We start from the raw sequence: 57,671 nt of genomic DNA, 5'->3' as shown, positions 1-57,671 counted from the left end.
CCGGGGCGGGACAGGGACGGTGCCGGTGACCGCTGTCGTGGGCGGAATGGAGGCAGGCACCGCCGCAGCCGGCTGCGCGAACGCCGAAGGGAATGCCGGCGGCGTGAGGGACGGGCGAGGGTTCCCCGTGCCGGGATCGATCGTCATGCCGACAGCCTATGTCTGCCGACACATCGGCGCGGTCGTGCTCGCCGGACGGTAGTTTTGAAGGATGCGCTTCGCCCATGTGACCCGTGCGGGCAACGACGACCCGCGGCTCGCCCTCATCGAGGGTGACGAGGCGATCATCGTCGAGGAACTCTTCGACGGCGCTCCGCGCGTGCTTGAAGAGCTCATTCCGGGCGGTGATGACTTGCTGGCGAAGGTCCGCGAGACTTCCGCGGCCGGCGGGACGCGGCATCCGCTCTCGTCTTTCGGCTTCGCCTCCGCCGTCCTCACTCCCCCTGTGATCCTCGCGATCGGCCTCAATTACGCCGCGCACTCCAGCGAACTCGGACTCAAGACCGACTCGACGCCGACGGTGTTCGTGCTCTGGCCGAACTCGCTCACCCACCACGAAGCCACGACGGTGTGGCCGCGAACACTCAGCGAGTCTGTCGACTACGAGTCCGAGCTCGGCGTCATCATCGGCACGCCTGCGAAGGACGTCTCGGACGAAGAGGCTCTTAATCACGTGTGGGGCTACACCGTTGTCAACGACATCACCGCCCGCGATATCCAGTACTCCGAGGCCCAGTGGTCGCGCTGCAAGTCTTTCGACGGCTTCACTCCGACCGGCCCGTTCGTCGTGACGGCCGACGAGATCGCCGACCCGCAGAACCTCCACATCTGGACGGTGCTGGACGGACAAACTCTGCAGGATGCCTCGACCTCACAGATGGTGCGTCCGGTCTCTACCCTCATCGCGCACCTCTCGAAGTCGGCGACGCTGCTACCGGGCACGCTGATCTCCACAGGAAGCCCGGGTGGGGCAGGATACTCACGCGATCCGCAGATCTTCCTCCGCGATCGCTCGACAGTCACGGTCGGTATCGACGGCATCGGCGAGCTGACCACTCACTGCCGCATCACCGACGAGCATCCGCGACACGACAGAGGCGGACCCGCCGAAGCGGATCCGCCCCGATGAGGTGACAGCTAGCGGGTGTTGGTATCAATCTCAGAGCACGGAACCTGCTGGCCCCACACCTCGACGAAACCCGATCCTCCGGTACCGCAGTTCACCATGACCTGATTCGCAAGGCCGACGGCATAGGTGATCCAGACAATCGTGACGATGATGCCGATCACCATCAGCACAGAGCTGATGATGATCGCCGCGACTGCCCACCCGTTCTTGTGTCCAGCCTTCTTCGACTGCACCAGCGCCACGATTCCGAGAATCAGCGCGATGAGTCCGGTGAAGAACGACAGAACGAACGCGACGATGCCCAATGTCTTGCCGGGAATCGCGGCGGTCGCGGGGGAACCGTACGCTGACGGCGGTGCCGCGGGGTACCCCTGCTGGGTCGCCCCGTAGGTCGGTGCCGGCTGCGTGTAGGCAGGAGGCGCGGCCGCGGCCGGCGGCTCGTTGTATGCCGGCGGCTGCGTGTAGACGGGCGGCGCAGCCGGAGCAGCAGGCGCGGCAGGCGGTTCGACGGCCGGGCCGTCAGCGGGTCGCCAGGTCGGGTCGGACGGGTTCTGCGGATCGCTCATCGGTGTTCCTCTCGAGAAAACAGTCGCTCGAAACGTAGCGCGCCGCGGCGCAAACCGGCAACATCACCCGCGATCTGTGACCAGATCCTCGCGCGCGGGCGGAACCACCATGATCGCCTCTGTCACAGCTTCGAGGCCCGAAAGTCGTGCCGGAGAAAGCTGTTTGGCGACTTCTTCTTCTGACATGAGGCCTGCTTCGACGACGAGGTCGGCGACGTTGCGGCCGGTGAGGAGCGCGGTCTTGGCGAGGGCTGCGGCGGCGGCGTAGCCGATGAACGGGGTGAGGGCGGTGATCACGCCGACGGATGCTCCGACCATCGCGCCGAGGCGCTCGGTGTTGGCCGTGATGCCGTCCACGCAGTTCACGCGGAGCGTCCACATCGCCCGGCGCATCCAGGTGATGGACTGGAAGATCGAGTGGGCGATCACCGGCTCGAACGCGTTCAGCTGCAGCTGACCGGCCTCCACCGCCATCGTCACGGTCATGTCGGCGCCGACGACGGCGAACGCGACCTGGTTGACGACCTCGGGGATGACCGGGTTCACCTTCCCGGGCATGATGCTCGAGCCTGCCTGGCGTGCCGGCAGGTTGATCTCACCGAAACCAGCCTGGGGACCACTGGAGAGCAAGCGCAGGTCGTTGCAGATCTTCGACATCTTGATCGCATTGCGCTTGAGCGTCGACGAGAACGACATGAACGCACCGGTGTCGCTGGTCGACTCCACCAGGTCGGTCGCGGTATCCAGGTCGAGCCCGCTGATCTCGCGCAGGTGGTGCAGCACACGCCTGCCGTACTCGGCGTGCGTCGTGATTCCGGTGCCGATCGCCGTGGCGCCCATGTTGATCTCGCACAGCAGGTACGCGTTCTCTTTGAGTCGGCTGTGGTCTTCGCCGAGAGTCGTTGCGAACCCGTGGAACTCCTGCCCCAGCGTCATCGGCACAGCATCCTGCAACTGCGTCCGCCCGACCTTGAGAATGTCGTGGAACTCGACCGCCTTCGCCAGGAACGACCGGCGCAACAGATCCAGCTCCTCCAGCAGACTCCGCAGGTCAAGCCCCAACCCCACCTTGATCGCCGTCGGGTAGACGTCGTTCGTGGACTGGCTGCGGTTGGTGTGATCGATCGGCGACAGGAACGTGTAGTCACCCTTCTCACGACCGGCGAGTTCGAGCGCGACGTTGGTGATGACCTCGTTCGCGTTCATGTTCGTCGACGTCCCGGCACCACCCTGGATCACACCCACCACGAACTGGTCGTGATACTCACCATCGATGATCAGCTGCGCGGCCCGATCGATCAGATCAGCCTTCTCAGGATCGAGCACACCGATCTCACGATTCGCGCGAGCCGACGCCTGCTTCACCATCGCCAGCGCCACCACGAGATCCTTGTAAACCGAGATCGGACGCTTCGAGATCGGAAAGTTCTCCAGCGCACGCGCGGTATGGATGCCCCAATACGCGTCCGCGGGAATCTCAAGGGATCCCAACGAATCAGTCTCAGTACGAGTGGCGGGAGTGATGTCGACAGTCATGTGGAGTCCTTGTGGGTCACGACGATGTGAAGGGGATGTCCCCAGCGTACGCGTGCGGCCATTCCCCCGCTGGTGTACATCCGGGACGATTCGCACACTCGGGTGTACGAGTGGGCGCGTGCTTCAGGTTCGCTTGCGTGAGAATGCCTCGAGGCGCTCCTGCGGGCTGAGGACCGCCATCCGCTCGAGCCACTCCGCCGAGAAGTAGTCGCCGGTGGCTGCTTCGCCCACCGGAACGACGGCGTGCGTGATCGTCTCGTCGTACACGTGGACGAGGTGGAACGACTGCCCGGCATCCATCCCATTCACGTCGGCCGCAGGCCTGGTGAGGTTCATCGTGTAGCAGGTCGCCGAGGCGACGCTCACAGGGACACCCGCGAACGTCCCGCTGGTCGAGTAGTGCAGGTGACCTGCCAGGATGGCGCGCACGTCGCTCCCTGCAACGATCTCAGCGAGCCTGTGCTGGTCGCGAAGCTCGAGGATGTCGAACAGCGGCACATGCGAGGGAAGTGGTGGGTGGTGCAGGGCGAGGATCGTCCCGAGCGGGGCGGGAGTGCTCAGGATGCTGCGAAGCCACGCGAGTTGCGCGTCGTCGATGTCGCCGTGGTGCCAGCCGGGAACGGTCGAGTCGAGGGCGATCACCCGGAGTCCGTCGAGGTCCCACACTCCGACGATCGGCTCTTGCGAGGGTTGCTCGTCGAGAAGGACCTCGCGCATCGCCGGTCGCTCGTCGTGGTTTCCTGCCACCCAGATCACCGGCGCATCGAGCCGTGCAGCCAGTGGATCGATCGCGGCACGCAACGCGCGATAGGCCTCGGGTTCGCCGAGGTCGGTCATATCGCCGGTCACGATGATCGCGTCGGGCTTCACGCTCATGCGCTCGATCGCCTCGATCGTCGCGCCGAGATTCGCCGCGGTGTCTATGCGACCGCTGAGGAGTGCGTTGCCCGCGAGAAAGTGGGTATCGCTGAGGTGCAGAAGTGTCCGCCGTGCGGGGGGGTACTGGCCGAATTGAAGGGATGACGGGGCCATACGCGCGAGTCTAGCCGCGGGCTACGACGAATCACTCACGCACGCGGGGTCGTAGGGACGATCCGCGAAAACCTCTTGCCACTCCTCCCCAGTCAGGCCGCGACCGGCGACGGAACACGCACGGTCCAGCCAGATATCGGGGTCCGCGGCGACGGCGAAGACCGCGCCGTCCGGCAGGTCGACGAGGAGTGTGTATTCGTCGCGGGGCATGGCAATCTCGCTGCCTTCCCGCGCACGGACTCTGAAGTCAGCACTCCAGTCCCCCATCGCCCAGGTAATCAGGGCGCCGTCCTCCCCAGCCGACACGAGCTCGCCGTTCGCACGGAACGCGACAGACGTGACGTTGCCGGTGTGACCCGCCAAAGCCTCGTACAGTTGGCCGGCGCTACTCCACATCCACACTCGATCTCCGCCGGCGATGGCGATGGAGCGCCCGTCAGGGCTGAACGCGGCGTCCATGACGACGGCGGGAACTTCCAGCACATGAGACGCCGTCGGATCGGCCAGGTCGACGATCCGCGCCGCCGTGCGCCCTTCACGCACCAGCACGGATCCGCCATCCGGACTCACTGCAAGAACACCTTCGCCGTCGATCTCGCCGACGATCGCCCCCGTTGTCGTGTCGAAGATTGCGGTCCGTCCATATCCGCTGGCATAGAGACGTGAGCCGTCGGGGGAGAACCGAACTCTGCCGAACGCATTGGCAGCGTTCGACGCACCGGCGTGCGTCCCGGGGCTCGGAAGGTCGAGCATCATCGGCTTCGATGCATCCATACTCCAGATCCCGACATTTCCAGGATCGTCGACCCAGGGCAGCGGTGCGATGACGGCGACGCGAGACCCGTCCGGCGAGAACTCGATGTCGATCACTTCGTGGTGCTCTGAGAACTCGGGCACATCCGTCACTTCTTCGACGCCGTCGCCGTCGCCGAGGCTCATGATGCGGACGAAGGCCGATTCGCAGACGACATCGAGATCGCACCCGCTCAGCGCGCTGACCGTGGTTCGACCGTCGGGGCCTTCGGTGGCGTCCAGCACCAACGTTCCATCCCCCTGAAGGGCACCCACCAGCGCACGGCGATCGATATCAAGAACCTGCGCGGCACTGCCGGTGTCGACGACGACCGCGTTAGCGCTGTCGGGATGGAGTGACATCTGCTGCACGCCCTCATCACCGGCGATGCGGGTCACGCTCACGATCCGAGGACTACGACGCATGGTATCCAGAAGGGCTGTCCTGGTCTCCGACGCGTCCCACAACCGGATCGCTTCGACCGACAACAGTAGGGCGCGCTCATACTCCGGCTCCGCACCGGCGAGCGCAGCGACGCGACGCGCATCTTCCATGACGGCCCGCGCGTTCGCCTCGATAGCCTGAAAGCCCGCGAGAGTTCCGGCGACGAGCGCGACCACGGCGAGCGACGCGGCCATCCCCACCAGCCACCTCAAGCGCCGCACCGAGCGCTGTTCCTCCTTCAGTTGCCGTTGGATCTCGTCCGCTGATGCGGCCTCACGATCAACCGATGCATCGAGGAACGCCGACTCCAGCGGCGCAAGTACAGGCGCCGAGGACTCTCGCCAATGCGTTGCCGCACTCAGTCGGGGACCACGGTAGAGCTCGCCCTCCGGCCTCCCCATCACGTCCCACGCGTGCGCCGCAGAGCTCAGATGACGGACGATGCGCTGGCCCTCGACATCGTCAGCCAGCCATTCCCGCAGTCGAGGCCACTCCCGGGCAACGGCTTCGTGCGCGAGTTGGTACGACTCCTCATCGCTCGTGACGATACGCGCATCGACAAGGCGTTCCAGCGCCCGCGCGTGGCCGTCGTCGATCGCGACCGAACCGCGATCGACCCGCTGACAGATCACGCCCCCACCGCGCGACGGTTCGACGAGTCGGAGAAGGATGTCACGCACCCGTCCCCGATCCTCGTTGGGAAGAGTGGCGAACATCTCTTCCGCCGTCTGAGCCACGGCACCGTCGATCTCGCCCGAAGCGCGGTACGCGTCCACGCTCATGACCCGACCCTCACGGCGCTGCCAGACCTGCCGTAGCGCATGGGAGAGAAGCGGAAGGTTGCGCCCGTCCGCATCACGGATGAGTACCTCAACGAGCCCCGGCTCGAGGATCAACCCCGCCTGCCGCGCCGGCTTTTCGATGACAGCGCGCAGCCCGTCTTCCGCCAGCGGCCCCAACATGAGCAGGTTCGACTGGATGAGGTCGGCGAACCCATGATGGTCTGCGAGGTCGCCCAGCCGATCGGCGCGAATCGAAAGAACAAGGGCGCCGCGAAACGCCAGAAGTCGGAGCTCGGCGAAGAAGTCCCTGATCTCATCCGGGTCATCGGCGAGGAACGCCTGCTCGCACTGGTCGACGACGAGGAGTGATTCTCCGTCGTGGTCGGCGTCACGCAGAGTCTGCACCGGCCTTTCGCCGGGAGTGAGTACCGTCACTCGACGGCCTCGACCGCCGTAGTGCGCGCCGATCCCCGCGCGTACGAAAGATGACTTTCCGACTCCGGATGATCCAGAGACGACGAGCACGCCGTAGCGTTCGAGCGCGCGGAGGCCCTGGGCGAGTTCCTCTTCTCGCCCATAGAAGAGCTCGTCGTCCTCCAAACCGGCTGATCGAAGCCCGAAGTACGGGCATTCCGCGCTGGCCGCGCGGAATGCCACTGCGGACTGCAATTCGGGATCCTGACGGAGGATTGCCCGTTCCAGCGCGGCAAGCTCGACACACGGGTCGAGGCCGAACTCGGCGGCAAGCAGTTCTCTTCCCCGCCGCGCGGTGGCGAGCGCTTCGGCCTGCCGACCCTGACGATACTGCGCCAGGCCGAGGATCACCCACCGCCGCTCGCGCAGCGGCGATTCCGCGACACGTGCGCGCGCTTCGGCGGCGGCGTCGAGCAGGTCACCCGACTGCAGGCGAGCCTCCAGAAGTGACTCTTCCGCAGAGAGTCGCAGTTCCTCCAGACGACAGGACACAACCTGTGCCGGCTCCCAATCAGCGAGCTCCGAGAACGGCTGCCCACGCCACATATCCAGCGCGAGCGAAAGTGCGTGTGCAGCGCGATCCGGCTCGCCGAGCTCGAGAAGTTGCGCGCCGCGACCAACGAGCCGCTCGAACTTCGCGGCGTCCAGGTCGATACCGTCGGCGGCGAGCCGATAACCCACGGTCGTCGTCTCGATCCGAGCGGGTGCAATGGACCTGCGCAGGCGCATGATGCAGCCGGGGATGATCTTCGTCCACGACGCAGGCGGCGTCTCACCCCACAAAGCCGTTGCGAGAGACTCGACGGCGACCGATTTGTCCAGGCGCGCGGCCAAGGCGCCCAGAATCAGACGATCGCGGGGAGCCGGGTCGATCCGACCGCCGTCCAGCGTCAGTGTCCCCAGAACACGGAGGTCCATGAGCACATGGTGTGCCCGAACCTGGCATCCGTCAATAGGCCTGATATCGCGGTGATATCAGCCTTGATCCGGGCGTTATCCCGCTGATACAGACGCGCCTTTGCACCTTCCTCAGTGATTGAAGAGGATGAGGAGGAGTCCGCCAAGGACGACGAGCGCGGCGACGGCGAAGCAAGCGTACGCTCCCACCAGCGCGAGCTGCTTCGCACCGTCTGTCAACGGACTCTTCTTGGCGGCTTTCACTGCGGCCTTTGCCGCGCGACGTGCCTCTTTCTCAGAGATGACCGTGATCGCATCGGTGAACTCCGCAGGCGAAACGACGGGAGCGCGCCCGGAGCGCACGAGAAGTCGAAGTCCGAACGAGTAGAACAATACGACGGTGGATGCCGCGAACAACGCTGCGAGGAACACCTGAACGAAGGCCCACCAGTCGATGACGATCACCGCTGGACTCCCTTCGCGTCACTGCCTGCGGTATCCGCGGTCGTGTCTTCGTCGGCCGCTCGGGCGGCGTCCTTGCGCTGACGGCGCGTGAGCGGCGGCTTGTGCGGCATCTTGACCGCCGCGCCCGAATCGGCAACCTCACTCATAGCGTTGCTCGAGTTCACGGCATTGACACGCGATCGCAGGAAGAGACCCGCGACGATCACGACCGCGAGGATCGCGTCGATGAAGATTCCCCATCCGCCGAGCCACACCACCATGAGAGCAGCGAGCGCTCCGACTGCCCCCGAGGCAGGCAGCGTGAGGAGCCAGCCGATCATGATGCGGCCCACCGTGCGCCAGCGCACCTGCGATCCGCGTCGCCCGAGACCGGAGCCGATGACCGAGCCCGAGGCCACCTGAGTGGTCGAGAGAGCGAAGCCCAGGGCGCTCGAGGCGAGGATGGTCGAGGCGGTCGACGCTTCAGCGGCGAAGCCCTGCGCGGGCTTCACATCGGTGAGGCCCTTGCCGAGTGTGCGGATGATGCGCCAGCCACCCATGTAGGTGCCGAGTGCAATGGCGACTGCGCATGCAACGATGACCCAGAACTGCGGGTCTGGAGTCGTCTGCCATCCGACCGCTATGAGCGTCAGCGTGATGATGCCCATCGTCTTCTGCGCGTCGTTCGTACCGTGCGCGAGAGCGACGAGAGACGACGTGAAGATCTGACCCCAGCGGAAGCCATCGCGCCCGTCCGGCCTGCCGTCGTAGCGGCGGGTCATGGCGTAGGCGACCTTCGTCACGGTGAAGGCGATGAGCCCGGCGGTCAGCGGAGCAATCACTGCGGGGAGGATGACCTTCGACACCACCACGCTGAACTCGATGGCAGCCGCACCCGCGCCGACAAGGGTTGCACCGATGAGACCCCCGAAGAGAGCATGCGACGAGGATGACGGAAGCCCGAGCAACCACGTCAGCATGTTCCAGGTGATGGCCCCGATCAGGCCCGCGAAGATGATCGCGGGGAAGATTTCCAACCCCGAGATCTGGTCTTCGCGGATGATCCCACCCGAAATGGTCTTGGCCACCTCTGTGGAAAGGAACGCACCGACGAGGTTGAGGATGGCGGCCAGCAGTACTGCCGTCTTCGGTTTGAGGGCGCCAGTGGCGATGGGCGTGGCCATCGCATTGGCCGTGTCGTGGAAGCCGTTCGTGAAGTCGAAGAACAACGCGAGAGCGATAACCAGCACGATGATCAGGGCTACTGAGTCCACCGTTCGCTTTCCGTAAAGGGAGGAAGAATGTGTTGCCGACGGGATCGGCGTGACGAACGAACAGTTCACCGCGTGTTCAGCTGCCGTTAACCGGCCAGGAGAATCCTTACACCCCACCCTTCTCCGGTCAACTCGGATTCGCGCGCACAGCTCTGTCACCCGCTTCTTCCTGGATTTACGTATCGGAGGGTGTTGAATGAGCGCACACTCCCCGCACTCGCTGGGGACAAGATCGGGGTGGTCATGAAGAAGTGGTTCGTCGTGCTGATCCTGGGCGCCGCTCAGTTCGTCATGGTGCTCGACAGCACGGTGATGAACGTGTCGATCTCGACCGTGGTGTCGGACCTCGACAGCAGCGTGACTGCGATGCAGACAGCGATCACCTTCTACACGCTCACCATGGCCGCCACGATGCTGCTGGGCGCGAAGCTCGGCGACATCTGGGGGCGCCGCCGGGCACTGGTGATCGGGTCGATCGTCTACGCCGTCGGATCACTGATGACGGCGTTCAGCCCGAACATGGCGGTACTCTTCCTCGGCTGGTCGATCATCGAAGGATTGGGCGCGGTACTCGTGATCCCGGCGATCGCCGCGCTCCTGGCCGACAACTACGAGGGCCGCGATCGCGTCACCGCCTTCGCAGCGATCGGCGCCGTCTCCGGCGCGGGCGTGGCCGCCGGACCGCTGATCGGGGGGTTCATGACCACCTACTTCAGCTGGCGGTACGTATTCGTCGGTGAAGTGGTGATCCTTCTCTTCGTCGTGATCTTCGCGCGCAGAATCGCCGAGAAGTCACAGCGTCAGAGCATCCGCATCGACCTGCTGAGTGTCCTGCTGTCGGCGTTGGGCCTGGTGGGTGTGGTGTTCGGGATGCTCCAGAGCAAGGTGTGGGGCTGGATCGTGCCGCTGCACTCCCCCGAGATCAACGGCGTGGAGATCGCACCGCTGGGGATCTCGCTCACCGCATGGTTCATCGTGGTCGGCGTCGTCCTTCTGGTGCTGTTCTTCGCGCGGCAGCGCAGTCTGGTCGCCCGAGGACGCGATCCTCTGCTCCACGCCGACCTGCTGTCGATCCGGCAGCTGCGTAGCGGACTGAGCGTCCTGGGCGGTCAGTACGCGATCATCGCCGGCCTCTTCTTCATGGTCCCCGTCTACCTGCAGATGACTCTGGGATTCAATGCGATCGAGACGGGCTGGCGGATCTTCCCGCTGTCGGTCTCACTCATCCTCTTCTCGATCTTCGGAACCCGGCTGTCAACGCGGTGGTCTCCACGCCGCGTTGTGCGGGTCGGGCAGTGGGTTCTCGTCGCGAGCGCGATCCTGCTGCTGACCGCGATTGATCCCCGGTTGTCGAGCCCGGCGTTCGGAATCGGCATGTTCTGTGCCGGTGCCGGACTCGGACTGTTGGCGTCGCAGCTCGGCAACGTCAACATGTCTTCGGTCACCGCGAAGGACACCAGTGAAGTCGGCGGCCTGCAGGGGGTCTTCCAGAACCTCGGCTCATCGCTGGGCACGGCGCTGATCGGATCGATCCTGATTGGAGCCCTCGCGAGCTCATTCGCGAGCGGGGTCGCGCAGAGCGCGCTTCCCGCCGAGACACAGGCGATCATCAACGCGGAGACCGAGGGTGGCGTGGCGATCGTCCCGGCCTCCACCGTCGAGCAGATCGGGCAGGACGCCGGACTGACCGCCGATGAGGCAGAGACGCTTCAGGAGATCTACATCGAGTCGCAACTCTCTTCGTTGCGTACCGCGTTCTTCGGCTTGATCGTGCTCGCTCTGCTTTCGCTGATGCTCTCGCGCGGCATCCCGAACGAAGTCCCCCTCCCCCGAACTCCCGCACCGCGCGCGACGACCGCTCGCTAGGCGGCTATGCAGGAACGACGAAGCGGGCCGGGATGCAGCATCCCGGCCCGCTTCGTGCGCCCGTGACTTCTAGCGCTGGATCATCACGACCGAGTAGTCGCGCTCAGCCGCACTCTGGTGGAGCAAGAGCAGGCCGGTCTGGCTCGTGCCGCCCGTGGCGCCGGTGGAGCTCACCGCGAGCTGCGCGCTCCCGCGTGCCGGCACCTCGACGTAAGAGTCCGAGGCGTACGCCTGCTCACCAGCCGTGAACGACTGTCCTTCAATCGCGTCCGTGAGGTTGCCCGTGAAGTAGTTGTCGTACGCGTAGACGCTGAACCCGAAGGTCTGACCGTCGGCGATCCCCAACGCCGCCATCGGCGCCGTGAAGATCTGCGTAGACGAGTCGAACCCGCCACCGTTGTAGAAGTACGGCACAGCGACGTTCGTGGCCAGGTTGAGGACGTTGATCACCGACTGACCGGTGGCCCCGAATCCTCCGAGCTCTGCGTTGTAGAGCACGAAGTCATCCGTTCCATCGTTGTTCGAGTCGACGTAGACATCGAACTCCGCTGGGTAGGTCAGCACGGTGCGACGGTCGTACGTCGCGATGCCAAACTCGACGTAGCCGTCGGCCGTGCGCAACCCCGTGGCGGCGAGGTCGATCACGACCGCATTGGCACCGGGTGTTCCGGCGTCCGTGTCCTGCTGCTGGGCGCTCGTTCCTGTCAGGGCGAACACCTCCGAGCCGCCCGCCGTGACAGATGACCCATTTCGGAGTGCAACCGACGCCGATCCGCTGCGGTTCAGCTTGACCTTCGCCGGCGCGCTGACATCGGCCGCCTTGCGGGGCAGTACGGTCCAGCCGAGGTGCAGCTGTTCGTCGCCCGAAGTCGCGGTGATCCACCCGTCGAACTCCGGGCCGTTCAGCGCCGCACCGGCACCGATCGATCCGGCGTAGTCGAACGGCCACGCGTCGAGCTTGGCGCCGTCGATCGTGACATGCACCTTGAACGTCTGCGTCTTGCCCGCGGGCACGTTCACGGTCCCGGGTGTGATCTTCATCGCCACCGCACCCTTGGCCGCGTCTGCAGCGTCGCGGAACTCCGCAGCCAGGTTGTACCGCTTGTTCTGGCCGGACGAGTTGGTGATCGTCAGATCGACCTGCTCGCGATGCGTGTTCGTCACCGACGGGATGCCGAGGCCGATGTTGCCTCCGTTGTTCGGTACGGCCATCACACCGGCTGCGTCAGCGGATGCCGCGGCCCGCACCTCACCGGCACCGATACGCGAGATCGGCGTCGGGATGAAGCCGGTCGCGGTGGGTGTGGTGTTGGTGTAGTCCGCACCGTTGAGCAGGCGCGCCTTGATGATCGCGGGCGTTGCGTCCTCGAACTTGTCGAGGAGCAGTGCCGCGACACCCGAGACGACCGGAGCAGCCCCGGACGTTCCACCGAAGTTGGTGACCTCGGTGCCGGTGGCCGTCTCAGCCGACAGCCACGCACCCGGTGCGCCGATGTCGGGCTTTGCCCGGTTACCGGTGACTGTGACACCTCGGCTGGACGTACCCACCATGGTGTTGGTGAGCGGAATCGCCGCGGCGGGGTCGATGGTTACCGTGACCTGGCCTGTCGCGAGCGATGCGACCAGCGCCATACCGTCGGCCTGGCTGATCGAGAAAGTCGGAACCGTGACGGGAACCTCGCTGGCGAAGCTGAAGCTCGGCGGGTCGCCCGGTGCGTTGTTGTAGATGACTACCGCGACGGCTCCGGCGTTCTGTGCGAACACCGACTTGTCAGAGATGTTGCATACGCCGCGATTGATGAGCGCGATCGATCCCTTCGGGAACCCCGCAAAGCCTTCTGCGCTGCAACCGAGCGGGTCTACCGGCTGCACGATCGGTACATCAATCAGTCCCGGCGAGGTGACGACCGGTGACCACGCCATGTGCACGGCGTTGGAGATGGTCTTGCCTGTGCTGGCCTCGATAACCCACTGGAGGTCATCCGGCAGTGCCGTCTGAGCAACGCTGATCACGTTGGGCGCCGACGACGGCGACCCCACGATGAACGGACGATCGGCGGAGTTGCCTGCCGAGACCACGACCACGATGCCCGCGTGGACGAGGTTGTTCGCCGCGAAGGACGAGTCATCCTGATCCTGCCCGTAGGCCGATCCGAGGGACAGGTTCACGATGTGCACCGCGTCCGAGATGTCGCCGTCGCCGTTCGGGTCGAGCGACCAGTCCATGCCCTGCAGGATGGCAACACCGTTGCACGAGGTCGACACCGCCGAGCACACCTTGACGGCATACAAGTCCGCCCCGGGCGCGATGCCCTTGTGCGTCCTGTCTGCCGAGCGTCCCGCGATGATGTCGGCGACGTGCGTGCCGTGGCCGCCCGCGATCCCGCTGTCGATCGGGTTCGCGTCCGGAGTCACCGTTGGCACATTCGGCCAACTGTCGCCGACGAAGTCGTAGCCACCCTTGACCTTGGGGGCATCGGGACCGAACAGCGTCGCGCATACACCGGCGACGGGAGCGTTCGCACCCGCGAAGCACTCGCCTACGACGTCGGCGGTGCCGGGTCCGCCCAGGTTGAAGTGGGTGAAGTCGATACCCGAGTCGAGCACCGCGACGCGAACGCCTGTTCCGTCGATGCCGGCCTCGTGCAACGCGCGGGCTTCGACGTAGTCGATGGCCTGGGCGAGGCTGCCGGATACGACCTCTTCCGTGCTGTTGTGGGTCTCATACCGGTTCATCGGGCTGATCGAGATCACGTTCGGAAGGGTGGCGAGGGCCTCGAGCTGACCAGCATCCACCGACACGACAACGAGGTTGGCGGCAAGTTGGGTGCTTCCGAGAACCGTCGCTCCGACGGCGCGGGCGGAGTTCTCGAAACCCTTCTGCTGAGCGGCGACGGTGTTCTTCTTGTCGCGCTGCGCGCCCTTCGAGGGCACCTCACCGTTGGCGAGCGCGCCTTCAGCGACCACCTCGGCGATCGCAGGCTCGGCTAGTCGGACTGTCACCTCGACCGTGCCGGTCGATCGCTCCAGGCTCTTGGCGACTCCCCGAGCCGTCGGCACTTCGTAGTCCTGCGCGAGCTGGTCTTCGGGGAAGGGCTCGGGGCCGGCCGCTGGAGCGGACCATGCCGGGGCTGCCCCGAATACGAGAACGGGTATGGACGCTACCGCGACCACACCCGTGATGAACTTGCGACGCCATTGCCTCATGAGCACTCCTCAGTTGATGGGGGATGAGTTTCGCGGATCACGCGAAACTCGTCGCGCGTGGCGGGCGCGATTCCTTTACCATATGCACGTGTGCGCATCCAGTGAAGGGTCTATGCGAACTCCGAGATGAGGTTCCTCTCATCTTCGTCGCGCGAGGGCGTTCTGGTGTGACGCCCCGTCGTCCCGCGGCGGGTCGACTACCGTGGAATGGTGACCACTGACGCCGCCCCTGCCATCCCTCCCGTCGCCACCCGCACGCCGATCATGCGCAGCCATCACGGCGACGACGTTGAAGATGCGTACGAGTGGTTCCGCGCCAAAGATGATGCGGTCGTCATCGCGCACCTCGAAGCCGAGAACGCGTACACGCGGGCTCGGACGGCCCACCTCGAAGAACTGCGCGGGCGTGTGTTCGACGAGATCAAAGGTCGCACCCTCGAGACCGACCTCTCCGTACCGTCGCGCCGGGGCACCTGGTGGTACTACGGCCGCACGCTCGAGGGCCAGCAGTACGGCATCCAGTGCCGCGCTCCCCTGTCCTCCCCCGACGACTGGAATCCGCCGGTGCTTGCTCCCGACACCGAGGTCGCTGGCGAGCAGGTACTCCTCGACGGCAACATCGAGGCCGAGGGTCACGAGTTCTTCTCACTCGGCAGCTTCGAGGTGACCGCCGACGGCACACGCATGCTGTTCGGCGTCGATGTCGCCGGTGACGAGCGTTACGTCGTCCGCGTGCGCGACCTGGTCACCGGTGAGCAGTTGCCCGATGAGATCCCCGGCACCTTCGCCGGCGCGACCTTCTCGCCCGACGGTCGGTTCATCATCTACACCACCGTCGACGATGCCTGGCGGCCCGACACCGTGTGGCTGCACGAGATCGGCACCCCGGTCGAGTCCGACGAGAAGCTCTTCCACGAGCCTGACGAGCGGTACTGGGTGGGCGCCGGCTTCACCCGGAGCGACAAGTACCTCATGATCGGCGTGGGTTCCTCGATCACCTCTGAGGAATGGCTGGTGGATGCCTCGGACCTCCGAGCCGAGCCGCGCGTCGTGTGGCCGCGCGCCGAGGGCGTCGAGTACGACTCCGACCACGCCGTGGTCGACGGTGAGGATGTCCTCTTCATCCTCCATAACGATGAAGCCCTGGACTTCGAGTTGGTGCGGGTGGCAGCATCCGAACCCGCCGGAGAACGCACTGTCGTCGTGCCTCACCGTCCGGGCGAGCGTCTGCTGGGCATGTCGACCTTCCGCGATTGGGGCGTGCTGGGCTACCGTCGTGCCGGTCTTCCGCGGCTCGGCCTGCTCGACTACCGCTCAGGGAGGGTCGATGAGATCGACTTCGACGAGCCCCTTTATGCGGTGGGATCGGGTGGCAACCCCGAGTGGGCCCCGCCGCTCCTGCGGCTGGGCTACGGATCATTCGTGACGCCGGGCACGGTGTACGACTACGAGATCGCCACCGGAGAGCTGCATTTGCGCAAGCGGCAGCCAGTGCTCGGAGGGTACGAGCCGACCGACTATGGGCAGGCTCGCGTGTGGGTGACTGCCCAAGACGGCGCGCAGGTTCCACTCTCGCTCGTGTGGAAGCGTTCGTTCGGCGAGCCCGGCTCGGCACCTCGGCCGGTGCACCTGTATGGCTATGGGTCCTACGAGCACTCGATCGAGCCCGGATTCTCGATCCCGCGTCTGTCAGAGCTCGACCGTGGCGTGATCTTCGCCGTGGCGCACGTGCGCGGCGGAGGCGAAATGGGACGCCAGTGGTACGAAGACGGAAAGCTGCTGGCCAAGCGCAACACCTTCACCGACTTCGTCGACTGCGCGCGGCACCTTGTCGATTCGGGGTACACGACCCCTTCGACGTTGGTGGCGGAGGGAGGATCGGCCGGTGGTCTGCTGATGGGCGCCGTCGCCAACCTTGCACCGGAGTTGTTCGCCGGAGTCCTCGCCGATGTGCCGTTCGTCGATGCTTTGACAACGATCCTCGACCCGTCGCTTCCGCTCACGGTGATCGAATGGGACGAGTGGGGCGACCCGCTGCACAACGCGGACGTCTACGCGTACATGAAGTCGTACTCGCCGTACGAGAACGTACGTGAAGTGGAATACCCGAAGATTCTCGCCGTGACTTCGCTCAATGACACCCGGGTCCTCTACGTCGAACCTGCCAAGTGGGTCGCGCGACTGCGCGAGGTCGGCGCCGACGCGCTGCTCAAGTGCGAGATGGTCGCCGGGCACGGCGGCGTGAGCGGCCGCTACAACGCCTGGAAAGAGCGAGCGTTCGAGCTCGCCTGGCTGCTCGACACGCTCGGCGTCGCGGACGCCTGAGCATGTGATGACGGATGCGGTCTGCCCGAGGCATCCGTCACCACCAGGCTCAGCCGAACAGGGCGGCGGCCTCTTCGTAGCGGTAGAGCGGCACGGTGTTGAGCTCGCCCAGGGCGTCGGCGAAGGGAACCCGCACGATGTCGGTGCCCTTGAGTGAGACCATCTGGCCCCAGGCCTCGGCGACGACGGCGTCAGCGGCAGCGAGGCCGAGACGCGTCGCCAGCACCCGGTCAAAACCCGAGGGCGAACCGCCGCGCTGGATGTGCCCGAGGACGGTGGCCCGGGTCTCGATGCCGGTGATGCGCTCGATCTCGGGGGCGAGGACTTCGCTGATGCCACCGAGTCGGGGACGGTTGAAAGCGTCGAGGCCCTTGTCGCTGAACGCCTCGTCCATGTCCTTGAGCTTGAAGCCTTCTGACACGACCACGAGCGGGGCGCGGCCACGGTCGTGCGCTTTGGTGACCAGGTCGCACACCTCGTCGAGGGTGAGCGGAACCTCGGGGATAAGAATCGCGTGTGCGCCCGCAGCAATGCCGGCGTGCAGGGCGATCCACCCCACGTGACGGCCCATGACCTCGGCCACCATGCATCGCTGGTGTGAATCACCGGTGGTACGTAACCGGTCCATGGCCTCAGAGGCGATGTTCACGGCGGTGTCGAAGCCGAACGAGTAGTCGGTCGCGCGCAGGTCGTTGTCGATCGTTTTGGGGACGCCGACGACGTTGATGCCGTCCTTCGAGAGGCGGTCCGCGGCGGCGAGCGTGCCCTCGCCGCCGATGGCGATAATGCCGTCGAGGCGGTGGCCGTAGAGCGTCTTGGCGATGTTCTCCGCCCCACCGCGAGAGCCCTCGTAGGGGTTGGTGCGCGAGGTGCCGAGGATCGTGCCGCCAACCTTCGACAGGCCCTTGACCTCGTGGCGGGTCAGCGGAAAGAAGTCTCCATCGACGACGCCACGCCAGCCGTCGCGGATTCCGACGAACTCAAGGTCGTACGCCGTGGTCCCCTTGAGCACAACGCCGCGGATGACGGCGTTCAGGCCTGGGCAGTCGCCACCGCTCGTCAAGATTCCGATCTTCATGGTGTGGTCCTCGCTGTCGTTTGTCGGGTCGGCAACGTCGCCTCTCAGACACTATCGCCGGATGCCACGCCCCGGCCACACAGCAACGCCACAACCACGGCGCACCGACCGGAGAAACCGCCGCGAACGCCTACTCGCCGCCGAGGGCCTGACGCAGCAGGTGCATGAGCGCCGATAGCTGCACCGAGTCGCTGGACTGCGGGTCGACGGCTTCACCGTCGAGCGCGCGGGCCGCGAGCCCCTGCTTGGAGTCGATGAGTTCGGCGATCTTGGTGTCGATCGTGTGCGCGGCGATGATGCGCCACGCCGTGACCGGCTCGTCCTGCCCGATGCGGTGCACGCGGTCGATCGCCTGCGTCTGCTCGGCGGCCGTCCACGACAGTTCGGCCAGCACGACGTTCGACGATGCCTGCATGTTCAGCCCGACGCCCGCTGCGGTGAGCGAACACACCGCGATCCCGACGCTCGGGTCGTTGTTGAACGCATCGATCGCGATCTGGCGGGCGGGAGTGCTCTGATCGCCGCGGATCGAGATGGTCTTCAACCCGGCCGCCGCGAAGTGGTTCTCCGCCGCATCCATCACGTCGATGTGCTTGGCGAAGAACACGACCTTGCCTACCGAGCGCTGCAGTTGCACCGCGTAGTCCGCAGCGAGAAGAGCCTTTGCCTGACCGATCTTGCGGACCATGGTGAAGACGTTGTCGCCGCCGGTTCCTGCCGCCTTGGACTCTTCGAGCTCGCCCAGAGAAACCAGGCGCACGATGTCTTCGTCGATGGATCCGGGCTCGAGGCCGCGATCACCGCGCGCGTCGATAATGCGGCGGTACTTCGCGGCGAGACGCTCTCCGAGCTCGCGCTCAGCCTGACGAATCGACCGGCCGAACTCGTCGTCCAACTGCACGGGCAGGTCGGCGATGAGCTTGTCGGGCAGGTCGGCCGCGACATCCTTCTTCTTGCGACGCACGATGCCCATCGAAATCACGGCGTCGCGCGCTTCAGGATAGAAGGCCTTGTCGGCGGGGGTGAGCCCGGTCTGATCGAGTTTCTCCATCAACGCGGGACCCGGCTTCTCGCCGTTGGTCCAGCCGAGGTACCGCCAGATCGCGTCGAAATCCTCGACGTCGTTGATCAGCGGGGTACCGGTCAACGCCAGGAGGAGCGGGTTGCCGACCTGCTCGCGCAGGCGAGCGGCGAGCGCCAGCACGTTCTGCGAGCGCTGCGATCCGAGGTTCTTGATGAAGTGCGCCTCGTCGACGACCATGCCCTTGAGCCCGATGGAGCTGAGCCACGACAAGTGACGGTCGAGTACTTCGTAGTTGACGATGAACACGTCGGCGAAGGCGTCGATGTCTTCGCCGTCACCGTGGATCACGGTCGCACGGCGCTGCGGGGTCCACCGCTCGACTTCGCGTGCCCAGTTCATCTTGACGACGTTGGGAACGACCGCGAGAAGCGGGTAGGCACCTGCGACGGATGCTGCAAGCACCGACTCCGCCGTCTTTCCGAGGCCGGGCTCATCGGCGAGCAAAAAGCTGCGGTGGCCCTGCCGCACAGCCTCGACGAACCGCGACTGGTGGACCATGACCTCGAGCCCCTTGGGCGAGAGACGGTCGAACTCGGGAACGGGAGGAAGCTCCATCGAGGCAGCGCCGCCGCCGGCACCGGTCTCGAAGGCCTTGTAGAGGGGGCCCATGAGCTCCCAGCCGTCCAGGCGTCGGCGGGGCGTGGTCGCGGACGGCCTCCCCGTGAGATCGGGCGCGAGGAAGGGATTGGCCTCGCGGCGTGCCTCAACCTGGGGCGGAATGACCTGCCGCTCGGCGAGCGCAGCTGAGACGACCGGCTCAGACGTGCGCGCAACGTCGGTGATGATCAGTTCGTCGGGCGCGAGTTCGGCGCCGGATTCGAGCAGCCAGTCACGGCGCATCCGCTTGGCGACGGGCGACGTGGCCTGGTCGACCTCGAGAAGCTGAATGAGCGACGTGTCGCGGGCTGCGGTCTTGGCGAGGATCGTCGCTACGCCGTCAAGCCGCTTGAGCAGCTCCGCACGGGTACCGTCGGCCATCTCGCTATCGGCCTTGATGCGTGCGCGCTCTTCACGCATGAGGAACGCGATGACCTGGAACTTCACCCGGTTGGTCGGGCCGAGCTTTCCGCGCTGCGACTTCGCCTCGACCTCGCGCACCTTGCGCGCAAGGATCGGGATGATCGGGGCTTCCTCATCGCGTCGCGCCGTGGTGGGGCGACGGCGACGTTGAGACGACCGCTGTGCAGACGATGCCGTGGTCGGCATGCTCCTCCTGAAAGTAGGTGCCGGATGCTCCGGCGATACGCCGATCGGGACCGGCGAGGTTGCGTGCTCCCGCGGGCGGCTGGAGGGCCGTCACTGACACGGGGCGGGAAACCCTGTTCCCGGTCGCGGGCACTTGCTTCTGCGAGCTGCGACGTCGGGTGGGGGATCCCGAGTGTCAGTCTAGCGCCATCGACGCGATTGCGCGTCAGGACGCGACGATCACTCGTCGCCCGCGAGCGCTCGCTGCCAGGTGAGGAGGTCTGCGGGTTCGTCGGTGACGATGCCGTCAACCCCGAGATCGGTCATCGCCGTCCACTGCGTGTCGCTATTGAGCGTATAGACGACGATCCGAACCCCGGCAGCGTGGACGTCATCGACCATCGCGGGTCGTGCAAGCACGGCTTTGCGGTCCACGAGAATCCCCCGTACGCCGGCCTCATGCGCGGCACGCACGACATCGTCCGGGACGTGCTTGAGGATCAGAAGTCGCGGAATCACCTCGGAGGCCGCTTCGGCGAGAGCCAACGTCCGCGCATCGAAGCTTGCCAACGCGACACGTCGTTCGAGGTCGCGCGCGTTCACCTCGGCGGCGACTGCAGCGATGGCTGCAGCATCCCACTCCCCCTTCAATTCGATGAGTGAGCGCTGTGTGGACGCCGCGAGCACATCGAGGAACTCGGTGAAGGTGGGCACCGGCGTACCGGCGTAGGACGGGGCGAACCAGGATCCCGCGTCAAGCGCGCGCACCTCGTCGAGCGTGAGCGAGGCGATCGCACCGTGACCGTCGGTCGTGCGGTCAACGGTGGCATCGTGCATGAGGACGGGGTGTCGATCTGCGGTGAGCGCCACATCGACCTCGACGTAGTCGAATCCCGCAGCCAGCGCGGCGGTGATCGCCGGCAGGGTGTTTTCGGGAGCCGTCGCGCCGCCACCGCGGTGACTCGCGATGAACGCGGCATCCCCCGGCGTACGCGGATCACCGAGCAACTCGGTCGCGCCGACACGCCCAGGCGCAGTGCCGAGCAGGGCGACGAAGATGCTCGCGACAGCGAGCACGCACACAATCAACAGGGCCTGCGTCCGGTCGCGCGAGGTCGCGGAAGCGGGAGCGTCGGGCATCGGGCATGTCCTCCGGGGTACTTCACGTCGTCATCGACGTGACGTACACACTACATGCCCTCGTTACCTTTTCGTTACTCTCTGTTCACTTCGTCACGGGTGTTTGCGACGCAGTCCCACAGGACGTCGGCCACAACGCGTTTCGTGCCCGAACCTTCGCCCACAACGGTTCCCGTCCCGTCGACGATGAGCAACGTGTTCTGAGTGCTCTCGAAGCCCCGTTCCCAGCCGACTTCGTTCGCCGCGAGCAGGTCCACTCCCTTGCGCGACGCCTTGCTGCGCGCCCGGTCCAGCAGCGTCTCGCCCTCTGCGGGCGTCTCGGCGGCGAAGCCGACGATCGTCTGATCAGGGCGGCGATCACGCACGAGACCCGCGACGATGTCGTCGGTCTCGACGAGGTGTAGAACAAGCCCTTCTCCACCGGTGGACTCCTTGGTCAGCTTGCCCGGCGAGACGGCGTCGGCACGGAAGTCGGCGACCGCTGCCGCCATGACCACGACATCGGCCGCGGCCGCGGCGCGGGTCACCGCGGACTGAAGCTCTGCCGCTGTGCCCGCGTGCTCGAGAGTGATACGCGAGTGAGCGGATGCTTCTGCCAGCACCCCCTCGTCGACGTGCGCCGCCACTAAGACGACGGTTGCCCCGCGATCTGCCGCTGCGAGCGCGACAGCCACTCCCTGGCGACCGCTGGAGCGATTGCCGAGGAAGCGGACGGGATCCAGTGGTTCGCGTGTGCCACCCGCGCTGACCACGACACGAAGTCCCGCAAGGTCAACCGCCCTTTCGCCCACGACCGAGACGAGCGCTGCCTCGTAGATCGCCTCGGGTTCGCTCATCCGCCCGGGGCCACTGTCACCTCCGGTGAGCGCACCGTCGTCGGGTCCGACGATGATCACGCCGCGCTCCCGCAGGGTGGCGACGTTGTGGACAGTCGCCGGATGCCGCCACATTTCGGCGTGCATTGCGGGCGCGACGACGACCGGTGCCGTGGTGGCAAGTAGGGTCGTTCCCAGGAGATCGTCCGCGAGCCCTGCGGCCATCTTCGCCAGGCTGTTCGCCGTTGCGGGCGCCACGATGACGAGGTCGGCCGACTGACCGAGCGAGACGTGTCGCACGCGAGCGACGTCGTCGTGGACGGAGGTGGTGACCGGGTTGCGGCTGATCGCCTCCCAGGTCGGAATGCCGACGAACCGCACGGCATCCGCCGTGGGAATGACGTGGACATCATGGCCGTCCTTCACGAGGATGCGCACCAAGTGCACTGTCTTGTAGGCGGCGATTCCACCAGTGACTCCGACGACGACGAACATCATCCGATCTTGGCACGACCTCGGCCAACCTGAGAGGAACACCTCCCGATGTGCACCGTGATCATCCGCGTCCCCGAGTCCGCAGAGGAGCCGACGCGCGTCCTCGCGATCCGCGATGAGGATCCCTCACGCCCATGGAATCCGCTGGGCCGCTGGTGGCCCGAGGCCCACGAGGCCACCGTCGGCGTGCGTGACGTCCGGGCGGGCGGCGCCTGGTTGGCCGCCGACCCTGACACCGGGCGCCTCGCCGTCCTCCTCAACCGCGCGGACATCTCGGACCGACCGGAGTCGGAACTTCGCTCGCGAGGAGCGATCGTGCTCGACTCGGTGGCGGGCCGGTCGCCGGCAGGCGACCCCGGGACGCACGGTTTCAACCTGGTGGAGGTCGACGGCGCGCGCGCCCGCGTGCTGAGCTGGGACGGTCAGAATCTGCGGACGACCGATCTTGCCCCGGGCACGCACATGATCGCTCACGAAGACGTGGATGACCCTGCCACCGCGCGCATCACCGCGTGGCTCGAACCCTTCCGCGCCACCGCAGTGGGCGACGACGAACGCTGGTGGACTCCCTGGGTGACGCTGCTCGAAGAGACGACGAACCTCGAGAGCACGGATGACCGAGCGATCATTCGCGACAACCGCCCGTTCGGGTACCCGACCCTCTCACTGCTGGCGTGCGTCGCCTCGGTCAACTCGGACGATATCGACCTGCGCTACGGCGAACTCCGCGAGCCGGGCCACTGGGGCGGGCTCGACCTCAGCTGACGCTCGACGCCGAGCCCACCGCTCAGCGACGAAAAGGCCGACCGCCGCGCTCGTACTCGGCCGACGCGCCGAATGGCGGCGGCGAGACTGCATCCACCCTCGCTTCGGAGATCGTCGGCGCGGGTGGCACTGACGACCCGCGCCGCGCGGCCACGATGTCCTCCACGGCCGCGACGAACCCGTCTGCCCCAGGCGCCGCAGCGAGGTCGGCACCGATGCGAGCCGATGCCTCTCGATAGCGGGGGTCGGACAGCACTGTGCGCACCGCCGTGCGGACCTTCTCGGGTGTCGGGTGCCCCGTCTTGAGGTTGATGCCGACCCCTGACCACGCTACCCGCGCCGAGGTCTCGAGCTTGTCCTCGGTATCGCCTGCGACGACGATCGGAACGCCGTGCCGCATGGCAGCGTGGAGGCCCCCGTACCCTCCGTTCGTCACGAACGCCTTGATCCGCGGCATCAGCAGATCGTAGGGCAAGAACTCCGCGGAGAACGCGTTGTCGGGCAGCGAGGGAAGCTTGCCCACGGCGCGTCCGTCGGCGGCGCCCGTCGAGACCACGACGGTGACGGGCTCACCGGCGAGCCCGTCGAGGGTCGGGCCGATGAGTTCACCCAAGTCGTAATTCGCGGCTGTGCCCTGTGAGACATGAACGATGGGGCGCGAGTCGTCGAGTTGCTCCCACCAATCCGGCAGCGCACGCTTCTGCGTGACCGGCGGGGTCAAGGCCCCGAAGAATCGCACGTGTGCTGGCAGGTCGCTGCGCGGATACTCGAAAGACGGGACCGTGAACTGCCCGTACAGATCGAGCAGTCCGTCCTGGAAGAGGTAGTCGGTGAAAAAGAGGTCGCCGAGGCCCGGGAGGCCGTTCGCACGATAGAAGCGGTCGACGTCGCGGTGCACCGGGGCCAGGATCACTCGCCGCGCGATGGACTGCATCATTCTGTACTGCAGGCGGTGTGCCCTCGTGCGCGGTGGCGGCACACCGAGCCCGAACGGACCGGTATCGACGCTCGAAACCATGAGGGGAAACATCCCGACCGCTGCCAGAACGGGCCGCCCTGCCCGGAACGCGAAGAGCTGAGTGCCGACGAAGGCCAGGTCCGAGACGATCGCCTCGACGGACTCGGCGTCGAGCGCCGCCTCGATTGCGCCAAGTTGAGGCGGGCCGGGTCGAAGGAACGTATCGGTGAGTCCCTCGTTCATGGCACGCCGGCCACGTGGGCGACCCTTCAGCTCGATGTCGTCCAGCACGTCAGCTGCGGCGGGCAGAGCGAGTGGTTCGGCACCGAGCGCGCGGATCCGATCAGCGAATCGAGCGCCAGTCAAGACGCGAACGCGATGCCCGCGGCCGACGAGTGCACGCACGACGTCCAGGATCGGATTGACGTGAGACTCTGCCGGACTGGTGCAGACGAGGATTGATGACATTGCCGGGCTCCTTCCGACGCAACTCCCCTAATTTCGATATGGTATATCCATCATGAAAAGGGCACAAGAGGTTCCGTCGCGACGGCCCTACGACGCGAGCGGTCGGCGTCGGCGCGCCGAAGAACGTCGAATCGAAGTCATCCGTTGCGCGCTAACCGTCTTCTCGGAGAAAGGACTCGAGTCCACAACGATGGCGGATCTCGCAGCGGCGGCGGGTGTGTCAGTGCCCTACTTGGAACGCCTGGGCACGAAGGCAGATCTGTTCGCCATGGTGATCGAGCACTCGACCCTCGGCCCGGAAACGCAGACCGTGGAACGTGCGCGGAAAGAGTTCGACAAGGTCGCGCATCTGCTCTCGCGTGACGAGCTGATCGCACACATCGCTCGCGGGAGCGCCGAATGGAACGAGCGCTCCCATCGGTTGTGGCGAATGTGGGCAATTTCGACAGACACCGCCCTGCAGGCGCGCTGGCAACAGAACATGTCGGAGATCCGGGGCGGCTGGGAAGCATTCCTCACCCGGTTCGACGATCGCGGCTGGTGGCGATCCGATATCGCCCGATCCGAGCAGGCGGCAACACTGTGGATCCTCACGCTCGCCGAGACCTACGGGCGACTTGTCGAAGATGCTGGCCTGACGCACGAGGAATATGTCTTGTGGCTCGAGCGCGGCGTGCGTGCAGCACTCGTGGGCGACGGGTAGCTTCAGACCATCGACTTGGTGTGCCAGATGGTCTTGGTTTCGGTGAACGCCGTGATGCGGTCGATGCTCGGGGCCGCAGCATCCGGACCACTCTCCGGCGCAAGCACCCGCGTAAGCGTCTCTGCCGCTTTGATCTGTAGATCGATCCACTCGATGTCGCCTGCACCGACGAGGTCGAGTCCGTGAACGTCGGGGTGCGAAGCAATCCACGGTGCGATCTCGGCGGCAGACCCGGTGAGGATGTTCACTACTCCTCCGGGCACGTCGCTCGTCGCAAGCACCTCAGCGAGGCTGATCGCTGACAGCGGGAACTGTTCGGATGCCACGACCACGACGGTGTTGCCGGTCACGAGCGCCGGAGCCACAGCCGAGACAAGGCCGAGCAGCGAAGAGTCCTGCGGGGCGATGATACCGACCACGCCGGTCGGCTCAGGCACCGAGATGTTGAAATAGGGACCCGCGACCGGGTTGCCGTTGCCGGCGACCTGACCGAACTTGTCGCACCACCCGGCGTACCAGACCCAACGGTCGATGGCATCGTCAACCTCAGCGTTTGCTGCCGATGTCGAGGCACCGGTCTGCTGCGAGATCTCATCCACGAACTGTGCGCGGCGCCCCTCGAGCAGCTCGGCGACCCGATAGAGCACCTGGCCGCGGTTGTACGCGGTCGCGCCCGACCAGCCCTTGACGGCCGCGCGGGCGGCGGTCACGGCATCCCGAGCATCTTTGCGTGATGCCTTCGCGGCGTTGGCGAGGAAGTCGCCCTTCGCAGAGACAACCTCATAGGTGCGGCCCGACTCGGTGCGCGGGAACGCGCCGCCGATGTAGAGCTTGTAGGTCTTGGGCACGGTCAGTCGCTTGCTCACGCCGACGCTCCCTTCAGGTAGGCGAGAAGGCCGTGGCGGCCACCCTCGCGGCCATAGCCGGATTCTTTGTACCCACCGAAGGGCGACGCCGGGTCGAAGCGGTTGAAGGTGTTGGCCCAGATGACTCCGGCGCGCAGGCGGTCGGCGACCGCGAGGATGCGCGAGCCCTTGTCGCTCCAGATACCGGCCGACAATCCGTACGGTGTGTTGTTGGCTTTCTCGATCGCCTCGGCCGGGGTGCGGAAAGTGAGAACCGACAGCACGGGTCCGAAGATCTCATCGCGCGCAATGCGGTGCGACGCCTGCACGTTCGTGAAGATCGTGGGCGCGAACCAGAAGCCGTTGTCGGGAATCTCGCACGGCGCGCTCCACCGCTCGGCACCTTCGTCCTCGCCGATCTGGCTCAGCTCGCGGATGCGGTCGAGCTGCTCGCGAGAGTTGATCGCGCCGATGTCGGTGTTCTTGTCGAGCGGGTCCCCCATGCGCAATGTCGACAGGCGGTGCTTCAAGCGATCGACGACCTCGTCGTGGATGTTTTCCTGCACGAGCAGACGGCTTCCCGCGCAGCACACGTGGCCCTGATTGAAGAAGATGCCGTTGACGATTCCCTCGACCGCCTGGTCCAGAGGGGCGTCGTCGAAGACGATGTTCGCCGCTTTGCCACCGAGTTCAAGCGTGAGCTTCTTGTCGGTTCCGGCGACGGCCTTCGCGATCTCCCGTCCTACCGGGGTCGATCCGGTGAAGGCGACTTTGTTGACATCGGGATGCCGCACCAAAGCAGCTCCGGTGGCACCCGCTCCGGTCACGATGTTCACCACACCCGGGGGAAGATCTGCCTGCTGGAGGATCTCGGCGAAGATCATCGCCGAGAGCGACGTGGTCTCGGCAGGCTTGATCACGACGGTGTTGCCCGCGGCAAGCGCCGGAGCGACCTTCCACGCGAGCATCAGCAGCGGGAAGTTCCACGGGATCACCTGGGCGGCTACGCCCAGCGACCGCGGGTTCGCCCCGTAGCCCGCGTAGTCGAGTTTGTCGGCCCACCCGGCGTAATAGAAGAACCAGGCTGCCACCAAGGGAACGTCGACATCGCGCGACTCTTTGATCGGCTTGCCGTTGTCGAGGCTCTCGGCGACCGCGAGCTCGCGCGCGCGCTCCTGGACGAGCCGCGCGATGCGGAAGAGGTACTTTCCGCGATCGCGGCCGCTCATCTTCGACCAGGTCTTGTCGTAGGCGCGGCGCGCTGAGGCGACGGCGGTGTTGACATCGGCTTCGGTGGCCTCGGCGATCGTCGCGATGTGCGACTCGTCAGCGGGTGAAATCGTCGCGAACCCCTTGCCGCTGCCGGCACGGAACTCACCGTCGACGAACAGCCCGTAGCTGTCGCGCAGGTTCAGGATCGCCCGCGACTCTGGCGCGGGTGCGTATTCGAGAAAGCTCATGATTCAGGGTCCTCAGTCGACTTCTAGTCGATCGTCACGTAGTCGGCGCCGGTGTAATGCCCGGTGCGAAGTTTCTGGCGCTGCAGCAGCACGTCATTGAGCAGGCTGGATGCTCCGAACCGGAAGAGGTGCGGCTGCAGCCACTCCTCGCCCACCGTTTCAGCGACGGTCACGACGTACTTGATCGCGTCCTTCGAGGTGCGAATACCACCGGCCGGCTTGACGCCAACCCTCTCGCCCGTAGCTCGATACCAGTCCCGCACGACCTCGAGCATCAGCAACGTGGTCGGCAACGTCGCCGCAGGCTGCACCTTGCCTGTTGAGGTCTTGATAAAGTCGCCGCCGGCGAGGATCGCCAGCCACGAAGCGCGCTTGATGTTGTCGTACGTGTTCAACTCGCCGGTCTCGAGAATGACCTTCAGCGACGCGAACGACCCGTCCGCACGGCGACATGCCTGCTTGACCTGGGCGATCTGGTCGAACACGAGTCCATAGCGTCCGGCGAGGAAAGCACCGCGGTCGATCACCATGTCGATTTCGTCCGCACCGTGGGCCACTGCCTCGGCGGTGTCGGCGAGTTTGATCTCGAGCGACGCTCGTCCGCTGGGAAACGCCGTCGCGACGGCCGCGACCGAGATCAGCCCGTCATCGGGGTCCCCGTGGGCCGCGCCGAGCGCGGCCACCGCGTACGGGACCATATCGCCGTAGACACAGACCGCGGCAACGCGCGGGCACGTCGGGTCCGAGGCATCCGGATGCAACGCCTTCGCGACGAGCGAACGAACCTTGCCCGGGGTGTCAGCCCCCTCCAGCGTTGTCAGGTCGATGAGGTCGATGATCTTGTCGAGCGCCCACGCCTTGGACGAAGTCTTGATCGACCGCGTACCGAGACCTGCCGCGCGCTGCTCGAGGCCGACGGCGTCAACGCCGGGAAGGCCGTGCAGGTAGCGCCGCAGGGTAGTGTCATCGGGCTCGCCACCCAGCAGCGCGACCGCGCGCTCGGGAAGCGTCTGCACGTCAGTGCGACTCATGGCTCTCCTAGTTTCTTGAGGCGGTGCGCAGCACACGCGCGTGCCGTCGTAGCACGATCACCCCGATGCCGATGATGACCACGAATGCGATCGTCAGGCTCGTGAAAGCGAACCAATTGTTATCGAGGGCGAGCACAATGCCGGCCGCGATGACCGCGATCGCCGCGGCCGCCAACTTCGAAGTGAACCTCAAGCCTACCCCGGGTGCGAGGTGACCGTCCGGGTACTGCGCTCGTGCCGCGACGAGATCGGCGAAGGCATCCAGTGTCGCCAGCAGTGACGCCGAGTACGCCACCGCGCAACCGAGAGCACCCCACAGGTTGACCGGCTTTGCGGCCACCGCGGTCTCGGCAAAAGCGATCAGTGAGGCGAAATCCACGCCCTGATCGTATTGCGCGCGTGCCGTGTCGGTCTATGGACCCGGGCGCGGAGCAGGTGGGAAGCTGCCGTGGACCGGATCGACTGCGGGATCGACCGCGTCGAGAAACTGCTCGATCGTCAATCCGCGGCGGGCGGCCGCCTTCTGGACCCGGTCCGCGATCGCTCGGGCAGAGGCATCCGTCACCGACCCGACTGCCGCGCGTTCCGCAGCGTCGTCGCGCAAAAGAAGCGACATGACCGGCACGATGACGGCGCCGAGAGCAGCGAGGATCGCGACGATACCGAGCACTCTCGGGAAGACATCGGAGTCAACGTCGCCAGCCCAGATCAGGTAGATCACCATTGCAACCACGATGGCGAAGAGACCCAACGTCACCCACAACCCCACACGAACAACCGGTCGACGTCGATCGGCGAGCAGAAGCAAGAGCGAAGCGAGAGCGGATGCTGCGGTCAGGGCGATTCCCGTACCCAGAAGCCTCCACACCGCGTCGCCCTGCGGAAGTCCCTCCGATGCCCACAGCAGCACCAGCGACCACGCCAGAGTGACGAGCGAGATGACGACGCCCGCAACCCCGAACGCGCGCAGGCGTCGGCCCAGGAGCGAGGCGCAGCACAGCACTGCGACGCTGAACGCACCGACGATGGCCGTCGTCGCGAGCACCTTGCCTGCCGGCTCGCCGAGCGAACCGCCCAAGAGGACGGTGATGCCCCCGATGGCTGCGAGGCCGAACGAGATGACGATGATCCACACGATCAATCGCCGCAGCACAGAGACAGAAGGCGGTGCGGGGGATTCAGTCGTCATGCCAGTGACTGTCGCACATGGCGGACATCATCCGCCATCTGCTCTTTGAGAGCCTCGACGCCTTCGAAGGCGATCATCCCCCGAACTCGCGCAACGAACTGCACCTCGACACGGTGACCGTAGAGATCGAGATCGGTCTCATCGAGCACGTACGCTTCGACCTGGCGCACGAGGACGTCGTCAAAAGTCGGGTTGGTTCCGACGCTGATCGCGGCGGGATAACGGATGCCTCCGCGCAGCCCGTCCGCAGATCCTTCGTCGATCAGCCACCCCGCGTAGACGCCGTCCGCCGGGATGAAGCCTTCGAGATCCGGCGACAGGTTGGCCGTCGGGTAGCCCAACTCGCGACCGCGCTTGAGTCCATGCACCACCTCACCCCAGACCGAGGGCGCTCGCCCCAGCAAGCGCGCCGCGGTGGTCACCTCGCCCTCGGCGAGAAGCTCGCGAATCCACGTCGACGAGACGCGCCGTCCGCCGTCGATCGCGCGGACATCGCCCAACACCTCTACTTCGAAGCCGAATTCGCGGCCGAGATCGCGCAACACGTCGGGAGTGCCCGCTCCCCCGCTGCCGAACCGGAAGTCGGCGCCCACCAGCACGACCCGCGCATCGAGGGCATCGACGAGGATGCGGGTGACGAACTCTCGCGCGGTGAGGTCGGCCAGTGCGCGGTCGAAGGTCAGCATCAGCGTCGCGTCGATCCCGGTCTCGGCGAGCAGTTGCAACTTCTGGTTCTCACCGATGAGGCTCTCGGGGCACAGCTCGGGGCGCAGCAACGCGAGCGGGTTTCGGTCGAAGGTCACCGCGACCACGCGCGCGTCGCCGGTCGCAGCATCCACCCGCGCGCGATCGATCACCGCACGGTGGCCGTAGTGCACACCATCGAATTTGCCGATCGCGACGACCGACGGGCCGAAGCCCGCGGCAATCTCGGCCGGGTCGCGAAAGACGATCACGGGGCGACCGCTACCGCTTCAACCTCGGGCACCCGTGTGCCCGGGCGATGGGTGATGAGCCACCACAAACCGAAGAACGGCAGCACCAAGGGGATGAACAAGTACCCGGCTCCGAACCACGACCACACCGTCTGGTGGGCGAACAACTCGGGGAGGACGAAGGTGAGCGTGCCGACGACGAGGACGCCGACGAGTTCGAACACGATCGCAATCCATGCGACCCGGTACCACCGGGGCGAGCCGGCGAACACGAGAGCGAGCGTGGCGAGGATGTACACACCCGCCGCGAGCGCGGAGAGCGTGTACGCCAGCGGCGCCTCATCGAAGGCGCGGACGATCTGGACGAAAGAGCGACCGGTGGCGGCGAGGGCCATGATCGCATAGACGATCACGAGGACTCGGCCGATGCCGGTCATGCGGGGGCGAGCGGATGACGACATGACAGGTCAAGTCTAGGAGCCGCGGAAGGCGCCGAGCGCCGAGCGGAACCCGCACCGGTCAGGCGACCTGGACGGTCCAGATGGCGTGCATCCGCCACACCATGATCGCGACCGCGAGCGCCGCGATGCCCAGGATCACGGTGCTCCAGCGGCTGCGCTCGAGCAGGGCCCAGAACACGGCCGCCGGCGGCAAGAGAGCCGCAGAGACGAGGTACACCCAAAACTCCAGCAGGCTCCCCGTTGGCGGATTACCCACCGCGGGTGCGATGAGCGCCATGGCGATCTGCGCGATGAGGAGAAGTTCAACCAGTGCGAGCGCGCCGACCGAGAGGTCGCTGGGGCGGCGACCCGCGAGGCCCAAGACGATGCAGAGCACCCCGGCGATCGCTGCGACCGAAACTTGAACGAGGGTGAACCACAGGATCATCGGAATGCCTCCGTCGGCATATTCATGGCGCTCTTCACGTCGGCGGCGCGCCGCTCGACGATGCCGACGAGGACGCCGTCGGGGTCGACGGCCGCGGTCGGGTTCTGCGGCATGCGCGACGCGGCGCCTACCAGTCGCTTGCCTTGCCGCAGATCGCGCGCCTCTTCTGCGGTGACATCCAGTCGCCCCACGACGGCCTCGGCAACGTCAGTCGGCGAACGGAGCACGGCACCCTCGAGGGCGTCGGCAACCGCCGCTCCCGCGAGCGTGAACGGCCCGATGCGGGTGCGGCGCAACGCGGTCAGGTGACCGCCCACCCCCAGCGCTGCACCGAGGTCTCGGGCGAGCGCGCGAATGTACGTGCCGCTCGAGCACTCCACGATCACCTCCAGGTCGATCACCTCACCTGCGGCACCTGCCACCCGCCGCATCGAAAGCAGGTCGAACCGCGAGACCGTGACCCGGCGCGACTTCAACGCGACCTCTTCGCCGGCTCGGACGAGGTCGTACGCGCGCTTGCCGCCGACCTTGATCGCCGAGACGCTGCTGGGCACTTGCTCGATCTCCCCCGTCAGGGCGGTGATGCCCTGGGTGATCTCCGAATCAACGATGGCCGAGGCATCCGTCGTCTGCGTCGACTGACCTTCGGCGTCATCGGTGTCGGTCGCGACACCGAGCCGGATCGTCGCTTCGTACGTCTTGTCGAGTCCGACGATGTACGTGAGCAACCGGGTCGCGCCCTCGACTCCGAGAATCAGGAGTCCGGTCGCCATCGGATCCAGGGTTCCTGCGTGGCCGATCTTGCGTGTGCCGAGCGCCTTGCGGGCGCGCGAAACGACGTCGTGGCTCGTCATCCCACCCGGCTTGTCGACCAGGAGTACACCTGCATCCACCATCAGCAGAAGTCCCCGTACACGCGCACGGGGTGCGCTGGGTCGTTGTTGTCGACGGTGACGGATGCCTTCTCCCGCGGTTTCGCGTCGCGGAGGTAGAGCTCTTGTCCCTGGCGGTAGCGCGCGTTCGAGGGTGCCGCGGGGTCGGGATCGCCGCCGTCGCGCTCGGCCATGCGAGCCGTCGCCACCTCGGGGGCGACCTCGAGCCAGACCGACCAGTTCCATAGGCCCCTCAGCTCGGGGCGATGCAGGAAGATGCCGTCGATGATGAGCACAGCGTCCCTCGGCGCGGTCACCCACACCGACTCGACCGGCGCGTCGCGGCGCACGTCGAAGACCTCGAGCTGGAACCCGGTGGTGGCGTTCGTCTGCCACCCCTCGCGGAACGGGTCGATCAGCACGCGCCGGAACGTCGGGTAGTCGTACGAGTCGAGGTAGAACCCCTCAGGGCTCTGAGGTCCCCGTTCGTAGCGTTCGACGCGCGGGCGGTGAAAGCCGTCGATAGAGGCCCGGAAGACGGCTGCTCCGGTCTCGGCGAAGATCTCGGCCAGAGCATCAGCGAAGACCGTCTTGCCTGCGCCGTCGATCCCATCCACGGCGATGATCACGCGTCCGCCGCGGTTGTTGTGACGCACCTCATCGCGCAACGCACGCAACAGCGTGGTCGCCGGCGTGATGGGAAGGCGCATGTTTCTACTTTATGGTCGTGTGAGTGAAACCCATGCCCGACCTCGCGACGCCGCTTATCGCGTGGTACCGCGAGAACGCTCGGGATTTACCGTGGCGGCATCCTGAGTTCGGCGCGTGGGGCATTCTCGTGAGCGAGTTCATGCTGCAGCAGACCCCCGTCGCGCGGGTCATCCCCCATCTCGAAGCATGGCTGGAGCGCTGGCCCACCCCTTCGAGTTTGGCGGCGGATGCTCCGGCCGAGGCGGTACGGCAGTGGGCGAACCTCGGCTATCCGCGTCGGGCACTCTGGCTGTATCGCGCGGCAGTCGAGATCCGCGATCGGCACGATGGTGTCGTCCCCCGGGACGTGGACGCGCTCCTCGCCCTCACCGGCATAGGCGACTATACGGCGCGCGCGGTGGCGGTCTTCGCCTACGGCGACCGGCATCCCGTCGTCGACACGAATACCCGTCGCGTGCTGGCCCGCGCCATCGACGCCAAGTCCCAGCCCGAAGCCCCTGCTCGGAGGGACCTCGCCGCGATGGACGCGATCCTCCCCCGCGACGATAACGAAGCCGCGATCGTGAATGCCGCGACCATGGAGCTCGGAGCCGTTGTGTGCACTGCGCGGAGCCCCCGTTGCGAGGCTTGCCCGGTCGCGCGGGTGTGCGGGTGGCGCGTGGCGGGCTACCCCGACACCGGCGACGATCGCCGCAAGCAGGCGCGCTACGAAGGCAGCGATCGTCAGGCGCGTGGTGCGGTCTTGAAACAGCTGCGGGATGCTGCTCCCCAGCCGATCCCCTTCGACGAGGTGATCGCGCAATGGCCCGACGCGCCGCAGCGCGACCGGGCGATCGACTCGCTCATCGCCGACGGGCTGGCCGAGGCATCCGACGACGTCCTTCGACTGCCCTCCTGAACTCGCACCGCACGACAACAGAAAATCGCAACAGCACGTTCTCCGGCGCCGGCGCGCTAGACGGACTTTTCGTCGTTCTCGTCCTCAAGATCTTCGTCGATCTCAGCGTCGGATTCATCCGCGTCGACGTCGAACTCACGGGGCTTCACGTACGGGTCGGCATCGCCGGCATACGTCGCCCCTGCCGCGAGCCCCGCAACCGCCGCGTCGCGCTCGCGCGCCTCGCGCAGCAGGTCGGCGATGTGATCGGCGTTCTCGGGGATCGCGTCGAGGAAGAACTCCAGCGATGGTGTCAGTCGGGTGTTGAGGTGCTTGCCGACTTCGGTGCGCAGCATCCCGGTCGCGGACTTCAGTGCTGCGGCCGTGTCGGCACGCAACGCGTCGTCGCCCATGACGGTGTAGAACACCGAGGCGTGCTGCAGGTCGCCGGTCACCTTCACATCGGTGATCGTGACGAAGCCGAGGCGCGGGTCGCGCAGCCCCTTCTCGAGGCGCTCAGCCAGAACCACACGGATGCGGTCGGCCACTCGTGCTTGACGTTCGCCAGCCATTTTCTTCTCTTCTCTCTTGACCACCGGGCGGGAGAACCGGCGGAGGTGACGGATGTCCCGCACAGGCAGTCGGGGTCTTGGGGGTTCCCGTTGCCTGAGCGGGACATCCGTCTCCGCAGCCAGCGACTATCCGCGCGGCTTCTCAACCATTTCTGTCGTTTCGATTTCGTCACCGATCTGGATGTCGTTGAACTTACCGAGACCGATACCGGCCTCGAAGTCCGTACGCACCTCGGTGACGTCGTCCTTGAAGCGACGCAACGACTCGATGGCCAGGCCATCGGCGATGACGACACCGTCGCGGATGACGCGAGCCTTCGCGTTGCGCGTGATCGTTCCGGAGCGGACGATGACACCGGCGATGTTGCCGAACTTGGAGGAGCGGAACACCTCGCGGATCTCGGCCACACCCGACTGCTTCTCTTCGAACTCCGGCTTGAGCATGCCCTTGAGGGACTGCTCGACGTCGTCGATCGCGTTGTAGATGACCGAGTAGAACCGGGTGTCGACACCTTCACGCTGGGCGCGCTCGCGTGCCTTCGTGTCAGGGCGGACGTTGAAGCCGATGATGATCGCGTTGTCGATCGTCGCCAGGTTCACATCCGACTCGGTGATCGCACCCACACCGCGGTGGATGATGCGCAGCTGCACGGAGCCATCGACCTCAATCTTGAGGAGCGACTCTTCGAGCGCCTCGACAGCACCCGAAACGTCACCCTTGATGATGAGGTTGAGCGACTCGACCTTGCCCTCTTCGAGTGCGCGGGTGAAGTCCTCGAGCGAGATGCGCTTGCGCGCCTTGGCCAGCTGGGCGTTGCGCTCAGCAGCCTCACGCTTCTCAGCGATCTGACGGGCGAGACGGTCTTCGTCGGTGACGATGAACGTGTCGCCGGCCTTGGGCACCGAGTTGAGGCCCTGCACCTGAACAGGACGCGACGGCCACGCCTCGAGCACGGCATCGCCGTTCTCGTCTGCCATGGCACGCACACGGCCGTAGGCCGTGCCCGCAACGATCGCGTCACCGACGCGGAGGGTTCCGGACTGGATGAGCACCGTGGCAACCGAACCGCGACCCTTGTCGAGCTTCGCTTCGATCGCGACACCGCGGGCAGCCTTGTTCGGGTTGGCCGTGAGATCAAGCCCTGCGTCGGCGGTCAGCAGCACAGCGTCCAGCAGCGCCTGGATGTTCTTGCCATCGCGGGCAGAGACATCCACGAACTGCACGTCGCCGCCGTACTCCTCGGCGACCAGCCCGTATTCGGTGAGCTGCTGGCGCACCTTGGCCGGGTTGGCGTCGGGCTTGTCGACCTTGTTCACGGCGACCACGATCGGCACACCAGCGGCCTGGGCGTGGTTGAGCGCCTCTACCGTCTGGGGCATGATGCCGTCGTCAGCGGCGACCACGAGGATCGCGATGTCGGTCACCTGCGCACCACGCGCACGCATGGCGGTGAACGCCTCGTGACCCGGGGTGTCGATGAAGGTGATCGCGCGCTCGATGCCGTCGTGCTCGGTCCAGACCTGGTACGCACCGATGTGCTGCGTGATACCACCGGCCTCGCCGGCGACCACGTTGGTCTGGCGGATGGCGTCGAGCAGTCGCGTCTTACCGTGGTCGACGTGACCCATGACGGTCACGACGGGCGGACGGATCTCGAGGTCTTCCTCGTTCTCGGCATCCAGCTCAGCGTCGAGGTCGAGACCGAAGCCCTCGAGGAGCTCCTTGTCTTCGTCCTCGGGCGAGACCATCTGGATCTTGTAGCCGAGCTCGGCACCGAGCACCTCGAAGGTGGCCTCGTCGAGCGACTCGGTCGCCGTCGCCATCTCACCCAGGTTGAACAGGATGGTGACGAGGGTTCCGGGCTGCACGGTGTAGCCGGTCAGGTTCTCGATCTTGTCGGCGAAGTCGGAGATCGATGCGCCACGGCGCATGCGGATGATCTCGCCGTTACCGCGCGAGACGTTGACGCCACCGACGACGGGGGCATCCCGCATTTCGAACTCTTGACGCTTAGCCCTACGCGACTTGCGCTGCTTGGACTTGCCGCCACCCTTGCCGAAGGCACCTGCGGTACCACCACCGGGGCCACGGCCACGACCGCCGCCGCCACCGGGGCGACCGGCGAACCCGCCAGCCGGAGCACCGGCACCAGGGGCACCGCCACCGGGACGCTGGAATCCACCACCGCCACCGCCGGGGCGACCGGGGCCGCCGGGGCGCTGCTGGAACGGAGCACCACCGGGACGACCAGCACCACCGGGACGGCCAGGGCCACCCGGACGAGCGCCGGGAGCACCGGGGCGAGGAGCACCGGGGCGAGGAGCCTGGGGGCGCGGGATGTTGCCGGGAGTCGGACCCGTCGACGGACGCTGGCCCATGCCCTGCGCCGAAGCGAAGGGGTTGTTGCCGGGTCGGGGTCCGGTCGGACGCTGTCCCATGCCCTGCGACGACGCGAAGGGGTTGTTGCCGGGACGTGCGCCTCCGGGGCGGGGTGCGCCCGGGGTGGGTGCGCCCGACTCGGGCGCGGCCGGAGACGGAGCCTCGGAGGCGGGGGAAGCGGGTGCTGCCGGAGCGGGTGCTGCCGGAGCGGGTGTTGCGGCAGCGGGCTCGGGAGTCGCTGCTGCGGGAGCGGCCGGAGCCGGAGCCGGAGCGGGTGCCGGAGCCGGAGCAGCCGGACGTGCAGGCCCCGGACGAGCCGAGGACGAGCGCGCCGAAGCGGCCGGCTTGCTGTCAGCGGAAGCAGTGGGGGCGCTGTGAGCGCCATCCGCCTCAAGGGCAGCACGAAGCTTGCGAGCCACGGGGGGCTCGATGGTGGACGAGGGGCTCTTGACGAACTCGCCGAGCTCTTTCAGCTTGGCGAGAGCCACCTTGCTGTCGACTCCGAGTTCGGAGGCGATCTCGTGTACGCGGGGTTTGGCGTTAGCCACAATTCTCCTGTCTGGGATCTACCCAGGCAGGGCAGACCATTAGTCGCGGACGGGACTCATTTTGAGCCGTTCACTTTGATTCCATAGCCGTTCAGCCGTTTCGCTGGAGGGTGTTCATGAGGGTCTGCGGGTCAAGAGGGCCTGACACGCGCAATGCACGTACGAAGGCGCGGCGCCGGATCGCGGCATCCACACACTCATCCGTCGGATGCACCCACGCGCCCCGCCCCGGCATCGTCGCACGCTCATCAGGAATGAGGTGGGAGCGAATGGCCACGACCCTCAGAAGGGCGGACCGGGAGGCACGCGCACGGCAACCGACGCACGTTCGTACGGGTTCCATGCTACACCTCCGGCCTGGGCGCCCGCCCGGGGTCAGGCGTCTTCCAGGATCGAATCCGGCTGAATGTCGATCTTCGCGCCGGTGAGCTTGGCGGCGAGGCGAGCGTTCTGGCCCTCTTTGCCGATCGCCAGCGACAACTGGTAGTCGGGTACGAGCGCGCGGACGGCCTTGGATGAGGCATCCAGAATGTAGCTGGAAGTCACCTTCGCCGGCGACAGAGCATTCGCGACGAACTTCGCGAGTTCGGGGTCGTAGTCGACGATGTCGATCTTCTCGCCGCTGAGCTCTTCGGTGACCGCGCGCACGCGGCGACCGAGTTCGCCGATGCAGGCACCCTTGGCGTTGATCGACGGGTCGTTGGCCTTCACCGCGATCTTGGTGCGGTGACCGGCCTCGCGGGCGAGCGAGACGATCTCGACGAGGCCAGAAGCGATCTCGGGCACCTCAAGGGCGAACAGTTTGCGAACGAGTCCGGGGTGGGTGCGCGACACAGTGATCTGCGGACCCTTCGTGCCCTTGGTGACCGCGGTCACGTAAACGCGCACGCGTGAACCGTGAGCGTAGGACTCACCGGCGACCTGCTCTTCGGGCGGAAGGATGGCCTCGACCGTGCCGAGATCGACGTGCACCATGCGGGGATTCGGGCCCTGCTGAACGACGCCGGCGACGATATCGCCCTCTTTGCCCTTGAACTCGCCCAGTACGGCGTCGTCGGCGATGTCGCGCAGACGCTGGCTGATGACCTGCTTCGCGGCGAACGCGGCGATACGGCCGAAGTCATCGGGGGTGGACTCTTCTTCACCGATGACGATGTCGTCTTCGTCGAGCAGCGGCACGAAGACGGCGACGTGGCCGGTCTTACGGTCAAGAACCGCTCGTGCGCCCGCGGGAAGCTCGCCCGTCGGCGAGGTGTGCTTGGCGTACGCGGTCAGGATCGCCTGCTCAATGATGCCGACAAGTTCCTCGAAGGGGATTTCCTTCTCACGCTCGACGGTCCGCAACAGTCCAAGATCGATGTCCACGATGGCCTCCATATTCAGCTCTTACCGGCACGCTTCGCGCGCCGGAACCCTACAACGTTACCGGATGCCTCGCTCGCAAAGTCCGGGAGATACTCAGGATCAGCGATCAGCGATGGCAGTCATCGAGCGGGACCCCGGAACCCGTGAGCACCGTGTCGCTCCAGTTGGTGAGCAGTCCGAGGAATCGGGATGCGGGCACGAGGGTTCCGCGGTGGTCGTAGCCGGCGTAGATCACCCATCGGACGCGATCGCCCTGCGCGCACAGGTCGCTGACAAACTCGTGCTGCAGACGCGGAGGAATCACCTCGTCGGCGTCACCCCATGCGACCAGGATCGGCGCCTTAGACGGACCTGAAGGAGCGTTATCGGCCAGGTGGTCTCCGAGTGGCCCCTCGGAGAGGTCGCCGAGAAAGAGCGGCCGATCCTCCGATACCCCGATCGCGGTTGCCACCGAGACGACCAAGCCCGGTTCGTCCACACAGCGCTGAGTCATCTCGCGGACGATCGGGGCAGCACCCGGCGTGACGTAGCGAGACAGATCCACATCAGGGTAGGTATCGGCGTACGGGACGAGTACCCAAGCCGTGAGAATCGAGAGCACCGCATCCCCCTCCCCCGACGCCATCTCGTCGGCGAGCGCGCGAGGATCCGACACCGGTGCGAGCAGAGCGGTCCCTCGAATGTCGAGCTCAGGGGTGTAGTCCTCGGCGATCTGCGACATCCAGAGCGCTGCGTGGCCTCCTTGCGAGTGCCCCCAGGCGACGGTCCGCTCAGAGAGTCGCAGACCATCCAGTTCACGGGCCGCGACGACCGCGTCCAATGAGGAGCGCGCCTCACCGCGACCGATGAGGTAGGGGAACACCCCCGGCGCCCCCTGCCCGGAGTAGTCCGTGGCCACGACGACCCACCCGCGCTCGATCGCGTCGTTCACTGCGGGGATCGCCCAGTGGGTCGCCGACGCATCGCGCAGACTCGGCGCGCAGTCACGGGCCACCCCGGTGGTGCCGTGGTTCCAGGCGATCACCGGACGGTGGCCGGGAGGAGGGTCTTCGGGAACGATCACCAGCGCGCTGGCAACCGCAGGTTGTCCGAGCGCATCTCGTGTGGTGTACAGGATGCGGGTGACATTCGCGCCGGGAGGGTGCTGGCCGAGAAACACATCGCTGCGGATGAGCCTGCCGTGCTCGTAGGGAACCACGTCGGGTGGATTGTAGAACGCGTCTACGACGGGTGTGCCGTCGGCCAACCAGTCGTTGAGCCACCAGCCGCCCGAGGCGACGACGATCAACACGCCGGCGAGCGCATAGCGGCCGGTAGCCATCCATGCACGAGCAGATCGTGACGGGGTGCTCACGATCTCGGAAACCCCTAAGCCTGATCCCCCAGCACGGGGTGTGACGAGTCCGCTCAAACCTCGCCACACGAGGATGACCCCGAAGATGATCGTCCGCACACCGAAGACCACCGCCACGACGATCGCGGTGATGTCGGGCCAGGTGAGGGCGAGGATGCCGAACACGATCTGCGCCGCACCCCATACCGCACTGAGCACGCGCTCGCTGAGGGTTCCGCGCGTCAGCGCATCCGACAGGCTGACGAGCGCGCCCATGAAGAGCAGCAGCGCCAGCACCGACGGCAGCAGATCGAGCGTGCGACCGAAGCCGATGAGGATGACCGCGCCCAGCGCGAACCATACCGTCGCGATGATGCGGCGTGGCCAGTGGGGAGTAGCGCGGTGGGTGAGGAGTTCTGCCACGCCGGTGAGGATCGCGCTCACCGCGATGTACACCGTGAGGAGCCAGAGCGACGTCAGCGGGCGAGTGACGACGAGAAGGCCGATAGTCAGGATCACGGCCCCGACGATGGCCACCACCGCGGGCGGTGCGCTCGATGTCAGCCGCGGAAGAATGCTCCAAGGGGAGCCCGTGCGGCGAGGTGGACCGCTGATCACCTCGTCAATGCTACGTCGACGATCACCGCACCAACTCACGACCAACAGTGGCGGGCGACACATCTACGCCGACATACTGGGCCGATGGACGAACTCAACGCATGGCTTCTGACCTGGGGCGACAACCTATGGACGTGGGCCGTGCTCCCCGTCGTCATCGTGCTCGGGCTCTACTTCACGGTCCGATCGGGGGTAGTGCAGTTCCGGCTCATTCCCGAAATGTTCCGGACACTGACCGATAAGACTCCGCGGACCACGGACGGCAAACCGCAGTCCGTGTCGGCATTCCAGGCTTTCACGATCTCGGCGGCCTCACGCGTCGGGGTCGGCAACATCGCCGGCGTCGGCACGGCGATCGCGATCGGCGGGCCTGGCGCGGTGTTCTGGATGTGGCTCATGGCCTTCGTCGGTGGCGCGTCGAGCTTCATCGAGTCCTCGCTTGCGCAGTTGTTCAAGATCCGCGACAAGGATGGGTTCCGCGGTGGACCTGCGTACTACATGGAGCGCGGCCTCAAGGCGAGATGGCTCGGGATCTGGTTCGCCATCATCCTGATCATCTGCTTCCCGTTCGCGTTCAGCTCCCTCCAGGCCAATACGATCTCGGCGACCGTCGTCGCAACAATCGGCGACAGTGCTCCCGGATGGCTTCCGTGGGCGATCGGCATCGCTGTCGCTGTGCTGACCGGCCTCGTGGTCTTCGGGGGTGTCCGACGCATCGCGTCCGTCACCCAGCTGCTCGTGCCGATCATGGCGCTCGCCTATCTGCTCCTGGGTCTCGCGGTGGTCGCCATCCACATCGACCAGCTGCCCTCGGTGTTCGCCCAGATCTTCACCGAGGCCTGGGGTCTCCAGGGCGTCTTCGGTGCGGCCCTCGGTCAGATCATCATGACGGGCGTGAAGCGCGGCATGTTCTCGAACGAGGCTGGGCTCGGTTCCGCTCCGAACGCCGGCGCCTCGGCCGCCGTCACTCACCCGGTCAAGCAGGGACTCGTCCAGACGCTCGGCGTCTACTTCGACACGTTCCTGGTCTGCTCGATCACGGCCTTCATCATCCTGGTCTCGGTACCCGACCTTGAGAACGCCGAACGAGGTATAAGCCTGACGCAAGGGGCGCTGGTCTCGACACTCGGTGATTGGTCGAGCATCGCGCTCAGCATCATCATCTTCATGCTGGCGTTCTCGTCAATCATCGGCAACTACTACTACGGCCAATCCAACATCGAGTTCATCAACCCGAACCCGATGCTGCTCACCGGCTACCGCGCACTGGTCGTGCTTGCAGTGCTTGCGGGCTCGGTGGTTGGCGCTGACCTCGTCTGGAACTTCGCCGATGGCGTGATGGGGCTGATGGCGCTCACCAACCTCATCGCGATCGGTCTGCTCTCGGGGATCGCGTTCCGACTGCTGAAGGACTACACCGAACAGCGCAGGGCAGGACTCAACCCTGTCTTCACACGCGACCGGATGCCCGATGTGACCGGAATCGAAGTGTGGGAGGACTCGCTCTCAGTCACCGGGCCGATCGACCTCCCGACCAAGCAACGCGCGGACGCTAAGCACCGCGATCACCTGCACGAGGGCTGAGCTCTAGCGGTTGGTTCGGGCGCTCTCGAGGTTATTGACCGCCCGGATCAGCCGGAACAGCGATCCGACCCTCCACTGATCGAGTGTCAGCACCAGCCGCGGTAGATCGAGCCGGTCACCATCCTCGATCTCGTGACGGTGCGGTTCGGCACGCTCGATCCTGCCCTTGAGCAAAAGGTGTTCGAACTGGTCGTTGAGCGCCCGGATCTCAGCATCCGTCGGCGCATGCCGCAACCGCAATACCAGACGCGAGCCGATCCATCGGAGCGAGTCGTAGTTGCTCCAGAAGTTCGTGATCTCGGATGCAGCGGCCTCCACCGAGTCCGTCACCAGCACGCGATCGAAGTCGTCGGGAGAGATCACTCCGGAGGGGATCAGCTGCTCGTCGATGAATCGACGCAGGCCCGCCCAGAACGTGCCGCCAGGCTCGTCGAGCAAGACGATCGGGGTCGGCTCAGCCTTGCCCGTCTGCTGGAGCGTGAGCAGCTCGAACATCTCGTCCAGTGTGCCGAAGCCCCCGGGCACACAGACGAACCCCTGCGACTCCTTCACGAGCATGAGCTTTCGGGTGAAGAAGTACTTCATCGCCACGTTGCGGGCGTTTGCAGCCACCACGGCGTTGGGCTTCTCTTCGAACGGCAGCCTGATCGATACACCGAGCGATTGCTCAGCACCCGCTCCCTCGGCCGCCGCTTGCATGATGCCCGGGCCCGCACCAGTGACGACCATCCAGCCGCGCTCGGCGAGCGCTGCGGCCACGGCGGATGCCTGGCCGTACAGGGCATCCTCGGTCTTCGTGCGGGCGGACCCGAAGATCGTCACCTTGGGGACATGCGAATACGGCGCAAAGAGCTGAAACGCCGTGCGCATCTCGCTGAGCGCCGCAGAGGTGATCTTCAGATCGAGGCGGCTCGTGCCGTCTATCCCCAGCCCGACACCGGTGACGAGAATGCGGGCGATGAGGTCGACGTTGTCGGTGATGCCGGCGTCGGCGATGAGCCTGCGGATGTCGTCGGTCGCTTCGACGGGGACGGTGGAGCTGTCACGCATACCTCCAGCGTGCCACTTTCTGCAGCGAGGGGGCGTGAGCGGAGTAAACAGACGGCATCGACGTGCTTAAGGTGGACTCGTGATCACCGATGCCCATGAGGCCGCGCGCGCAGCCGAGGCATCCGCCCTCATGCAGGCGTTTGCGCGGTCAGGCTATGCCGCCAACGGTGCGGTGCACGTACTGGTCGGCATTCTGGCGCTCATCGTGGCTTTCGGCGGCGACAGCGAGACCGACCAAGCGGGGGCGTTCAAAGCGATCGCCGCAATCCCGTTCGGCTTCGTCGTGCTTTGGGCGATAGCCATCGCTCTCTGGGCTCTCGCGCTCTGGCATGCGATCGAAGGCCTGCTCGCCCGCCGCGACAGCTCGGCGAAGAAGTGGGGCGTTCGTGTCTCGGAGTGGGGCCAGACGCTGGTGTTCCTGTGTCTCGGATTGATCGCCGCCGCTGTCGCGCTCGGTGCGAAGCCCGATGCCGACGAGGCCGCGCAAGCGGTCAGCCGTGGTGTGCTCGTAATTCCGGGTGGAGTCTTCGTTCTCGGTGCCACCGGTCTGGGTATCGCGATCGGCGGTATCGCCTTCATCGTGATGGGTGTGCGCCGTAGCTTCGAGAACAAGATGACGATCCCCGACGACGCACTCGGCAACGGCGTGAAGACACTGGGAATCGTCGGGTTCGTCGCCAAGGGCGTCGCGCTGCTCATTCTGGGCGTGCTCCTTCTCGTCGCCGCCGTGCGCGGCGAAGCCTCAGCTGCGGGCGGATTGGATGCCGCAATCGACGCGTTGCTCGCGGTGCCCTCCGGACCCTGGTTCGTCGGAGCGATCGGCGCAGGGCTCATCATCTACGGAGTCTTCTGCGGGTTTCGTGCGAAGTACGCGGATCTGTAGCCCGCGGCATCCACCCTGTCAATGCCCTTTGTTCTGCCGAGCTGATCACGCACGCTCGGACGATGTCAGAGAACACCCCCGAAGAGGTCACCGGCGTCGAGGCCATGGCGCGCATCAAAGAACTGGTCGAAGACATCGACTTCACGATGCTGACTACGCAGGATGCCGCGGGCAACCTGGTGAGCCGGCCCATGAGTACCCGGCAGATGGATCGGAACGGTGACATCTGGTTCTTCACGCTCGATGACTCCAAGAAGGTCGATGAAGCGCGCGCCGACCACGACGTGAATCTCGCCTACGCGGACTCGAAGGGCTTCCGGTTCGTGACCGTCGCCGGGCGCGCTCAGGTCGTGCACGACCGAGCCAAAATGGACGAGCTCTACACCTCGTCGCTCACGATCTGGTTCGAGGACGGGCTCGACACCCCCGGGATTGCGCTGTTGCGCGTCACGCCCGTCGAGACCGAGTTCTGGGAGCCACACCACGGCAAGCTCGTCACCGCGGCGGGAATGCTGAAGGCCTTGGTCACCAAAGAGACCCCGGACGACACCATGCGTCACGGCAAGGTCAGCCGAGTCTGACCGGCTTGTCTGATCGCGTGCGAGCACCGCACGAGCACAGGCAGAATCCCCAGAACAGGATGATCGTTCGCGCCTCGTCTTTTCTGGGGATTTCTCCTGTCTGGCTGCGGTGACCCCCGACTAACGGGTGAGCTGCGACGCGACCTCTGCGACCGGGACGGTCGTACGCTCGCCGGTGCTACGGTCCCAGAGCTCGACCTGGCCGTCGGCCGCGCCCCGGCCCACGATCACGATCTTGGGCACACCGACGAGTTCGGCGTCGCCGAACTTCACGCCGGGTGAGACCTTGGGGCGGTCGTCGTAGAGAACGTCCATTCCGGATGCCTCGAGCTCGGCCGACAGCGCTTCGGCGACCTGGTAGGCCACCGCGTCTCGGCCTGCGGCCACGACGTGTACGTCGAACGGCGCCACTGACGCCGGCCAGATCAGGCCCTTTTCGTCGTTGTTGAGCTCGGCCAGGATCGCGAGGATGCGGGTCACGCCGATGCCGTACGAGCCCATCGTGACGGTTACGAGTTTGCCGTTCTCGTCGAGCACCTTGAGGCCCAGGATGTCGGCGAAGAAGCGTCCGAGCTGGAAGACGTGGCCGATCTCCATGCCGCGTGCGAGTTCGACCGGGCCGGATCCGTCCGGCGCGGGGTCGCCCGGGCGCACCGTGGCGACCTCGACGAAACCGTCGCCGGCGAAGTCGCGACCGGCGACCAGGGTGTGCACGTGCTTCTGGTCGATGTTCGCGCCGGTGATCCAGGATGTTCCGTCGACGACGCGGGGGTCCAGGACAAAACGGATGCCGGTTGCGGACTCCTCGCCGAGGATCGCGCCGCTCTCCGACCACGGGCCGATGTAGCCCTTGACCAGTAGCGGGTGGCGCGCGAAGTCGGCTTCGGTGGCGGGTTCGACAGCGGCCGGGGCGAAGGCCACCTCGACGCGCTTGTCGTCGATGTCGCGGTCGCCGGGGACGCCCACGATGACGAGCTCGCGGGTGCCATCAAGGTGGGTGAGCGCCAGCACGACGTTCTTCAGGGTGTGCGCAGCGGTCCACTCCCCCTCGGCCGGGGCCTCGAGGTGAGCGTTCGCGTGGTCGACGAGGGTTTGGATCGTCGGAGTGTCGGGCGAGTCGAAGATGGCCGGCTCGCCCAACCCGTCGAACGGGCTCGCCTCGGGAACGACCGTCGTGAACGCCTCGACGTTGGCCGCATAACCGCCGCTCGAACGCACGAAGGTGTCTTCGCCGATCGGGGTCGGGTGCAGGAACTCCTCGCTGCGCGCCCCGCCCATCAGGCCGTTGTCGGCGTTGACGATGACGTACTCGAGCCCGAGCCTCGTGAAGATGCGCTCGTAGGCATCGCGCTGCGCCTGGTACGAAGCATCCAATCCCGCGTCGGTGTAATCGAACGAGTACGCGTCCTTCATCGTGAACTCGCGCCCCCGCAGGAGTCCGGCGCGCGGACGCGCCTCATCGCGATACTTGTCCTGGATCTGATAGATCGACAGGGGCAGATCCTTGTACGACGAGTACAGGTCTTTCACCAGCAGGGTGAAGAGCTCTTCGTGGGTGGGGGCAAGGAGATAGTCGGCGTCCTTACGGTCCTTCAGGCGGAAGATGCCGTTGCCGTACGCCTCCCACCGCCCGGACTGCTCATACGGGTCGCGGGGAACCAGCGCCGGGAAGTGCACCTCGTAGGCACCGGCGTTCGTCATCTCGTCGCGGATGATGCCCTCGATCTTCGCCTTGACCTTCAACCCCAGCGGGAGCCAGGCGAAGATTCCGGGCGCCTGGCGCCGGATGTACCCGGCACGGACGAGCAACCGGTGGCTCGTGACCTCGGCATCGGCCGGGTCTTCACGGAGCGTGCGGAGGAAGAAATGCGAGAGACGTGTGACCACGAGGGTCAAGTTTAGGCGGACGGATGCCGGGGCCCGCCGCGTCCGGCCACAATACCTACGGCCCGACATAGGCTGACCACGTGCAGGTGCGCCGATCTCGACTCGTCCCGTCCGAAGCCCGCGACGAGCTGGCGGAATCACTGAAGGCGCTGCGGGCGTCGTTGAATGCGCCGGGTGAGTTCTCGCCCGCGGTGCAGTCCGAAGCCGAGGCGGTCGCGCGATCGGTATCAGTGGACCCTACTGTCGCGGGTTTACCGGACCTTCGCGATATCCCCTTTCTGACGATCGACCCGCCCGGCTCGACCGACCTGGACCAGGCGATCCACCTCGAGCGCACCCCGGATGGCGCCGTACTGCACTATGCCATCGCTGACGTGCCCGTCTACGTCGAGCCCGGCGGCGCGATCGATGTCGAGGCCAGGCGCCGGGGCCAGACTCTTTACGCCCCGGACGGGCGCGTGCCGCTGCATCCGGCCGTCCTCAGTGAAGGCGCGGCCTCTTTGCTGCCGGGCACGGATCGGCGTGCGTTCGTCTGGCGGTTTCTGCTGGACGAGGGATCACGGCCCCTCGAAACCACTCTGACCCGCGCGATTGTGCGGTCGCGCACTCAGTGGACGTACGACGACGCTCAGCGGGCTATCGACGGCGGCACCGACGACGAAACACTGGCAGCACTCCCCTGGTTCGGTACCGAGCGCGCGGTGCGCGAACGCGAGCGCGGCGGGGCGAGCCTGAACCTCCCCGAGACGCACATCGTCGCCGAGGCCGACGGGTACCGGCTCGAACGCAGCGAGGGCGTGCCGCTCGAGGAGTGGAATGCCCACGTGTCTCTTCTGACCGGGATGGCCGCGGCCGACCTCATGCTGCGCGGTGGCATCGGTATCCTGCGCACGATGCCACCCGCCGACCCCGACGATGTCGCCGCCTTTCGCGCACAGACCGTCGCCCTCGGAGTGCCGTGGCGCTTCGACGTCGAGTACGGCGACTACTTGCGCAGCCTCGGCCAGAGCGCGCCCGAGCGGGCGGCCCGCGAGTACGCGGCCTCGCTCTTCCGCGGCGCGGGCTACGTTGCGTTCGACGGCGAAGCGCCGGAAGAGACCATCCAGGCCGCGATCGGTGCGCCCTACGCGCACACGACCGCGCCGCTGCGCCGACTCGTCGATCGATGGTCGCTGGTGATCTGCGAGGCGATCGCGCAGGGTCGCGAGGTTCCGGCCTGGGCGCGGGACAGCCTCCCGGACGTGCCCACTCTCATGGCGCGAAGCAGCCAGCGCGCGAGCCAGCTCGATGCCGGGGCACTCGACCGCGTCGAGGCAGCCGTCCTGCACGGCCGAGAGGGCGAGGAGTTCACCGGCATCGTCCTCGCCCAGCGCGGCGACGGCGCCCGGGTGCAGGTGCGACAACCTCCCGTCGCGGTGAAGGTCGCAGGGCTCACCGAAGAGCCGGGCTCGACCGTGCGCCTTCGCCTGGAGCAGGCGTCCGTCGCCGACGGCTCGATCATCTTCAGCCGGGCTTGAGCTCTCCAGGCTCACCGCAGTCTCACCCGCCTACGCTGGAGCGATGACCACCGTCTTGCTTACCGGATTCGAACCGTTCGGCGGGGACGCCTCCAACCCCTCAGGCGTCGCGGTGCGGCGGGTTGCCGAGCGGTGGACGGGCCCGGACGTGCTGATCACCGACGTGCTGCCGGTGACCTTTTCAGGGGCGGCTGAGCGGCTGCGGGAGTTGATCGCCCAGCACTCGCCCGATGTCGTCGTCGCGGCAGGCCTCGCCGGCAACCGATCTGCGATCAGCATCGAGCGGGTCGCGGTGAACCTTGCCGATGCCCGCATCCCCGACAACGACGGAGCGCAGCCGGTCGACCAGCCCAGTGTTGCAGGAGCGCCCACAGCGCGGTTCGCGACGCTCCCTGTCAAGGCGATCGTCCGTGACCTGCTCGCAGCTGGCGTCCCCGCCGAGATCTCGTACAGCGCCGGCACGTTCGTCTGCAACCACGTGTTCTTCGCGGCGATGGATGAGGCATCCGCCCATCCCGGCGTTCGTGCCGGATTCATCCACGTGCCGTGGGATGTCGACCACGCCCCGATGACGGCTCCGTACCTCGAACTCGACGACATCGTGCGCGCTCTCGAGGTGGCCATTCGGACCTCGCTCGCTGAGGAGAGCGACATTGGGGCAATCGGCGGCGCGGTCTCCTGAGCCTTCGCCTCAGCGCCGGAAGTGCAGGACGGCCCTGACGATCAAACCCGCGACCAAGGCCCAGAACGCCGCGCTGACGCCGAGAATCGCTACGCCGGATGCCGCGACCAGAAAGGTCACGACCGCCGGGAGCCGCTCGCCCGGGTCATCAATGGCCTGTTGGATCGACGATCCGAAGGCGGCGAAGAGCGCAATGCCCGCTACCGCGGGGATCACGCCCTCCGGCGCGAGGAGCACGAGCGCGACGAACGCGGCCGACATCGCCCCGAGGACGATCCCCGATACTCCCGCCGAGATGCTCGCCACCCATCGCCGCTGCGGGTCAGGGTCGGCTTCGGGCGCCGCAGCGAGCGCGGCGCTGATCGCAGCGAGGTTGATCACATGCCCACCCGCGGGGGCAGACAGCGCCGACCCGATGCCGGTGACGAACATCGCTGGACGCCACGGAACTTCGTACCCGTAGCTGCGCATGATCGCGACCCCGGGTACGTTCTGCGATGCCATCGTCACGAGGAAGAGTGGGAGGGCGATCCCGACAAGGGCGCCGAAGGTGAAGACGGGGGCAGTGAACTCCACCCTGGGCACGAGGACCGCGGGGTCGAGGGGAACGCCGGTGGAAATCAGATGGACGGAGACGACAACGGATGCCGCAACAAAAGCGAGCGGGACAGCCCAGCGTGGCGAGAGTCGGGCGAACACGAGCCAGGTGACGATCACCGGCGCCACGCCCCATGGGTTCGCCACAAGGCCCCCGACCGGCGCGAGGCACAGCGGCAACAGCACCCCCGCGAGCATCGCCTGAGCGATGGAGGGCGGAATCCGTGCGATGAGTCGACCAAGGTGTGGCCAGACTGCCGTCAGAAGTATGAGACCCGCGACCACCAGGAAAGCACCCACTGCGGCTGGCCACCCGCCTTCTATCGCTCCCGTCGCTGCCAGCAGCGCGGCCCCGGGGGTGGACCACGCGACCGTGATCGGCATCCGATATCGCCAGGCCAGCACGATCGCGGCGAGTCCCATCGTCACGCACAGCGCGAGCAGTCCGCTCGCTGCCTGGGCGGGGGTCGCGCCGACTGCGCGTAGGCCGGTGAGCACAACCGCGAACGAACTCGTCACCCCGACCAGGGCCGTGACGACTCCCGCGGTGATCGGTCGCGACAGGCCGGACGTACGCGGTGTGTCGGTCATGAGCCTTCCTCGGGTGAGTGAACGAGCCACTCGCACGCTAGCGCAGGCGTGTCGCGCTCACGAACCGCAGAGTCGGCGCCGAGCGCGCGCACGCCCAAACCCGCACAGACTCAGGCCTGACCGGCCTCGACTTCGTCCTCGACGCGCTCTCCCGGCGCGCCTCGTGACTGACTGAAGCGGCTTCAGGCCGTGATGACCTGTGCGGTGCCGAGCGCGGCGTCCGGGCCCATCTCGGCGGCCAGACGGTTGGCCTCTTCGATCAGGGTCGCGACGATCTCGGACTCGGGCACCGTCTTGATGACCTCGCCCTTGACGAAGATCTGGCCCTTGCCGTTACCCGAGGCCACACCGAGGTCGGCCTCACGGGCTTCGCCGGGTCCGTTGACGACACAGCCCATGACCGCCACGCGCAGCGGCACGGTCATGTCTTTGAGTCCCTCGGTGACATCGTCGGCGAGGGTGTAGACGTCGACCTGAGCTCTGCCGCACGACGGGCACGAGACGATCTCGAGCTTGCGCTCGCGCAGGTTGAGGGACTGAAGTATCTGGTGACCGACCTTGACCTCTTCGGCGGGCGGCGCCGACAGCGAGACGCGGATCGTGTCACCGATGCCCTCGCCGAGCAGGATGCCGAATGCGGTCGCGCTCTTGATCGTGCCCTGGAATGACGGGCCCGCCTCGGTGACACCGAGGTGCAGCGGCCAGTCACCCATCTCGGCGAGAAGGCGGTACGCCTTCACCATGATGACGGGGTCATTGTGCTTGACCGAGATCTTGAAGTCGTGGAAGTCGTGCTCTTCGAAGAGGGATGCTTCCCACCGCGCACTCTCGGCGAGCGCCTCGGGCGTCGCCTTGCCGTACTTTTCGAGCAGACGCGGGTCGAGCGAGCCAGCGTTGACACCGATGCGCAGTGAAACTCCCGCGGCCTTCGCCGCGGCGGCGATCGAGCCGACCTGGTCGTCGAACTTGCGGATGTTGCCTGGGTTCACTCGGACGGCCGCACACCCGGCGTCGATCGCCTGGAAGACATACTTCGGCTGGAAGTGGATGTCGGCGATCACCGGGATCTGGCTCTTCTTGGCGATGATGTGCAGCACATCCGCGTCGTCCTGGGACGGCACCGCGACACGCACGATTTCGCAGCCGGATGCTGTCAGCTCCGCGATCTGCTGGAGCGTGGCGTTGATGTTCGTGGTCGGCGTCGTGCACATCGACTGAACGCTGACCGGCGCGTTGCCGCCGACGAGCACCTTGCCGACCTTGATCTGGCGGGACTTGCGGCGGGGGGCGAGGGTTTCGGGGACCTTGGGCATCCCGAGATTCACTGCTGGCACGTGTTCAAGCCTACGCCGCCCCACACGCACAGGGACGAGCGCGGCCGTGTACTTTGATCGGTCATGAGCTTGAATCACAGTCTGACCCGCATGGTCGGTCGCGATCCGCACCAGCACCACCGATCGGCAACTCCCCTGGAGCTGCTGTTCGACCTGACTTTCGTCATCGCGTTCAGCCAGGCAGGCACGCAGGCGGCCCACCTGCTCGAGCTCGGGCACCTCGGTAACGCTGTCATCGGTTTCATCGTGGCGATGTTCGCAACAACCTGGGCGTGGATCAACTACTCGTGGCTAGCCAGCGCCTACGACAACGACGACATCTTCTTCCGCGTCGCCACGCTCGTGCAGATGGTCGGGGTCCTGATCATGGCGCTCGGTTTCCCGTCGTTCTTCCACTCGATCGAAGAGGGCGTGTACCTCGACAACTCGATCATGATCGCCGGCTACATCGTCATGCGCGTCTCGGCGATCGCGTTGTGGTTGCGGGTTGCCTCGCATGACCCTCAGCGCCGCCGCACCGCAATGACCTATGCGATCGGCCTTGCGATCGTCCAGATGGGGTGGGTCGTGGTGTTCTTCGCCCGACAGAGCATCGTGGTCGGCCTCACCTTCATGGTTGTCCTCGGCGTGCTCGAGATGCTCATCCCGGTGTTTGCCGAACGGCGCGGAGAGACTCCGTGGCACCCGCACCACATCGCTGAGCGCTACGGCCTGATCGTCATCATCACGCTGGGTGAAGTTCTCCTCGGCACGATCTTGGCGGTCTCCGCGGTCGTCGAGAGCGAGGGCTGGAGCATCCAAGCCGTCCTCGTTGCCTTCGGTGGAACCGTCCTGGCCTTCGCGATGTGGTGGGTCTACTTCGTCCTGCCCTCCGGGCAGATCCTCCACCGCCACCGCGAGCGCGCGTTCGGGTGGGGCTACGGCCACATGCTGTTGCTCGCCTCGATCGCCGGTGTCGGCGCGGGACTGCACGTCGCGGCGTATGTGATCTCCGACGAAGCGCACGTCGATGCGACGTTCGCTCTGCTCTGCGTCGCCGTGCCGGTGCTCGTGTTCGAGTTCTCACTCCTAGCGCTCTACACGCTCCTCGTTCGCGAGTTCGATCCGTTCCACTTCTGGCTCTTCCTCGGCTCCGTGGGCGTACTCGGCGTCAGCGTGATCGCCGTGCTTTCCGGAGCCACGATCGGGGTGGCCCTGGTGATACTGGCCTGCTCACCGATCGTCATCGTGGTGGGCTACGAACTCGTCGGACATCGTCACGAGATGGACGTTCTCCAGCGGGACGCAGCGCGGGGCTGATTGCCGCTGTGATAAGTTCGGCGCATGCTCGCAAACCACACCTGGTGGCCCGCCTTCTAGGCGGTGTTTCGAGCGAAACAGACCGCCCTCGGGCGGTCTTCTTCGTTGGGCGACCGCCCCCACGACGAAAGACCGACGATGACCGGCGCTGTACCCTCGATCCTCGATCTCGCTGATCGCGGAATCCCGTTCGCTTTGATCGCCCGCGACGGCGCGACCGTTGAGGTGCTCACCGGTGATGTCGTGGACGTCGACCTGCTGGCAGAGATCCCCCTGACGGATGCCTCGGGCACTCCCCGCGAGGTCTTCGCGCTGGTGCCCTACCGCCAGGTGCGTGAGCGCGGTTTCGTCTGCCACGACGACGGCGCACCCCTGCGGTGCCTGGTCGTGACCGACCATCACGCGGTGCCGCTCGACGAGGTGCTCAAGACTTTGCCGAGTGCTCCGATCGCTCTCGAAGACGCGGGCTTCGACATTCCCGACGAGGAATACGCCGACATCGTCCGTCGAGTGATCGCCGATGAGATCGGTCGCGGCGAGGGTGCGAACTTCGTCATCCGGCGTGATTTCACCGCGGAGGTGGGGGCGGATGCCGCCACTGCCGCTCTCACCTGGTTCCGCGCCCTCCTCGAACACGAGCGCGGGGCGTATTGGACCTTCGCGGTCGTGACCTCCGGCCACGTCGCGGTCGGAGCGAGCCCCGAGGCGCACGTCAGCGCGATCGACGGGGTCGTCACGATGAACCCGATCTCGGGGACCTTTCGCCACCCCGACGGCGGCGCAACGCCCGAGACGTTGGCGGAGTTTCTGCGCTCGACCAAAGAGACCGAAGAGCTCTTCATGGTCGTCGACGAAGAGCTCAAGATGATGTCGGCGGTCTGCACCGACGGCGGACGGATCACCGGACCGCACCTCAAAGAGATGTCGCGGCTCACCCACACCGAGTACGTCCTGCGCGGCCGCAGCCGCCTCGACCCGCGCGAGATCCTCCGCGAGACGATGTTCGCGCCGACGGTGACCGGGTCGCCGATGCAGAACGCCTGCACGGTGATCGCTCGTCACGAGCGCTCCCCTCGCGGGTATTACTCGGGTGTCGCGGCGCTCTTCACCCCGCGCGAAGCGCTGGCCGCAGGCGAGCCGAGCCATGACCTCGATGCGCCGATCCTCATCCGCACGGCCTACCTGCAGGACGGCAGGCTCCGCGTGCCGGTCGGAGCCACCCTCGTGCGCCACTCGGACCCGTACGGCGAAGTCGGCGAGACCCATGGCAAGGCTGCCGGAGTCCTCGGCGCAATCGGTGCCGTGCCGCGCGATCGCGGGGTGGTCGAAGCATCCGCCGTCGACGAAGACGCCCCCACCGCAGAGCCCCGACGCCTCGCCGACGACCCGGCGATCGCCGAACTGCTGGCCTCGCGCAACGCCCGGCTGGCGGCGTTCTGGCTCAACCCTCAAGAGACGGCGGGCGACGGCCCGTTCGCGGGGCGTTCTGCGCTGGTCGTCGACGCCGAAGACCGCTTCACCACGATGCTCGCCCACCAGCTGCGCCACCTCGGTCTCGACGTGACCATTGCGCCGTGGAGCGACGTGCGCGATGAAGATGTGGATGCCGCGGACCTCGTGGTGTCTGGTCCAGGCCCTGGCGACCCGCGCGATCCGTCCTCTCCTCGCATGCAGCGCATGCGGACCGTGGTCGCGCGCCGACGCGCCTCGGGAACGCCGCTGCTGGCGGTGTGTCTCAGCCACCAGATCCTCGCCGACTCGCTCGGTATCGATCTCGCCCCGCTTGCGGCACCTCACCAGGGACTGCAGAAGACCGTCGAGATCTTCGGGGATGACGCATCCATCGGCTTCTACAACACCTTCACCGCGCGGGTGGACCCCGGTACGACGCGAGTCGGAGTGGCGGATGTCGCGGCCGACGCGGACGGAGCCGTCTATGCGTTGCGCGGCCCCGGCTTCGCCTCAGTACAGGGGCACCTGGAGTCGATACTGTCGCGCGACGGCATGACGACCCTCGAGCGTCTGGTGACGCGCGCCCTCAGCGACTGAGCCACGCCCGCCGCTCATCCTGATCGAATCGTCAGAACAGCGAGATCGGGTTGAACAGGTCGGCGAGAATCAGCACGCCGCCCATCACCATGAGCCCGATCACGACGACGAACGTCACGGGCACGAGTTTGGTCGCATCGACCGGCTTCGGCTCCGGCAGGCGGAAGATCTTCGCCCACGTGCGCTTGATCCCCTCCCACAGCGCCACCACGATGTGCCCGCCATCCAGCGGCAGGAGCGGGATCAGATTGAACACGAACAGCGCGATGTTCAGCGACGCCAGCAGCGACAGCATCCCGGCAACGCGGTTCAGCACGGGAGCGTCGAGCGCCGCGATCTCGCCCGCGACGACACCGGCGCCCACGACACTGAGCGGACCGTTGGGGTCGCGCTCTTCGCCCGTGACGAGCGTCATGCCTGCTTCGTAGACCTTGACCGGAAGTTGCCAGATGATGCCGGCAACGGCTTCGACCCTCTCGAACGCGGCCTGGGGGCCCGCCCAGATCGGTTGCTGGACGTACTCGACCGTGGGGCTGATGCCAGCGAAGCCCACCTCGACGAGCTCAGGCTCACCGTTTTCATCGACGATCGGCACACCGTCGTCGTCGAACACCGGGCGCATCGCCGTCGTGGGCGTGAGCCGCACGGTCTGCATCTCACCGTCGCGATCGACGACGATCTCCAGGGGCTGAGCCGCTGACGCGCGAATGATGTCGGATGCATCGGCGAATGTCGCCACCTCGACACCGTCGACCGACATGATGACATCGCCCGGCAGAATGCCCGCGGCCGCCGCGGGCGCGGCGGGGTCGCCCGGCTCGCACGTCGTGCGCGCTTCGTCCGCCGGAATCACGCACTCGCTGACCGTTGCGATGGTCGTCGTCGCGGTCTGGACTCCGATGCCGCTCAGCAGAATCGCGAACAACACGATCGCGAAGAGCAGGTTCATCACCGGCCCGCCGAGCATGATCACCACGCGCTTCCAGACCGAAAGCTTGTAGAAGACGCCGTCGTTCTCGCTATTCACCAGGGTCTCGTCGTTCGCAGCGCGGGCATCTTGCACCATCGTCGCGAAGAACCCTCCCCCAGCGCGACCGGCCGACGACCCGGATGCTGCGGCGGCGAGCTCTTTCGGCGACGGAGGATACATACCGGCCATCGAGATGTAGCCACCGAGCGGCAGCGCCTTCACGCCGTACTCGGTCTCGCCGATCCGCCGCGACCAGAGGGTCGGGCCGAAACCGATCATGTACTGCCCGACGCGTACGCCGAACTTCTTCGCGGGGATGAGGTGGCCGAACTCGTGGAGCGCGATTGACACGGCGAGGCCTACGACAAGCACGACGACGCCGACGATGAATGCAATCACTTCCACACGCTCACGGTACTCGCGCTTTGCTTTGAGTTGGCCGCGAGCGCCGTTCGACCCCCGGTCGCGATCGACATCCGTGCGGTAGGTCGGGATGAGAGGATGGATGCGCCATGGCCAGTGACACCCCGCCTCCGAACCTTCCGCCGGTGCTTCGACCCGACGCTCCCCCGGTGCACGACCTGGGCGACCTCGTCGAGCACCTCGGCGCCACCGTGATCGGTGATGCGTCTGGTGTGGAGCTCACCGGGTTGACGCTGGCTACCGCCGATCTGCGGCGCGGTGATCTATTTGTTGCGTTGCAGGGGGTGAACCGGCACGGCGCCGAGTTCGCCGTATCCGCCGCCCAGAAGGGTGCCGTCGCAATCGTCACCGATCAGGCTGGCGCAAAGATCGCGTCCACCACAGGACTGCCCATCCTGGTCGTCGAAGACCCGCGCGGGCTGCTCGGCGACATCTCGGCGTGGGTCTACGGCACGGGGCGCAACGACGATCTGCCGATTCTCTTCGCCACGACCGGCACCAACGGCAAGACGAGCGTCTCGCACCTGCTCGAGGGAGTCCTCGAGCAACTCGGCCTCGTCGCCGGCCTCTCCTCTACCGCCGAGCGTCACATCGCGGGTCAGGTCGTCGTGTCTCGTTTGACGACTCCCGAGGCGTACGAGATGCACGCGCTCCTCGCCCTCATGCGCGAGCGCGGCGTCGAGGCCGTCGCGGTCGAGGTCAGCGCACAGGCGCTCAGCCGTCGGCGCGTCGACGGCATCGTGTTCGATGTCGCCGGCTTCACCAACCTCACCCACGACCACCTCGACGACTACGCCGACATGCGCGAGTACTTCGAGGCGAAGCTTCCGCTGTTCCGCGCAGATCGTTCGCGCCGGGCGGTGATCTGCGTGGATGCCGCCACCGGTGCCGAAGTGCTCGCCCGGTGCGAGGTGCCCGCCGTGACCGTGGGCACACCGGCGATCGCCGAAGAGCGTGAGGCGGCAGCATCCGCCGACTGGGTCGTCGAGATCCTCGACGAGCGCCAGGACGGCACCGAGTTTCGGCTGAGCGGCCCCGAGGGTCGCGAACTCACCACCGTGGTCCCCGTCATCGGCCCGCACATGGCTGCCAACGCGGGCCTCGCGATCGTGATGATCCTCGAAGCGGGGTACGCGTGGG

Annotated in this window: 47 protein-coding genes (2 of these 47 running past the window's edge); 14 read left to right on the top strand and 33 right to left on the bottom strand. The window is 66.3% G+C overall.

Annotated elements, in window-relative coordinates; all coding sequences use genetic code 11:
* Window positions 1–147 carry the beginning of a PrsW family glutamic-type intramembrane protease gene (locus LG299_RS16420; protein WP_404432174.1) on the bottom strand. It extends 1,071 nt beyond the left edge of the window, so 147 of the gene's 1,218 nt are visible here — the first part of the coding sequence; its start codon is at window positions 145–147; the stop codon falls past the left edge of the window.
* Between the two features lie 64 nt (window positions 148–211).
* Here LG299_RS16420 and LG299_RS16415 point away from each other — a divergent pair, with 64 nt between their 5' ends.
* The gene (locus LG299_RS16415) at window positions 212–1,129 is read left to right on the top strand and encodes a fumarylacetoacetate hydrolase family protein (RefSeq protein WP_404432172.1); all 918 of its coding nucleotides are present in this window, start codon (window positions 212–214) and stop codon (window positions 1,127–1,129) included.
* Window positions 1,130–1,137: 8 nt separating this feature from the next.
* On the opposite strand, the gene LG299_RS16410 is transcribed toward LG299_RS16415, so the two are convergent.
* The 6 genes from LG299_RS16410 to LG299_RS16385 form a co-directional block, all read right to left on the bottom strand.
* Window positions 1,138–1,695, bottom strand: a complete 558-nt coding sequence (locus LG299_RS16410; protein ID WP_404432170.1) for a DUF4190 domain-containing protein — start codon at window positions 1,693–1,695, stop codon at window positions 1,138–1,140.
* Between the two features lie 63 nt (window positions 1,696–1,758).
* On the bottom strand, window positions 1,759–3,231 hold the full coding sequence (locus LG299_RS16405) for an aspartate ammonia-lyase (protein ID WP_404432168.1): 1,473 nt from the start codon (window positions 3,229–3,231) through the stop codon (window positions 1,759–1,761).
* 123 nt (window positions 3,232–3,354) lie between these two features.
* Entirely contained in the window at window positions 3,355–4,263 is a 909-nt protein-coding gene (locus LG299_RS16400) for a phosphodiesterase (protein ID WP_404432166.1), read from the bottom strand.
* Window positions 4,264–4,284: 21 nt separating this feature from the next.
* A complete protein-coding gene (locus LG299_RS16395; protein WP_404432164.1) occupies window positions 4,285–7,674 on the bottom strand; it encodes a BTAD domain-containing putative transcriptional regulator in 3,390 nt (1,129 codons plus the stop codon).
* A 111-nt stretch (window positions 7,675–7,785) separates the two neighbouring features.
* A complete protein-coding gene (locus LG299_RS16390; protein ID WP_404432162.1) occupies window positions 7,786–8,118 on the bottom strand; it encodes a peptidase in 333 nt (110 codons plus the stop codon).
* A complete protein-coding gene (locus LG299_RS16385; RefSeq protein ID WP_404432160.1) occupies window positions 8,115–9,371 on the bottom strand; it encodes an anion permease in 1,257 nt (418 codons plus the stop codon). Before LG299_RS16385 ends, LG299_RS16390 begins: the two co-directional genes overlap by 4 nt.
* Before the next feature lie 192 nt (window positions 9,372–9,563).
* On the opposite strand from LG299_RS16385, the gene LG299_RS16380 reads away from it, so the two are divergent.
* The gene (locus LG299_RS16380) at window positions 9,564–11,237 is read left to right on the top strand and encodes an MFS transporter (protein ID WP_404432158.1); all 1,674 of its coding nucleotides are present in this window, start codon (window positions 9,564–9,566) and stop codon (window positions 11,235–11,237) included.
* A 69-nt stretch (window positions 11,238–11,306) separates the two neighbouring features.
* On the opposite strand, the gene LG299_RS16375 is transcribed toward LG299_RS16380, so the two are convergent.
* Window positions 11,307–14,444 (bottom strand): S8 family serine peptidase, encoded by a 3,138-nt coding sequence (locus LG299_RS16375; protein WP_404432156.1) that lies wholly within the window; start codon window positions 14,442–14,444, stop codon window positions 11,307–11,309.
* Between the two features lie 207 nt (window positions 14,445–14,651).
* Here LG299_RS16375 and LG299_RS16370 point away from each other — a divergent pair, with 207 nt between their 5' ends.
* Window positions 14,652–16,769: a S9 family peptidase gene (locus LG299_RS16370; RefSeq protein ID WP_404432154.1), complete on the top strand. Its 2,118-nt coding sequence runs from the start codon at window positions 14,652–14,654 to the stop codon at window positions 16,767–16,769.
* Between the two features lie 49 nt (window positions 16,770–16,818).
* On the opposite strand, the gene LG299_RS16365 is transcribed toward LG299_RS16370, so the two are convergent.
* The 4 genes from LG299_RS16365 to coaBC form a co-directional block, all read right to left on the bottom strand.
* Entirely contained in the window at window positions 16,819–17,847 is a 1,029-nt protein-coding gene (locus LG299_RS16365) for an ATP-dependent 6-phosphofructokinase (protein WP_404432152.1), read from the bottom strand.
* A gap of 130 nt (window positions 17,848–17,977) precedes the next feature.
* Window positions 17,978–20,137 carry a DEAD/DEAH box helicase gene (locus tag LG299_RS16360; protein WP_404432150.1) on the bottom strand — a complete coding sequence of 720 codons (2,160 nt, stop codon included), beginning with the start codon at window positions 20,135–20,137 and terminating at the stop codon, window positions 17,978–17,980.
* Window positions 20,138–20,356: 219 nt separating this feature from the next.
* Window positions 20,357–21,256 (bottom strand): glycerophosphodiester phosphodiesterase, encoded by a 900-nt coding sequence (locus tag LG299_RS16355; protein WP_404432148.1) that lies wholly within the window; start codon window positions 21,254–21,256, stop codon window positions 20,357–20,359.
* Window positions 21,257–21,330: 74 nt separating this feature from the next.
* Window positions 21,331–22,566, bottom strand: coding sequence for a bifunctional phosphopantothenoylcysteine decarboxylase/phosphopantothenate--cysteine ligase CoaBC (gene coaBC, locus LG299_RS16350; protein ID WP_404432146.1), 1,236 nt, complete (start codon window positions 22,564–22,566; stop codon window positions 21,331–21,333).
* A 48-nt stretch (window positions 22,567–22,614) separates the two neighbouring features.
* Between coaBC and LG299_RS16345 the strand changes: the two genes are divergently transcribed.
* Window positions 22,615–23,331, top strand: coding sequence for an NRDE family protein (locus LG299_RS16345; RefSeq protein ID WP_404432144.1), 717 nt, complete (start codon window positions 22,615–22,617; stop codon window positions 23,329–23,331).
* Between the two features lie 22 nt (window positions 23,332–23,353).
* On the opposite strand, the gene LG299_RS16340 is transcribed toward LG299_RS16345, so the two are convergent.
* Window positions 23,354–24,757: a glycosyltransferase gene (locus LG299_RS16340; protein ID WP_404432142.1), complete on the bottom strand. Its 1,404-nt coding sequence runs from the start codon at window positions 24,755–24,757 to the stop codon at window positions 23,354–23,356.
* Window positions 24,758–24,809: 52 nt separating this feature from the next.
* On the opposite strand from LG299_RS16340, the gene LG299_RS16335 reads away from it, so the two are divergent.
* Entirely contained in the window at window positions 24,810–25,460 is a 651-nt protein-coding gene (locus tag LG299_RS16335) for a TetR/AcrR family transcriptional regulator (RefSeq protein WP_404432140.1), read from the top strand.
* A 2-nt stretch (window positions 25,461–25,462) separates the two neighbouring features.
* Here the strand turns inward: LG299_RS16335 and LG299_RS16330 are convergent, their stop codons facing one another.
* Genes LG299_RS16330 through LG299_RS16285 form a run of 10 tightly spaced genes read right to left on the bottom strand, consistent with a single transcriptional unit; the run spans window position 25,463 to window position 33,390 of the window.
* On the bottom strand, window positions 25,463–26,326 hold the full coding sequence (locus tag LG299_RS16330) for an aldehyde dehydrogenase family protein (RefSeq protein ID WP_404432138.1): 864 nt from the start codon (window positions 26,324–26,326) through the stop codon (window positions 25,463–25,465).
* On the bottom strand, window positions 26,323–27,765 hold the full coding sequence (locus tag LG299_RS16325; RefSeq protein ID WP_404432136.1) for an aldehyde dehydrogenase family protein: 1,443 nt from the start codon (window positions 27,763–27,765) through the stop codon (window positions 26,323–26,325). Before LG299_RS16325 ends, LG299_RS16330 begins: the two co-directional genes overlap by 4 nt.
* A 23-nt stretch (window positions 27,766–27,788) precedes the next feature.
* Window positions 27,789–28,796: a deoxyribose-phosphate aldolase gene (gene deoC / locus LG299_RS16320; RefSeq protein WP_404432134.1), complete on the bottom strand. Its 1,008-nt coding sequence runs from the start codon at window positions 28,794–28,796 to the stop codon at window positions 27,789–27,791.
* Between the two features lie 7 nt (window positions 28,797–28,803).
* The gene (locus tag LG299_RS16315) at window positions 28,804–29,175 is read right to left on the bottom strand and encodes a hypothetical protein (RefSeq protein ID WP_404432132.1); all 372 of its coding nucleotides are present in this window, start codon (window positions 29,173–29,175) and stop codon (window positions 28,804–28,806) included.
* Window positions 29,176–29,208: 33 nt separating this feature from the next.
* Complete coding sequence (locus LG299_RS16310) at window positions 29,209–29,985, bottom strand: hypothetical protein (RefSeq protein ID WP_404432130.1); 777 nt, start codon at window positions 29,983–29,985, stop codon at window positions 29,209–29,211.
* Window positions 29,982–30,941 (bottom strand): bifunctional riboflavin kinase/FAD synthetase, encoded by a 960-nt coding sequence (locus LG299_RS16305; protein WP_404432128.1) that lies wholly within the window; start codon window positions 30,939–30,941, stop codon window positions 29,982–29,984. Before LG299_RS16305 ends, LG299_RS16310 begins: the two co-directional genes overlap by 4 nt.
* Window positions 30,938–31,381 (bottom strand): hypothetical protein, encoded by a 444-nt coding sequence (locus tag LG299_RS16300; RefSeq protein WP_404432126.1) that lies wholly within the window; start codon window positions 31,379–31,381, stop codon window positions 30,938–30,940. The genes LG299_RS16305 and LG299_RS16300 overlap by 4 nt, the downstream gene beginning before the upstream one ends.
* A gap of 58 nt (window positions 31,382–31,439) precedes the next feature.
* Window positions 31,440–31,808 (bottom strand): hypothetical protein, encoded by a 369-nt coding sequence (locus LG299_RS16295; RefSeq protein WP_404432124.1) that lies wholly within the window; start codon window positions 31,806–31,808, stop codon window positions 31,440–31,442.
* Window positions 31,805–32,704 carry a tRNA pseudouridine(55) synthase TruB gene (gene truB / locus LG299_RS16290; protein ID WP_404432122.1) on the bottom strand — a complete coding sequence of 300 codons (900 nt, stop codon included), beginning with the start codon at window positions 32,702–32,704 and terminating at the stop codon, window positions 31,805–31,807. Before truB ends, LG299_RS16295 begins: the two co-directional genes overlap by 4 nt.
* Window positions 32,704–33,390: a uridine kinase gene (locus LG299_RS16285; RefSeq protein ID WP_404432120.1), complete on the bottom strand. Its 687-nt coding sequence runs from the start codon at window positions 33,388–33,390 to the stop codon at window positions 32,704–32,706. The genes truB and LG299_RS16285 overlap by 1 nt, the downstream gene beginning before the upstream one ends.
* 32 nt (window positions 33,391–33,422) lie before the next feature.
* On the opposite strand from LG299_RS16285, the gene LG299_RS16280 reads away from it, so the two are divergent.
* Entirely contained in the window at window positions 33,423–34,289 is an 867-nt protein-coding gene (locus tag LG299_RS16280; protein WP_404434928.1) for an A/G-specific adenine glycosylase, read from the top strand.
* A 56-nt stretch (window positions 34,290–34,345) separates the two neighbouring features.
* Here the strand turns inward: LG299_RS16280 and rbfA are convergent, their stop codons facing one another.
* The 5 genes from rbfA to LG299_RS16255 all read right to left on the bottom strand — a co-directional run bounded on the left by rbfA (window position 34,346) and on the right by LG299_RS16255 (window position 41,084).
* Window positions 34,346–34,840, bottom strand: coding sequence for a 30S ribosome-binding factor RbfA (rbfA, locus tag LG299_RS16275; protein ID WP_404432118.1), 495 nt, complete (start codon window positions 34,838–34,840; stop codon window positions 34,346–34,348).
* A 126-nt stretch (window positions 34,841–34,966) separates the two neighbouring features.
* Window positions 34,967–37,768 carry a translation initiation factor IF-2 gene (gene infB, locus LG299_RS16270; RefSeq protein WP_404432116.1) on the bottom strand — a complete coding sequence of 934 codons (2,802 nt, stop codon included), beginning with the start codon at window positions 37,766–37,768 and terminating at the stop codon, window positions 34,967–34,969.
* Between the two features lie 91 nt (window positions 37,769–37,859).
* Entirely contained in the window at window positions 37,860–38,045 is a 186-nt protein-coding gene (locus LG299_RS16265; RefSeq protein WP_404432114.1) for a YlxR family protein, read from the bottom strand.
* Between the two features lie 98 nt (window positions 38,046–38,143).
* Window positions 38,144–39,133: a transcription termination factor NusA gene (gene nusA, locus LG299_RS16260; RefSeq protein ID WP_404434927.1), complete on the bottom strand. Its 990-nt coding sequence runs from the start codon at window positions 39,131–39,133 to the stop codon at window positions 38,144–38,146.
* 106 nt (window positions 39,134–39,239) lie between these two features.
* Window positions 39,240–41,084 (bottom strand): lipase family protein, encoded by a 1,845-nt coding sequence (locus tag LG299_RS16255; RefSeq protein ID WP_404432112.1) that lies wholly within the window; start codon window positions 41,082–41,084, stop codon window positions 39,240–39,242.
* An 84-nt stretch (window positions 41,085–41,168) separates the two neighbouring features.
* Between LG299_RS16255 and LG299_RS16250 the strand changes: the two genes are divergently transcribed.
* Complete coding sequence (locus LG299_RS16250) at window positions 41,169–42,668, top strand: alanine/glycine:cation symporter family protein (protein WP_404432110.1); 1,500 nt, start codon at window positions 41,169–41,171, stop codon at window positions 42,666–42,668.
* Window positions 42,669–42,671: 3 nt separating this feature from the next.
* Here the strand turns inward: LG299_RS16250 and LG299_RS16245 are convergent, their stop codons facing one another.
* Window positions 42,672–43,718 carry a TIGR00730 family Rossman fold protein gene (locus tag LG299_RS16245; protein ID WP_404432107.1) on the bottom strand — a complete coding sequence of 349 codons (1,047 nt, stop codon included), beginning with the start codon at window positions 43,716–43,718 and terminating at the stop codon, window positions 42,672–42,674.
* A 79-nt stretch (window positions 43,719–43,797) separates the two neighbouring features.
* Between LG299_RS16245 and LG299_RS16240 the strand changes: the two genes are divergently transcribed.
* Window positions 43,798–44,601, top strand: a complete 804-nt coding sequence (locus LG299_RS16240) for a DUF1206 domain-containing protein (RefSeq protein WP_404432105.1) — start codon at window positions 43,798–43,800, stop codon at window positions 44,599–44,601.
* Between the two features lie 62 nt (window positions 44,602–44,663).
* Entirely contained in the window at window positions 44,664–45,182 is a 519-nt protein-coding gene (locus tag LG299_RS16235) for a pyridoxamine 5'-phosphate oxidase family protein (protein WP_404432103.1), read from the top strand.
* Between the two features lie 120 nt (window positions 45,183–45,302).
* Here LG299_RS16235 and LG299_RS16230 read toward each other — a convergent pair whose 3' ends face one another.
* A complete protein-coding gene (locus tag LG299_RS16230; RefSeq protein WP_404432101.1) occupies window positions 45,303–47,069 on the bottom strand; it encodes a proline--tRNA ligase in 1,767 nt (588 codons plus the stop codon).
* A gap of 80 nt (window positions 47,070–47,149) precedes the next feature.
* On the opposite strand from LG299_RS16230, the gene LG299_RS16225 reads away from it, so the two are divergent.
* Both LG299_RS16225 and pcp read left to right on the top strand, forming a co-directional pair.
* Entirely contained in the window at window positions 47,150–48,586 is a 1,437-nt protein-coding gene (locus tag LG299_RS16225; protein ID WP_404432099.1) for an RNB domain-containing ribonuclease, read from the top strand.
* A 43-nt stretch (window positions 48,587–48,629) separates the two neighbouring features.
* A complete protein-coding gene (gene pcp / locus LG299_RS16220) occupies window positions 48,630–49,268 on the top strand; it encodes a pyroglutamyl-peptidase I (RefSeq protein WP_404432097.1) in 639 nt (212 codons plus the stop codon).
* Between the two features lie 9 nt (window positions 49,269–49,277).
* Here pcp and LG299_RS16215 read toward each other — a convergent pair whose 3' ends face one another.
* Window positions 49,278–50,456, bottom strand: a complete 1,179-nt coding sequence (locus tag LG299_RS16215) for a benzoate/H(+) symporter BenE family transporter (RefSeq protein ID WP_404432095.1) — start codon at window positions 50,454–50,456, stop codon at window positions 49,278–49,280.
* A 182-nt stretch (window positions 50,457–50,638) separates the two neighbouring features.
* Complete coding sequence (ispG, locus tag LG299_RS16210) at window positions 50,639–51,790, bottom strand: flavodoxin-dependent (E)-4-hydroxy-3-methylbut-2-enyl-diphosphate synthase (protein WP_404432093.1); 1,152 nt, start codon at window positions 51,788–51,790, stop codon at window positions 50,639–50,641.
* Between the two features lie 63 nt (window positions 51,791–51,853).
* Between ispG and LG299_RS16205 the strand changes: the two genes are divergently transcribed.
* Together LG299_RS16205 and LG299_RS16200 are read left to right on the top strand one after the other, a co-directional pair.
* Complete coding sequence (locus tag LG299_RS16205) at window positions 51,854–53,089, top strand: low temperature requirement protein A (RefSeq protein ID WP_404432091.1); 1,236 nt, start codon at window positions 51,854–51,856, stop codon at window positions 53,087–53,089.
* 138 nt (window positions 53,090–53,227) lie between these two features.
* A complete protein-coding gene (locus tag LG299_RS16200) occupies window positions 53,228–55,138 on the top strand; it encodes an anthranilate synthase family protein (protein ID WP_404432089.1) in 1,911 nt (636 codons plus the stop codon).
* Between the two features lie 31 nt (window positions 55,139–55,169).
* Here LG299_RS16200 and LG299_RS16195 read toward each other — a convergent pair whose 3' ends face one another.
* Window positions 55,170–56,513 carry a M50 family metallopeptidase gene (locus LG299_RS16195; RefSeq protein ID WP_404432087.1) on the bottom strand — a complete coding sequence of 448 codons (1,344 nt, stop codon included), beginning with the start codon at window positions 56,511–56,513 and terminating at the stop codon, window positions 55,170–55,172.
* A gap of 107 nt (window positions 56,514–56,620) precedes the next feature.
* Between LG299_RS16195 and LG299_RS16190 the strand changes: the two genes are divergently transcribed.
* On the top strand, window positions 56,621–57,671 hold the 5' portion of the coding sequence (locus LG299_RS16190; protein WP_404432085.1) for a Mur ligase family protein. The gene runs 608 nt beyond the window's last position; the window shows 1,051 of its 1,659 coding nt (coding positions 1–1,051); its start codon is at window positions 56,621–56,623; the stop codon falls past the right edge of the window.

Source organism: Microbacterium lacus (assembly GCF_044794305.1).
Taxonomy (GTDB): Bacteria; Actinomycetota; Actinomycetes; order Actinomycetales; family Microbacteriaceae; genus Microbacterium; species Microbacterium lacus_B.
The sequence above is the reverse complement of the archived record's forward strand: the minus strand, read 5'-3'. Positions and strand labels throughout refer to the sequence as shown.

What these genes read in the sequence shown, in the direction of transcription:
- LG299_RS16415 (WP_404432172.1), top strand. Translation starts at nt 212, where the DNA reads ATGCGCTTCGCCCATGTGACCCGTGCGGGCAACGACGACCCGCGGCTC.
- LG299_RS16410 (WP_404432170.1), bottom strand. Translation starts at nt 1,695, where the DNA reads ATGAGCGATCCGCAGAACCCGTCCGACCCGACCTGGCGACCCGCTGAC.
- LG299_RS16405 (WP_404432168.1), bottom strand. Translation starts at nt 3,231, where the DNA reads ATGACTGTCGACATCACTCCCGCCACTCGTACTGAGACTGATTCGTTG.
- LG299_RS16400 (WP_404432166.1), bottom strand. Translation starts at nt 4,263, where the DNA reads ATGGCCCCGTCATCCCTTCAATTCGGCCAGTACCCCCCCGCACGGCGG.
- LG299_RS16395 (WP_404432164.1), bottom strand. Translation starts at nt 7,674, where the DNA reads ATGGACCTCCGTGTTCTGGGGACACTGACGCTGGACGGCGGTCGGATC.
- LG299_RS16375 (WP_404432156.1), bottom strand. Translation starts at nt 14,444, where the DNA reads ATGAGGCAATGGCGTCGCAAGTTCATCACGGGTGTGGTCGCGGTAGCG.
- LG299_RS16370 (WP_404432154.1), top strand. Translation starts at nt 14,652, where the DNA reads ATGGTGACCACTGACGCCGCCCCTGCCATCCCTCCCGTCGCCACCCGC.
- LG299_RS16365 (WP_404432152.1), bottom strand. Translation starts at nt 17,847, where the DNA reads ATGAAGATCGGAATCTTGACGAGCGGTGGCGACTGCCCAGGCCTGAAC.
- LG299_RS16360 (WP_404432150.1), bottom strand. Translation starts at nt 20,137, where the DNA reads ATGCCGACCACGGCATCGTCTGCACAGCGGTCGTCTCAACGTCGCCGT.
- LG299_RS16355 (WP_404432148.1), bottom strand. Translation starts at nt 21,256, where the DNA reads ATGCCCGACGCTCCCGCTTCCGCGACCTCGCGCGACCGGACGCAGGCC.
- coaBC (WP_404432146.1), bottom strand. Translation starts at nt 22,566, where the DNA reads ATGTTCGTCGTCGTCGGAGTCACTGGTGGAATCGCCGCCTACAAGACA.
- LG299_RS16345 (WP_404432144.1), top strand. Translation starts at nt 22,615, where the DNA reads ATGTGCACCGTGATCATCCGCGTCCCCGAGTCCGCAGAGGAGCCGACG.
- LG299_RS16340 (WP_404432142.1), bottom strand. Translation starts at nt 24,757, where the DNA reads ATGTCATCAATCCTCGTCTGCACCAGTCCGGCAGAGTCTCACGTCAAT.
- LG299_RS16335 (WP_404432140.1), top strand. Translation starts at nt 24,810, where the DNA reads ATGAAAAGGGCACAAGAGGTTCCGTCGCGACGGCCCTACGACGCGAGC.
- LG299_RS16325 (WP_404432136.1), bottom strand. Translation starts at nt 27,765, where the DNA reads ATGAGCTTTCTCGAATACGCACCCGCGCCAGAGTCGCGGGCGATCCTG.
- deoC (WP_404432134.1), bottom strand. Translation starts at nt 28,796, where the DNA reads ATGAGTCGCACTGACGTGCAGACGCTTCCCGAGCGCGCGGTCGCGCTG.
- LG299_RS16310 (WP_404432130.1), bottom strand. Translation starts at nt 29,985, where the DNA reads ATGACGACTGAATCCCCCGCACCGCCTTCTGTCTCTGTGCTGCGGCGA.
- LG299_RS16300 (WP_404432126.1), bottom strand. Translation starts at nt 31,381, where the DNA reads ATGTCGTCATCCGCTCGCCCCCGCATGACCGGCATCGGCCGAGTCCTC.
- LG299_RS16295 (WP_404432124.1), bottom strand. Translation starts at nt 31,808, where the DNA reads ATGATCCTGTGGTTCACCCTCGTTCAAGTTTCGGTCGCAGCGATCGCC.
- truB (WP_404432122.1), bottom strand. Translation starts at nt 32,704, where the DNA reads ATGGTGGATGCAGGTGTACTCCTGGTCGACAAGCCGGGTGGGATGACG.
- LG299_RS16285 (WP_404432120.1), bottom strand. Translation starts at nt 33,390, where the DNA reads ATGCGCCTTCCCATCACGCCGGCGACCACGCTGTTGCGTGCGTTGCGC.
- LG299_RS16280 (WP_404434928.1), top strand. Translation starts at nt 33,423, where the DNA reads ATGCCCGACCTCGCGACGCCGCTTATCGCGTGGTACCGCGAGAACGCT.
- rbfA (WP_404432118.1), bottom strand. Translation starts at nt 34,840, where the DNA reads ATGGCTGGCGAACGTCAAGCACGAGTGGCCGACCGCATCCGTGTGGTT.
- LG299_RS16250 (WP_404432110.1), top strand. Translation starts at nt 41,169, where the DNA reads ATGGACGAACTCAACGCATGGCTTCTGACCTGGGGCGACAACCTATGG.
- LG299_RS16245 (WP_404432107.1), bottom strand. Translation starts at nt 43,718, where the DNA reads ATGCGTGACAGCTCCACCGTCCCCGTCGAAGCGACCGACGACATCCGC.
- LG299_RS16235 (WP_404432103.1), top strand. Translation starts at nt 44,664, where the DNA reads ATGTCAGAGAACACCCCCGAAGAGGTCACCGGCGTCGAGGCCATGGCG.
- pcp (WP_404432097.1), top strand. Translation starts at nt 48,630, where the DNA reads ATGACCACCGTCTTGCTTACCGGATTCGAACCGTTCGGCGGGGACGCC.
- LG299_RS16215 (WP_404432095.1), bottom strand. Translation starts at nt 50,456, where the DNA reads ATGACCGACACACCGCGTACGTCCGGCCTGTCGCGACCGATCACCGCG.
- LG299_RS16205 (WP_404432091.1), top strand. Translation starts at nt 51,854, where the DNA reads ATGAGCTTGAATCACAGTCTGACCCGCATGGTCGGTCGCGATCCGCAC.
- LG299_RS16200 (WP_404432089.1), top strand. Translation starts at nt 53,228, where the DNA reads ATGACCGGCGCTGTACCCTCGATCCTCGATCTCGCTGATCGCGGAATC.